Source organism: Cellulomonas algicola (assembly GCF_019024305.1).
Classification (GTDB): Bacteria; Actinomycetota; Actinomycetes; order Actinomycetales; family Cellulomonadaceae; genus Cellulomonas; species Cellulomonas algicola.
On the sequence record NZ_JAHKSJ010000002.1, the window covers coordinates 632,867 to 690,134 of the forward strand.

Annotated in this window: 51 protein-coding genes (2 of these 51 cut by a window edge); 31 read left to right on the forward strand and 20 right to left on the reverse strand. The window is 73.8% G+C overall.

The genetic code is table 11. The annotated features are described in order from the left end of the window. On the reverse strand, window positions 1-335 hold the 5' portion of the coding sequence (locus KOV94_RS02910) for a DoxX family protein (protein ID WP_218051169.1). The gene continues 70 nt to the left of window position 1, outside the view; the window shows 335 of its 405 coding nt (coding positions 1-335); its start codon is at window positions 333-335; its stop codon lies beyond the left edge, outside the window. Between the two features lie 100 nt (window positions 336-435). Between KOV94_RS02910 and KOV94_RS02915 the strand changes: the two genes are divergently transcribed. The 9 genes from KOV94_RS02915 to KOV94_RS02955 all read left to right on the forward strand — a co-directional run bounded on the left by KOV94_RS02915 (window position 436) and on the right by KOV94_RS02955 (window position 11,816). Continuing rightward, complete coding sequence (locus tag KOV94_RS02915; RefSeq protein WP_218051170.1) at window positions 436-1,290, forward strand: maleylpyruvate isomerase family mycothiol-dependent enzyme; 855 nt, start codon at window positions 436-438, stop codon at window positions 1,288-1,290. Window positions 1,291-1,331: 41 nt separating this feature from the next. Continuing rightward, window positions 1,332-2,165, forward strand: a complete 834-nt coding sequence (locus tag KOV94_RS02920; protein ID WP_218051171.1) for an ABC transporter ATP-binding protein — start codon at window positions 1,332-1,334, stop codon at window positions 2,163-2,165. Continuing rightward, the gene (locus KOV94_RS02925) at window positions 2,162-2,893 is read left to right on the forward strand and encodes an ABC transporter permease (RefSeq protein WP_124341309.1); all 732 of its coding nucleotides are present in this window, start codon (window positions 2,162-2,164) and stop codon (window positions 2,891-2,893) included. Before KOV94_RS02920 ends, KOV94_RS02925 begins: the two co-directional genes overlap by 4 nt. Before the next feature lie 181 nt (window positions 2,894-3,074). Continuing rightward, window positions 3,075-4,088 carry a LacI family DNA-binding transcriptional regulator gene (locus KOV94_RS02930; RefSeq protein WP_235843125.1) on the forward strand — a complete coding sequence of 338 codons (1,014 nt, stop codon included), beginning with the start codon at window positions 3,075-3,077 and terminating at the stop codon, window positions 4,086-4,088. Window positions 4,089-4,203: 115 nt separating this feature from the next. Then, complete coding sequence (locus tag KOV94_RS02935) at window positions 4,204-5,580, forward strand: extracellular solute-binding protein (protein WP_218051172.1); 1,377 nt, start codon at window positions 4,204-4,206, stop codon at window positions 5,578-5,580. Window positions 5,581-5,650: 70 nt separating this feature from the next. After that, window positions 5,651-6,601: a carbohydrate ABC transporter permease gene (locus KOV94_RS02940; protein ID WP_124341306.1), complete on the forward strand. Its 951-nt coding sequence runs from the start codon at window positions 5,651-5,653 to the stop codon at window positions 6,599-6,601. After that, entirely contained in the window at window positions 6,598-7,545 is a 948-nt protein-coding gene (locus KOV94_RS02945) for a carbohydrate ABC transporter permease (protein ID WP_218051173.1), read from the forward strand. Before KOV94_RS02940 ends, KOV94_RS02945 begins: the two co-directional genes overlap by 4 nt. Before the next feature lie 78 nt (window positions 7,546-7,623). Continuing rightward, the gene (locus KOV94_RS02950) at window positions 7,624-9,816 is read left to right on the forward strand and encodes a beta-galactosidase (RefSeq protein ID WP_218051174.1); all 2,193 of its coding nucleotides are present in this window, start codon (window positions 7,624-7,626) and stop codon (window positions 9,814-9,816) included. After that, window positions 9,813-11,816 carry a beta-galactosidase gene (locus tag KOV94_RS02955; protein ID WP_218051175.1) on the forward strand — a complete coding sequence of 668 codons (2,004 nt, stop codon included), beginning with the start codon at window positions 9,813-9,815 and terminating at the stop codon, window positions 11,814-11,816. The genes KOV94_RS02950 and KOV94_RS02955 overlap by 4 nt, the downstream gene beginning before the upstream one ends. A gap of 171 nt (window positions 11,817-11,987) precedes the next feature. Here KOV94_RS02955 and KOV94_RS02960 read toward each other — a convergent pair whose 3' ends face one another. Beyond that, window positions 11,988-14,066 (reverse strand): glycosyl hydrolase family 28-related protein, encoded by a 2,079-nt coding sequence (locus tag KOV94_RS02960; RefSeq protein WP_308160334.1) that lies wholly within the window; start codon window positions 14,064-14,066, stop codon window positions 11,988-11,990. A 473-nt stretch (window positions 14,067-14,539) separates the two neighbouring features. Here KOV94_RS02960 and KOV94_RS02965 point away from each other — a divergent pair, with 473 nt between their 5' ends. From KOV94_RS02965 to KOV94_RS02990, 6 genes are all read left to right on the forward strand, one after another. Then, window positions 14,540-15,547 carry an ABC transporter substrate-binding protein gene (locus KOV94_RS02965; protein WP_124343411.1) on the forward strand — a complete coding sequence of 336 codons (1,008 nt, stop codon included), beginning with the start codon at window positions 14,540-14,542 and terminating at the stop codon, window positions 15,545-15,547. A gap of 103 nt (window positions 15,548-15,650) precedes the next feature. Beyond that, window positions 15,651-17,285: a sugar ABC transporter ATP-binding protein gene (locus tag KOV94_RS02970; protein WP_225915916.1), complete on the forward strand. Its 1,635-nt coding sequence runs from the start codon at window positions 15,651-15,653 to the stop codon at window positions 17,283-17,285. Further along, a complete protein-coding gene (locus KOV94_RS02975; RefSeq protein ID WP_218051176.1) occupies window positions 17,282-18,319 on the forward strand; it encodes an ABC transporter permease in 1,038 nt (345 codons plus the stop codon). The genes KOV94_RS02970 and KOV94_RS02975 overlap by 4 nt, the downstream gene beginning before the upstream one ends. After that, on the forward strand, window positions 18,319-19,347 hold the full coding sequence (yjfF, locus tag KOV94_RS02980) for a galactofuranose ABC transporter, permease protein YjfF (protein WP_218051177.1): 1,029 nt from the start codon (window positions 18,319-18,321) through the stop codon (window positions 19,345-19,347). Before KOV94_RS02975 ends, yjfF begins: the two co-directional genes overlap by 1 nt. Before the next feature lie 142 nt (window positions 19,348-19,489). Next, window positions 19,490-20,506: a fructosamine kinase family protein gene (locus tag KOV94_RS02985; RefSeq protein WP_218051178.1), complete on the forward strand. Its 1,017-nt coding sequence runs from the start codon at window positions 19,490-19,492 to the stop codon at window positions 20,504-20,506. A gap of 40 nt (window positions 20,507-20,546) precedes the next feature. Next, a complete protein-coding gene (locus KOV94_RS02990) occupies window positions 20,547-22,118 on the forward strand; it encodes a methyltransferase domain-containing protein (RefSeq protein WP_218051179.1) in 1,572 nt (523 codons plus the stop codon). A 38-nt stretch (window positions 22,119-22,156) separates the two neighbouring features. On the opposite strand, the gene KOV94_RS02995 is transcribed toward KOV94_RS02990, so the two are convergent. Together KOV94_RS02995 and KOV94_RS03000 are read right to left on the reverse strand one after the other, a co-directional pair. Next, window positions 22,157-22,855: a potassium channel family protein gene (locus KOV94_RS02995; protein ID WP_124343406.1), complete on the reverse strand. Its 699-nt coding sequence runs from the start codon at window positions 22,853-22,855 to the stop codon at window positions 22,157-22,159. Next, window positions 22,848-24,224: a TrkH family potassium uptake protein gene (locus KOV94_RS03000; RefSeq protein WP_124343405.1), complete on the reverse strand. Its 1,377-nt coding sequence runs from the start codon at window positions 24,222-24,224 to the stop codon at window positions 22,848-22,850. The genes KOV94_RS02995 and KOV94_RS03000 overlap by 8 nt, the downstream gene beginning before the upstream one ends. A gap of 177 nt (window positions 24,225-24,401) precedes the next feature. Here KOV94_RS03000 and KOV94_RS03005 point away from each other — a divergent pair, with 177 nt between their 5' ends. From KOV94_RS03005 to KOV94_RS03020, 4 genes are all read left to right on the forward strand, one after another. Then, window positions 24,402-25,604, forward strand: a complete 1,203-nt coding sequence (locus KOV94_RS03005; RefSeq protein WP_218051180.1) for an acetoin utilization protein AcuC — start codon at window positions 24,402-24,404, stop codon at window positions 25,602-25,604. 188 nt (window positions 25,605-25,792) lie between these two features. Beyond that, window positions 25,793-26,014, forward strand: coding sequence for a helix-turn-helix domain-containing protein (locus tag KOV94_RS03010; protein WP_124343403.1), 222 nt, complete (start codon window positions 25,793-25,795; stop codon window positions 26,012-26,014). A gap of 176 nt (window positions 26,015-26,190) precedes the next feature. Further along, window positions 26,191-26,289, forward strand: coding sequence for a 30S ribosomal protein bS22 (locus KOV94_RS03015; RefSeq protein WP_003792170.1), 99 nt, complete (start codon window positions 26,191-26,193; stop codon window positions 26,287-26,289). A 234-nt stretch (window positions 26,290-26,523) separates the two neighbouring features. Continuing rightward, window positions 26,524-27,591 carry a LacI family DNA-binding transcriptional regulator gene (locus KOV94_RS03020; protein WP_124343402.1) on the forward strand — a complete coding sequence of 356 codons (1,068 nt, stop codon included), beginning with the start codon at window positions 26,524-26,526 and terminating at the stop codon, window positions 27,589-27,591. Window positions 27,592-27,619: 28 nt separating this feature from the next. On the opposite strand, the gene KOV94_RS03025 is transcribed toward KOV94_RS03020, so the two are convergent. The 3 genes from KOV94_RS03025 to KOV94_RS03035 form a co-directional block, all read right to left on the reverse strand. Next, complete coding sequence (locus KOV94_RS03025) at window positions 27,620-27,961, reverse strand: hypothetical protein (protein ID WP_124343401.1); 342 nt, start codon at window positions 27,959-27,961, stop codon at window positions 27,620-27,622. A 31-nt stretch (window positions 27,962-27,992) separates the two neighbouring features. Continuing rightward, window positions 27,993-29,966 (reverse strand): cysteine peptidase family C39 domain-containing protein, encoded by a 1,974-nt coding sequence (locus KOV94_RS03030; RefSeq protein WP_124343400.1) that lies wholly within the window; start codon window positions 29,964-29,966, stop codon window positions 27,993-27,995. Between the two features lie 140 nt (window positions 29,967-30,106). Continuing rightward, entirely contained in the window at window positions 30,107-30,643 is a 537-nt protein-coding gene (locus KOV94_RS03035; protein ID WP_235843475.1) for a hemerythrin domain-containing protein, read from the reverse strand. 411 nt (window positions 30,644-31,054) lie between these two features. Between KOV94_RS03035 and KOV94_RS03040 the strand changes: the two genes are divergently transcribed. Continuing rightward, window positions 31,055-35,542, forward strand: coding sequence for a hypothetical protein (locus KOV94_RS03040; protein WP_218051181.1), 4,488 nt, complete (start codon window positions 31,055-31,057; stop codon window positions 35,540-35,542). Window positions 35,543-35,560: 18 nt separating this feature from the next. Here KOV94_RS03040 and KOV94_RS03045 read toward each other — a convergent pair whose 3' ends face one another. The 5 genes from KOV94_RS03045 to KOV94_RS03065 all read right to left on the reverse strand — a co-directional run bounded on the left by KOV94_RS03045 (window position 35,561) and on the right by KOV94_RS03065 (window position 41,049). Then, window positions 35,561-36,385 carry a YesL family protein gene (locus KOV94_RS03045; RefSeq protein ID WP_218051182.1) on the reverse strand — a complete coding sequence of 275 codons (825 nt, stop codon included), beginning with the start codon at window positions 36,383-36,385 and terminating at the stop codon, window positions 35,561-35,563. A gap of 8 nt (window positions 36,386-36,393) precedes the next feature. Next, entirely contained in the window at window positions 36,394-37,725 is a 1,332-nt protein-coding gene (locus tag KOV94_RS03050) for an arabinan endo-1,5-alpha-L-arabinosidase (protein ID WP_218051183.1), read from the reverse strand. 3 nt (window positions 37,726-37,728) lie between these two features. Continuing rightward, window positions 37,729-38,637, reverse strand: a complete 909-nt coding sequence (locus tag KOV94_RS03055) for a carbohydrate ABC transporter permease (protein WP_124342058.1) — start codon at window positions 38,635-38,637, stop codon at window positions 37,729-37,731. A gap of 16 nt (window positions 38,638-38,653) precedes the next feature. After that, complete coding sequence (locus tag KOV94_RS03060) at window positions 38,654-39,625, reverse strand: carbohydrate ABC transporter permease (protein ID WP_124342059.1); 972 nt, start codon at window positions 39,623-39,625, stop codon at window positions 38,654-38,656. Between the two features lie 77 nt (window positions 39,626-39,702). Continuing rightward, a complete protein-coding gene (locus KOV94_RS03065) occupies window positions 39,703-41,049 on the reverse strand; it encodes an ABC transporter substrate-binding protein (protein ID WP_124342060.1) in 1,347 nt (448 codons plus the stop codon). Between the two features lie 324 nt (window positions 41,050-41,373). On the opposite strand from KOV94_RS03065, the gene arfA reads away from it, so the two are divergent. Both arfA and KOV94_RS03075 read left to right on the forward strand, forming a co-directional pair. Then, complete coding sequence (gene arfA, locus KOV94_RS03070; RefSeq protein WP_218051184.1) at window positions 41,374-42,882, forward strand: arabinosylfuranosidase ArfA; 1,509 nt, start codon at window positions 41,374-41,376, stop codon at window positions 42,880-42,882. A gap of 37 nt (window positions 42,883-42,919) precedes the next feature. Further along, window positions 42,920-44,023: an arabinan endo-1,5-alpha-L-arabinosidase gene (locus KOV94_RS03075; RefSeq protein WP_218051185.1), complete on the forward strand. Its 1,104-nt coding sequence runs from the start codon at window positions 42,920-42,922 to the stop codon at window positions 44,021-44,023. A 73-nt stretch (window positions 44,024-44,096) separates the two neighbouring features. Here the strand turns inward: KOV94_RS03075 and KOV94_RS03080 are convergent, their stop codons facing one another. From KOV94_RS03080 to KOV94_RS03095, 4 genes are all read right to left on the reverse strand, one after another. Then, window positions 44,097-44,870, reverse strand: coding sequence for a DUF899 family protein (locus tag KOV94_RS03080; protein WP_218051186.1), 774 nt, complete (start codon window positions 44,868-44,870; stop codon window positions 44,097-44,099). Window positions 44,871-44,952: 82 nt separating this feature from the next. Next, on the reverse strand, window positions 44,953-45,387 hold the full coding sequence (locus KOV94_RS03085; RefSeq protein WP_218051187.1) for a VOC family protein: 435 nt from the start codon (window positions 45,385-45,387) through the stop codon (window positions 44,953-44,955). 73 nt (window positions 45,388-45,460) lie between these two features. Continuing rightward, window positions 45,461-45,985 carry a GNAT family N-acetyltransferase gene (locus KOV94_RS03090; RefSeq protein WP_225915917.1) on the reverse strand — a complete coding sequence of 175 codons (525 nt, stop codon included), beginning with the start codon at window positions 45,983-45,985 and terminating at the stop codon, window positions 45,461-45,463. A gap of 66 nt (window positions 45,986-46,051) precedes the next feature. Next, window positions 46,052-46,939 (reverse strand): HAD family hydrolase, encoded by an 888-nt coding sequence (locus tag KOV94_RS03095; RefSeq protein WP_124342065.1) that lies wholly within the window; start codon window positions 46,937-46,939, stop codon window positions 46,052-46,054. Between the two features lie 237 nt (window positions 46,940-47,176). On the opposite strand from KOV94_RS03095, the gene KOV94_RS03100 reads away from it, so the two are divergent. After that, window positions 47,177-47,452, forward strand: coding sequence for a glutaredoxin family protein (locus KOV94_RS03100; RefSeq protein WP_308160337.1), 276 nt, complete (start codon window positions 47,177-47,179; stop codon window positions 47,450-47,452). A 51-nt stretch (window positions 47,453-47,503) separates the two neighbouring features. Further along, a complete protein-coding gene (locus tag KOV94_RS03105; RefSeq protein ID WP_124342066.1) occupies window positions 47,504-48,211 on the forward strand; it encodes a redox-sensing transcriptional repressor Rex in 708 nt (235 codons plus the stop codon). Between the two features lie 89 nt (window positions 48,212-48,300). Here KOV94_RS03105 and KOV94_RS03110 read toward each other — a convergent pair whose 3' ends face one another. Next, on the reverse strand, window positions 48,301-48,861 hold the full coding sequence (locus KOV94_RS03110) for a YceI family protein (protein WP_124343167.1): 561 nt from the start codon (window positions 48,859-48,861) through the stop codon (window positions 48,301-48,303). A 102-nt stretch (window positions 48,862-48,963) separates the two neighbouring features. Here KOV94_RS03110 and KOV94_RS03115 point away from each other — a divergent pair, with 102 nt between their 5' ends. The 6 genes from KOV94_RS03115 to ccsB are packed head-to-tail and all read left to right on the forward strand — an operon-like array spanning window position 48,964 to window position 54,664. Beyond that, on the forward strand, window positions 48,964-49,476 hold the full coding sequence (locus KOV94_RS03115; RefSeq protein WP_124343166.1) for a MarR family winged helix-turn-helix transcriptional regulator: 513 nt from the start codon (window positions 48,964-48,966) through the stop codon (window positions 49,474-49,476). Between the two features lie 48 nt (window positions 49,477-49,524). Then, window positions 49,525-50,199: a histidine phosphatase family protein gene (locus KOV94_RS03120; protein WP_218051189.1), complete on the forward strand. Its 675-nt coding sequence runs from the start codon at window positions 49,525-49,527 to the stop codon at window positions 50,197-50,199. Beyond that, complete coding sequence (locus KOV94_RS03125) at window positions 50,196-50,882, forward strand: TlpA family protein disulfide reductase (protein ID WP_218051190.1); 687 nt, start codon at window positions 50,196-50,198, stop codon at window positions 50,880-50,882. Before KOV94_RS03120 ends, KOV94_RS03125 begins: the two co-directional genes overlap by 4 nt. Beyond that, window positions 50,879-51,919 carry a cytochrome c biogenesis CcdA family protein gene (locus tag KOV94_RS03130; RefSeq protein WP_417282008.1) on the forward strand — a complete coding sequence of 347 codons (1,041 nt, stop codon included), beginning with the start codon at window positions 50,879-50,881 and terminating at the stop codon, window positions 51,917-51,919. The genes KOV94_RS03125 and KOV94_RS03130 overlap by 4 nt, the downstream gene beginning before the upstream one ends. 1 nt (window position 51,920) lies before the next feature. Then, complete coding sequence (gene resB, locus KOV94_RS03135) at window positions 51,921-53,660, forward strand: cytochrome c biogenesis protein ResB (protein WP_218051191.1); 1,740 nt, start codon at window positions 51,921-51,923, stop codon at window positions 53,658-53,660. Continuing rightward, a complete protein-coding gene (ccsB, locus tag KOV94_RS03140) occupies window positions 53,657-54,664 on the forward strand; it encodes a c-type cytochrome biogenesis protein CcsB (RefSeq protein ID WP_218051192.1) in 1,008 nt (335 codons plus the stop codon). Before resB ends, ccsB begins: the two co-directional genes overlap by 4 nt. A gap of 187 nt (window positions 54,665-54,851) precedes the next feature. Here the strand turns inward: ccsB and KOV94_RS03145 are convergent, their stop codons facing one another. Next, complete coding sequence (locus KOV94_RS03145; RefSeq protein ID WP_218051193.1) at window positions 54,852-55,211, reverse strand: PLD nuclease N-terminal domain-containing protein; 360 nt, start codon at window positions 55,209-55,211, stop codon at window positions 54,852-54,854. 50 nt (window positions 55,212-55,261) lie between these two features. On the opposite strand from KOV94_RS03145, the gene KOV94_RS03150 reads away from it, so the two are divergent. Continuing rightward, window positions 55,262-55,621 carry a DUF4229 domain-containing protein gene (locus KOV94_RS03150; RefSeq protein WP_218051194.1) on the forward strand — a complete coding sequence of 120 codons (360 nt, stop codon included), beginning with the start codon at window positions 55,262-55,264 and terminating at the stop codon, window positions 55,619-55,621. A 64-nt stretch (window positions 55,622-55,685) separates the two neighbouring features. Here KOV94_RS03150 and KOV94_RS03155 read toward each other — a convergent pair whose 3' ends face one another. Both KOV94_RS03155 and menE read right to left on the reverse strand, forming a co-directional pair. Then, complete coding sequence (locus KOV94_RS03155) at window positions 55,686-56,555, reverse strand: 1,4-dihydroxy-2-naphthoate polyprenyltransferase (RefSeq protein ID WP_124342100.1); 870 nt, start codon at window positions 56,553-56,555, stop codon at window positions 55,686-55,688. Beyond that, window positions 56,552-57,268, reverse strand: partial view of an o-succinylbenzoate--CoA ligase gene (gene menE / locus KOV94_RS03160; protein WP_218051195.1) — the 3' portion only. It continues 597 nt past the right edge of the window; only the last 717 of its 1,314 coding nucleotides appear in the window; the start codon falls outside the window, past its right edge — the gene reads right to left on this strand; it ends in the stop codon at window positions 56,552-56,554. Before menE ends, KOV94_RS03155 begins: the two co-directional genes overlap by 4 nt.

Below are 57,268 nucleotides of genomic sequence, written 5' to 3' on the forward strand. Positions count from 1 at the left end.
GGGAGCCGTCCCCGCGCGACGACGGGGTGGCGCGACCAGTGCCGGGCACCGCGGTGCGACCGGACGGCCATGGTGACGTTGCCGGGGAAGACCCCGACGAGCAGTGCGGCGGACGCGAGCCCGCCGAGGCGTCGGGTCGCGGGCGGGACGAGCACGGCCGCGCATGCGAGCTCTGCCACCCCGCTGCCCAGGACCCACGGCTCGGGGTCGCCCAGCCGACGGGGGACGAGCGACGTGAAGATCGCTGGACGGCGCAGGTGGAGGACGCCCGCGGTACCGAGGACGGCGGCGAGCGCGAGGGCGGGACCGTGACGGCGGACCGGGTCGGGGAGCACGCCTCACCGTAGGAGCAACGCCGACGGACGGCACCCGCGCGGCCGGAGCGGTGACTGGGTGCCGGGCAGGGCTGTCGGTGCGGGTCGCTACTGTCGCGCCATGACGACGTCGTCGAGCGCGTCCCCGTCCACGCTGCCGTTCGCCGAGGTGGTCCGCGAGGAGTCCGCCCGCGCCGCCGACGCGCTGGCCGCCGTGCCGCCCGACGCGCGCGTCCCCGCGTGCCCGGACTGGTCGGCCGCGGACCTCGCGTACCACCTGGGCGAGACGCAGGACTTCTGGTCGAGGGTCGTCGGCCTGGCCGCGCCGGACGCGGTGGTGGACGTGGGCGGCGACCCGCCGGGCGGCTTCGACGGCCCGGAGCGCGAGCCGGACGACGCGCTCGTGCCGTTCCTGCGCACGCGGACCGGGGCGCTGCTCGACGCGTTCGACGCGCACGACCTGTCGGAGCGGTGCTGGTCGTGGTCGCCGCACGGCGGCGACGTGGCGTGGGCGCTCCGACGTCAGGCGCACGAGGCGCTCGTGCACCGCGTCGACGCGGAGCAGGTCGCGGGGCTCCCGGTCGCTTCGCCGCCGGTCGAGGTCGCGACGGACGGGGTCGACGAGATGCTCGCCGTGATGATGAGCGGCCTCCCGCCGTGGGCGACGTTCACACCCGACGACGACGGACGCGTGCTCGTCGTCGCGTCCGACGCCGGTCGCTCGTGGCTGATCGCGCTCGGCCGTTTCGCGGGGACGTCGCCGCGCACCGGCACCACGTACGACCTCGACGCGGGTGAGCTGGTCGCCCGCGACGTGGCCCCGGAGGACGCGCGCAGCACGGCGACGCTCACGGGGTCCGCGTGGGACCTCGACCTCTGGCTGTGGGGCCGGGGACCGCTGGACGCGCTCGCGGTCGAAGGGGAGCGAGCCGTCGTCGACCGGTTCCGCGAGGTGCTCGTCGAGTCGAGCCAGTAGGCCCTTGCCCCGCCGTACCTGCGAGGAGCACAATTCCTCGCATGGGGAATAACACCCCGGCGGTCGAGGTCGTCGGTCTGCGCGTCGTCCGTGGTGGTCGGCCCGTCATCGACGTGCTCGACCTGGCCGTCCCGCGGCGGCAGGTGGTCGGGCTGCTCGGCCCGAGCGGCAGCGGCAAGACGACCCTCATGCGCGCGATCGTCGGCGCCCAGGTGGTCGCGGGCGGCGACGTGCTCGTCCTCGGCGAGCCCGCCGGCGCTCCCTCGCTGCGGCGGCGCATCGGCTACGTGACGCAGGCCCCGAGCGTGTACTCCGACCTCACCGTCACCGAGAACCTCCGCTACGCCGCCGCGATCCTCGGGCTCGGCCAGCGCGAGGTGGACCGGGCGCTCGACGAGGTCGACCTGACGGCACGCGCGAAGCAGACGATCGGCACGCTCTCCGGCGGTGAGCGGTCCCGAGTCTCCCTCGCGATCGCGCTGCTCGGGCACCCCGAGCTGCTGGTGCTCGACGAGCCGACCGTCGGCCTCGACCCCGTGCTGCGCCGCGACCTGTGGGACCTGTTCGGCCGGCTCCGCGACGCGGGCGCGAGCCTGCTCGTGTCGAGCCACGTGATGGACGAGGCGGTCCGGTGCGACCGGCTGGTCCTCATGCGCGAGGGCGGGGTCCTCGCGGACGCGACCCTGCCCGAGCTGCTCGCGCAGACGGGAGCGCCCGACGCGGAGCACGCGTTCCTCGCCCTCGTCGACGCGGCGAACGCGGCGGCCGGCCCCGCCGGTGTGCCCGGTGCGACGGGCGCGACGGGCAGGACGGGGAGGGCCGACGCGACCGGCACGACGGGCGCGACCGGTACGGACACCGGGAGTGCGTCGTGAGCCCCCGCCTGACGGCCGCGACCGCGACCCGCGTCCTCACCCAGCTGCGGCACGACCACCGCACGATCGCGCTGGTCCTGCTGCTGCCGTGCCTGCTCATCGGCCTGATCGCGTGGATGTTCGACGGGACGCCGGTGCTCGACCAGTTCGGTCCGCTGCTCGTCGGGCTGTTCCCGCTGCTGGTGATGTTCCTGGTGACGAGCGTCGCGACGCTGCGGGAGCGCACGTCGGGCACGCTCGAGCGGCTCATGACGCTCCCGATCGGCCGGGCGGACGTCGTCGTCGGCTACGCGATCGCGTTCGCGGTGCTCGCGTCGGTGCAGGCGCTCGTCGTGGTCGGGTTCGCGGTGGGCGTGTGCGGGATGGACGTGGCCGGCCCGATCGGCCTGGTGATCCTGGTCGCGGTGCTCGACGCGGTCCTCGGGTGCGCGCTGGGGCTGGGCGCGTCCGCCCTCGCCCGGACCGAGTTCCAGGCGGTGCAGCTCATGCCGGCGGTGATCTTCCCGCAGATCATCACGTGCGGTCTGCTCATGCCCCGCGACGAGATGCCGCAGCTGCTCGAGTGGCTGTCGCGCGTCTTCCCGCTGACCTATGCGCTCGACGCGATGCAGAAGCTCGCGGCGGGGTCGGGCTGGTCGGACGTGCGCGGCGACGTCGGGGTCGTGGCGCTCTTCATCGTCGGCGCCCTCGTCGTCGGGGCCTCGACCCTGCGTCGCCGGACTCCCTGAACGTCTCCCGACGCCGCACGGCGCGCGGCCGGCCCCTGACGCGCGGGACGTCGGGTGTGGGAGCGCGACCGTCTCTGAATCGTCACACTCCTGTGATCCACGCCACTTGACTACGTAGTCATCCGGTGGTTTGACTACGTAGTCATCGGGCAGAGCCGACCGAAGGGACACCGTCGTGGCCGTGGAGCGAGCAGTCGTCGCGATGGACGTGGCGCGCGCTGCCGGCGTCTCGCAGAAGACCGTGAGCCGCGTCATCAACGGCGACCCCCACGTCCGCCCGGAGGTCCGCGACCGGGTCCGCCACGCCGCCGCGACCCTCGGCTACCGGCCCAACCGCGCCGCTCGCCAGCTCGTCTCGGGGCGCAGCAGGACGATCGGCGTGCTGTCTGTCGGCTCCACCGACTTCGGCCCCGCGTCGATCATGGTCGGCATCGAGCGGGCGATCCGCGAGGCCGGCTACGCGATGTCGGTCGTCAACACGCTCGAGGGGGACCCGGAGAGCATCACCGGCTCGCTGCTGGACCTCGTCGAGCAGGGCGTCGACGGCATCGCGGTCAACGAGCCCGTCGGGGTCTTCACGCTCGACGCGGCACAGGTCGGCGACCTGCCGCTCCTCAGCCTGTCGGGCCGGTACGGCATCTCCACCAACGAGCTCATGGTCGACGCGGACCAGGCGGGTGGCGGCCGCGCCGCGACCGAGCACCTGCTGGGACTCGGGCACCGCACGGTCCACCACGTCGCCGGCCCGTCCGGCTGGCGGTCGGCGGGGCTGCGCGCCGACGGCTGGCGGCAGACGCTGGCCGCGGCGGGCGCGCCCGTCCCCGAGGTCCTGCACGGCGACTGGAGCGCACCGTCGGGCTACGCCGTCGGGCAGCGCCTCGCCGCCGACCCCGACGTCACCGCCGTCTTCGTCGCGAACGACCACATGGCGATCGGCGTGCTCCGCGCGTTCGCCGACGCGGGTCGCGACGTCCCCGGTGACGTGTCCGTCGTCGGCTTCGACGACATCCCTGAGGCCGCGTACCTGACGCGTTCCCTCACCACGATCCGCCAGGACCTCGCGCACCTGGCCTCGTTCGGCGTCCGGCTCCTCGTCGACGCCGTCGAGAACCCGCGACGGCAGGACCGTCGCGAGGACGTCCCGGTCGAGCTCGTGGTCCGGGAGACGACAGCAGCACCCCGCGGGCGGGGCTGACCCAGCCGCACCCGCACTCCGGCCCACGAGGCCAACCCGGGCGTCCCGCCGCGCACCATCGCGGCGGGGCGCGCGCACCGACCGGACCAGCACGACCTTCACGAAGGAGTGGAGCATGTCGAGGACGATCACGTGGCGGCGCAAGGCCGCCGGGCTCACCGCGGGTGTCGCCGTGGCGGCGCTCGCCCTCACCGCCTGCAGCAGCGGCGGCGGGAGCGACGGCGGCGGCGAGACGACCGGCCCCGTCAGCCAGGCCGACATCGACGAGGCCATGAAGACGCCGACCAAGCTGACCTTCTGGACGTGGGTCCCCGACATCGAGAAGGAGGTGAAGCTCTTCGAGGACGCCTACCCGGCGATCGACGTCGAGGTCGTCAACGTCGGCCAGGGGGCCGACCACTACCAGAAGCTCCGCAGCGCGCTGAAGGCGGGCGAAGGCGCCCCGGACGTCGCGCAGGTCGAGTTCCAGCACCTGTCGTCGTTCGCGCTGGGCGACAACCTGCTCGACCTCACGCCGTACATGCCGGCCGACGTCGGCGACGACTACGTGCCGTGGGTGTGGGAGCAGGTCAAGTCGACCGACGGCGAGAAGGTGTGGGGCGTCCCGCAGGACTCGGGCCCGATGGGTCTGCTGTACCGCGAGGACCTGCTGTCGCAGCACGGCATCGAGGTCCCGACGACGTGGGACGCGTTCGCCCAGGCGGCGACCGACCTGCACGCGAAGGACCCGAACCTCTACCTGACGAACCTGCCCGGCAACGACATGGGCCAGTTCACGGCGCTGCTGTGGCAGGCCGGTGCGCGGCCGTTCGGCTGGGACGGCAAGGAGACGGTGACGATCGACCTGACGTCCGACGAGGCCACGCAGGTCGCGCAGTACTGGGGCGACCTCGTCGCCGCCGACGCGGTCTCCGTCGACCCGGACTTCACCGACGCCTGGTACCAGGGGCTCGCGAACGGCAAGTACGCGTCCTGGGTGGCCGCCGCGTGGGGGCCCGTGTTCCTCCAGGGCACGGCTGCGAACACGTCGGGCCTGTGGCGCGCGTCGACGATCCCGCAGTGGGAGGACGGCGCGAACGTGTCCGCCAACTGGGGCGGCTCGTCCGACGCGGTGCTCGCGTCGACCAAGAACCCGATCGCGGCGTCGCAGCTCGCGCTGTGGATCAACCACGACAAGGCGTCAGCGATGACGATGGCGACCGAGCAGTTCCTGTTCCCGACCACGACCGAGGTCCTCGAGGACCCGCAGTTCGCCGACGAGAAGTCCGAGTTCTACGGCGGCCAGGAGGTCAACAAGCTGTTCGCCGAGGTGTCCTCGACGGTCGAGCCGGACTTCGGCTGGCTGCCGTTCATGGACTACGCCTACTCCGCCGGTGAGGAGACCGTCGGCAAGGCCATCGCGGACAAGACCGACCTGGTCGAGGCCATGCAGGCGTGGCAGGACAAGCTCACGACCTACGCCGAGCAGCAGGGCTTCACCGTCGCCGACTGAGGGACCGCCGGTCCCGCGGCACTCCGCAGGCCGCGGGACCGGCACCCCTCACCGACCCCGGGAGACACCGATGACCGACGTCGTCACGCCCGAGCGCACCCTCGCGCAGCCCCGGAAGCACCGGCACTCGTCGCCGATGCGCCGCAAGCAGAACGCCACCGCGTACCTGCTCATCGCGCCGTTCGTCGCGATCTTCGTCCTGTTCCTCGTCACGCCGCTCGTCTACGCGGGCTACCTCAGCCTGTTCCGCGAGCAGCTCGTCGGCGGCACCGCCTTCGTCGGGCTCGAGAACTACTCGCGCGCGCTGTCCGACCCGTCGTTCCTGTCGGGCGTCGGACGCATGACGCTCTTCCTGGTCATCCAGGTGCCGGTCATGCTCGGGCTGTCGCTGCTGTTCGCGCTGCTGCTCGACGCGGGCGTGCTGTACCTGCAGCGCTTCATCCGGCTCGGCATCTTCGTCCCGTACGCGGTGCCCGGCGTCGTCGCGGCCCTCATGTGGGGCTACCTCTACGGCCCCGACTTCGGGCCCGCCGCGCAGATCGCCGACGCGGTCGGCGCCCCGGCGCCGCCCTTCCTGTCGGCCGACTGGATGCTGTTCTCGATCATGAACATCGTCACGTGGGAGTTCGTCGGCTACAACATGATCATCATCTACGCCGCGCTGCGGGCGATCCCCGCAGAGCTGTACGACGCGGCATCCGTCGACGGGGCCGGCGCGGTCCGCACCGCGTGGAGCATCAAGATCCCGGCCGTCCGCCCGGCGCTCCTGCTGACGCTGATCTTCTCCGTGATCGGCACGTTCCAGCTCTTCACCGAGCCGAACCTGCTGCAGTCGCTCGCGCCCAACGTGATCGGCACCGACTACACGCCGAACCTCTACGCGTACAACCTCTCGTTCATCAACCGTGACCTGAACTACGCCGCAGCGATCGCCTTCGTGCTGGGCATCGTCATCATGATCGTCTCCTACGTGGTGCAGCTCTCGGCGCAGCGCAGGGAGCGCAAGGAGCGTGCCCGATGACCACGACGACGATCAGCACCCCCGCGGGCCGGCGCGCGTCCGGACCCGCCCAGCCGGCGGCACCGCGCAGCCGCCGCCGCCGCGCCTACTCGAGCGACCAGCCCCGCCGCAGCCCGCTGCTGACGGTGCTCATGCTGCTGGCCCTGGTGTACTTCCTGCTCCCGCTGTTCTGGCTCGTGGTGGCGTCGACCAAGTCGAACGCGGACCTGTTCTCCTCGTTCGGCCTGTGGTTCGCGCAGTCGATGTCCCTGTGGGAGAACATCCAGGCCGTGTTCACGGCGCAGGACGGCGTCTACCTGCTGTGGATGCGCAACACCGTCATCTACGCCGGCACCGCAGCCGTCGGCGCCGCGTTCCTCGCGACGGCGGCCGGCTACGCGTTCGCGAAGTACCGGTTCCCCGGCAGCAACGCGATCTTCAGCGGCATCCTCGGGTCGATCATGATCCCGACGACGGCGCTCGCGATCCCGACGTACCTGCTGTTCGCGAAGGCCGGCCTGACGAACACGCCGTGGGCGGTCATCCTGCCCTCGCTCGTCAGCCCGTTCGGGGTGTTCCTCATGCGGGTGTACGCGGCCGACGCGGTCGACGACACGCTCATCGAGGCGGCCCGCGTCGACGGTGCCGGGGAGCTGCGGATCTTCTTCCAGGTCGCGCTGCGGCTGCTCGTCCCGGGCCTCGTGACGGTCCTGCTGTTCACGCTGGTCGCGACGTGGAACAACTACTTCCTGCCGCTCATCGTGCTCAACAGCCCCGACCTGTTCCCGCTGACCGTCGGCCTCGCGCAGTGGCAGGCCACCGCCGCGGGCGGTTCCGGCTCACGACCGCTGTTCTCGAGCGTCATCACGGGATCGCTCATCTCGATCATCCCGCTGATCATCGCGTTCCTGTTCCTGCAGCGGTACTGGCAGTCCGGGCTCGCGACCGGCTCCGTCAAGGGCTGACGTACCCCCTGTTCCCGCCGCCGGCGCGCTGTCGCCCGCGGCCCCTGATCCACCGGTACACCCGGCTGAGGAGACCTCATGTCCGTGCAGCACGACCGCGTCCGCTTCGGCGCCGCGTACTACCACGAGTACCACAGCCCCGGCGCCGACCCGACGCCCGGCGACCTCAAGCGCGACCTCGACCTCATGGCCGCCGCCGGGTTCACGGTGATCCGCGTCGGCGAGTCGGTCTGGTCCACCTGGGAGCCGTCCGACGGGCGGTTCGACCTCGACTGGCTCGAGCCGGTGCTCGACGGCGCGCACGAGCGCGGCATCGACGTCGTGCTCGGCACCCCGACGTACGCGGTACCGCCGTGGCTCGTCCGCCGGTACCCGGAGATCGCGGGGGAGTCCGCGACGGGCCGGCCGATGGGCTGGGGCGCGCGGCAGGAGGTCGACTTCACGCACCCCGTGTTCCGCTGGTACGCCGAGCGCGTGCTGCGCCGGATCGTCGAGCGCTACCGCGACCACCCGGCCGTCGTCGGGTACCAGGTCGACAACGAGCCGGGCCTGCACCTGCTGCACAACCGCGGGATCTTCGAGCGGTTCGTCGACCACCTGTCGGACACGTACGGCGACGTCGAGACGCTCAACCGCGAGTGGGGCCTCGTCTACTGGTCGCACCGCCTCTCGACGTGGGCCGACCTGTGGACGCCCGACGGCAACGCGCAGCCGCAGTACGACCTCGCGTGGCGTCGGTTCCAGGCGTCGCTGACGACGGAGATGATCGACTGGCAGGCCCGCGCCGTGCGCGAGCTCGCGCGGCCCGGTCAGTGGGTGACGACGTGCATCGCGTACGAGCGGCCCGCGCTCGAGGACGCCGACCTCGCGTCGGTCCTCGACGTGACCAGCGGCAACGCGTACTACACGATGCAGGACGGCCTCGCGCACCCGTCGGCGGCGGTCGTGCCGCAGTCGTGGACAGCGACGGGCACGTGGGCGCTGTTCCAGGTGGCCGACGTGATGTGGTCCTCGCGCGACGAGCCCTTCCTCGTGACCGAGACCGACGCGCAGGCCATCGGCGGCCCGTCGACGAACCTGCCCGCCTACCCGGGGCAGTGGCGGCAGGCCGCGTGGGCGCTCGTGACCCGCGGCGCGCGCATGGTCGAGTACTGGCACTGGCGCACGTTGCACTACGGCGCCGAGACGTACTGGGGCGGCGTGCTGCCGCACAGCGGCGTGCCCGGCCGGGCGTACCGCGAGATGGCCGTGCTCGGGGCGGAGCTCGGGCGCGTCGGCGGGCTGCTCGCCGACGCGACCCCCGACGCCGACGTCGCGATCTGGCACCACGGCGCGAGCCGGTGGGCGCTCGCGGGCCAGCCGCCGCTCCAGACGGCGTCGGGCGAGGGCGACCCCCTGTCCTATCCGCGGATCGTGGCGTCGTTCTACCGGGGCGCGTTCGACGCGGGCCTGCAGGTGCGGGTCGTGCGACCGCAGCACGTGGGCGCGGAGGACCCCGCGGCCGTCGCCGCGCGTCTCCCCGTGCTCGTGGCGGCCGGGTTCTACGCCGCCTCCGACGACGAGCTCGCCTGGCTGCGCCGGTACGCGGAGGCGGGCGGGCACCTGGTCGTCGGCCCGCGCACCGGGTACGCCGACACCGAGGCGCGCGCCCGGGCGACCGTCCAGCCGGGCGGCCTGTCGGAGGCGGCAGGCGCCTGGTACGACGAGATCGCCAACCTCCCGACGCCGGTCCCGGTCGTCGCCGCCCCCGGCTCCCCGCTGACCCTGGACGACGACGCGACGGCGACGGCGTGGGCGGAGGGCCTGACCCCCGGCACCCCGCCCGAGGGCGACCGCACGACCGCGGCGGCGGACGGGGAGGCCGACGTGCTCGCGCGGTACGTGCACCCGCACCACGGGGCCTGGGCCGCGGCGACGACCCGGGCGTACGGCGCGGGGCGCGTGACCGTCGTCGGGACCGTGCCGGGCGCGTCGTTCGCGCGGTCGCTCGCGCGCTGGCTCGTGCCGCAGCCGCTCGCCGGCTGGTCGGACCTGCCGCCGAGCGTCACGGTGCACACCTCGACGACGACCGACGGCCGCCGCGTGCACGTGCTGCACAACTGGTCGTGGGACGCGGTCGACGTCGTCACCCCCGCGGACCTCGACGTGCTCGCCGCGCGCGGCGACCGTCCCGCCGACCCGCCGCCGCCGGACGAGCCGGGAGGCCCGCTCGACGCGGGTGCCACGGTGACGCTCGGTGCGTGGGACGTGCTCGTGGCGGTGACCCGGTGAGCGCGCGCTGGCCCACCGAGGGCATCGCGTTCGGCGGCGACTACAACCCGGAGCAGTGGCCGGAGGAGGTCTGGCAGGAGGACGTCGCGCTCATGCGCGAGGCGGGGGTCAACCTCGTGTCCGTCGGGATCTTCTCGTGGGGCGAGCTCGAGCCCGAGGAGGGTGTCTACCGGTTCGAGTGGCTGGACCGTGTGCTCGACCTGCTGCACGAGAACGGCATCGGGGTCGACCTGGCGACGCCGAGCGCGGCGCCGCCGGTGTGGCTCCATCTGAAGCACCCGGAGATGCTGCCCGTCGACGCGGACGGCCTGCGGTACACGCAGGGCAGCCGCGAGTCGTGGTGCCCGAGCAGCCCGGTCCTGCGCGAGCACGCGCTGCGCATCGCCCGTGTGCTGGCCGAGCGGTACGGGCAGCACCCGGCGGTGCGGATGTGGCACGTGTCGAACGAGCTCGCGTGCCACAACGGGCGCTGCTGGTGCGACGTGTCGGCGGCGGCCTTCCGGGACTGGTTGCGCACGCGGTACTCCGACGACGTCGACGCGCTCAACCTGGCGTGGGGGACGGCGTTCTGGGGACAGCGGTACGCGTCGTTCGACCAGGTGCTGCCGCCGCGCCGCACGACGACGATCGCCAACCCGGGGCAGCGGCTCGACTTCGAGCGGTTCTCGTCCGACGCGTTCGTCGACCACCTCGCCGCGGAGGCCGCGGTCCTGCGCGAGGTCACGCCGCACCTGCCGGTCACGACGAACTACATGGTGATGGGCGAGTTCCACCAGCTCGACTACGCGGCCACGACGCCGCTCGTCGACCTGGTCTCGAACGACCACTACCTGTGGGCGGCGGACCCGGACGGCTGGGCGGAGCTCGCGTTCAGCGCCGACCGCGTGCGCGGGCTCGCCGGCGGCGAGCCGTGGCTCGTCATGGAGCACTCCACGAGCGCGGTGAACTGGCAGCCGCGCAACCTCGCGAAGGGCCCCGGCCAGCTGCTGCGCAACTCGTTGCAGCACGTGGCGCGCGGCGCCGACGGCGCGCTGTTCTTCCAGTGGCGGCAGTCCCGCGCGGGCGCCGAGAAGTACCACTCGGGGATGGTGCCGCACGCCGGCCGCGACTCGGCGCTGTTCCGGGACGTCGTCGACCTGGGCGCGACCCTCGGGCGGCTCGCGGAGGTGCGGGGGAGCGTCGTCGAGCGGGCACGCGTCGCGCTGCTGTGGGACACGCAGGCGTGGTGGGCCGCCGAGCTCGAGGCGCACCCGACGGTCGACGTCCGCTACCTCGACCAGGCGCGACGCCTGCACCGGGCGCTGCTCGACGCGGGAGTCGCCGTCGACGTCCTGCCCGCCACGGCACCGCTCGACGGGTACGAGGTGGTCCTCGTGCCGACGCTGTACCTCGCGCCGGACGGGCTCTCCGACCGGCTCGAGGCGGTCGCGGCGCGCGGGGGGCAGGTCGTCGTCACGTACTTCTCCGGGATGGTCGACGAGCACGACCGCGTGCTGCTCGGCGGGTACCCGGGGGCGTTCCGCGACCTCCTGGGCGTGCGCGGCGAGGAGCTCGCACCGCTCCCCGACGGCGGTCGCGTGACGCTCGACGACGGGTCCGTCGGCGAGGTGTGGTCGGAGCGCATGACGGTGCCCGACGCGGAGGTCGTGGCGTCGTTCGCCGACGGCCCGTCCGCAGGCTTCCCGGCGGTGACGCGTCGCGACGTGGGCGACGGCGCGGCCTGGTACGTCGCGACGCGCCTGGACCCGGCGTCGACGTCGGCGCTGCTCGGCACGGTGCTCGCGGCTGCCGGTGTCGACCCGCTGGTGCCCGACGTCCCGGCCGGGGTCGAGGTCGTCCGGCGCGTGGGCGACGGCGCGGCGTGGCTGTTCGCGATCAACCACACCGACGACGACGCCCGGATCGACGCGTCGGGCACGGACCTGGTCGCGGGCGGCGTGCATGACGGCGGCGCGACGGTCCCCGCTCACGGCGTCCTCGTCCTGCGTCAGGACCGCTGACGCGGCGACGGGCCGTCGCCGACGACGGGTGGCTGCGCCAGGACCGCTGACGCACCCACCCGTCGTCGCGCGCCTGCCGCTGACGCGGTGGGCCCGTCGCAGACGAAGGGGCTCCCGGACCGGTGCGCACTCCGGCCCGGGAGCCCCGGTCTCAGCGGGTCACCCCGCGCGTCACCACGCGGACGGCGGCGGCGGGGGCACCACCGGCGGCCGGTCGTCGCACGTGATCGTGTTCGGCAGCTCCCACGGGGCCATCCACGGTCCGGTCGTCCCGCCGCCGTCGTTGCCGCCGCCGTCGACCACGGTGAACTCCGAGCCCGCGGGCGTGAACCCGAAGGCGCCGCAGTTGTTGATGCCGACGGCCCCGACGTTGCGCGCGTCGACGTTCGTGAACGTCGCCGACCCGGCGGACCGGGCGGACAGGACCGACGTGCCCGTGCCGTCGACGCGCACGTCGCGCACGTCGACGCCGGTGATCGAGTACCGGTCCTTGACGGGCCAGTCGGTCACGAGCATGAGCGCGTTGTACGTGCTGTCGAGGAAGTGGTCCCCGACGACCTGCAGGTCGACGTCGATGCTGCGGTCGAGCGCGAACACCCACAGCGCCCCGAGCCCGATGTTCCAGTTGAGCTCGTAGGTCCCGGCCCGGACGGTCGTGTTGTCGACGAACCGCAGCGACCCGGTGAACGGCTCGGCGCCGAAGCGCGACCCGGCGTGCAGCGCGCTGCCCTCCCGGACGGGGTCGGCGACGAGGTTGCCGACGACCGTGATGTCCTCGCCGCCGTAGATCGCGATCCCGTTCGCGAGGGTCGGCGTCTGGACGGTGTTGCGCGCGAACGTGCTGCGCGCGTTCGTCGTGCCCTGCGCCCACATGGCGAGCGCGTCGTCGCCCGTGTTCCGGACGACGGAGTTCCGCACGACGGAGTCGGTGACGCCGGTGTGGAAGTTCACGCCGTCGGCGATCTGGTCGACGATCACGCTGTCGCTCACGACGAGGTTCGACATGGGTCCGTCGAACCACATGCCGACCTTGGTGTGCTGGATGTACAGGTCGCGGATCGAGGAGTCGCTCATGGCCCCGCCGACGCCGTTCACCTGGTCGGTGTCGATGCGCTCGCGGACATCGCCCTGGATCGCGAACCCGGACAGGTGCACGTCGCGCGACCCGCCCTCCGCCGCGGGCTTCCCGTAGATCCCGACGCCGGTGTGGACCGACCCGTCGGGTGCGGGCGTCGGCAGCGCGACCTCGCGCCCGCGCAGCGTCGTCCACCACGACCCGGCGCCCTCGATGGTGACGTCATCGACGACGAGGTGCCGGTTCACCTGGTACGTGCCGGGCGGCAGGTAGACGGGCAGGTCGTGCTTCTTCGCGAACGCGATCGCCCGCTCGATCGCGGGGGCGGCGTCGCGACGGCCCGTCGGGTCGGCGCCGAACAGCACGGCGTTGGCCGCCTTGAGCCGCACGTGCGGCGCGGCGACGAGCTGCGAGTCGAGCAGGTCGATCACGGTCCACGCGGCGGTGGCCTTCTTCGGCACGGTGAGCCGCACGGTCTCGCCCGCGCGGTAGGTCCGGTCCAGCAGCACGCGCTGCTCGTCGTAGAAGTGCATGGGCCGGAACGGCGTGGTGATCGTGGGCGCCGGTGTCGTCGCGGACGGCACGCAGCCGCACTCGGTGATCCACCAGTCGGGGTGCAGCAGTCCCGCGTCCGGGTCGTTCGTGAACGGGTACTGGTTGTAGAGCCACGAGTACTGCGACGTGAGCGTGATCGTCCGCCGGTCCTTGCCGACGGTGACGTCGAGCGGCGACGTGATCCCGCCGCCCGTCGGGGCGTCCGGGATCGCGTAACGGATCGTCAGCGCGTTCGCGGCCTTCGGCAGCCGGAACTCGACGTGCTGGCCGGGCAGCAGCCGCACCGCCGACCGGCCCGACGCCTCCGCGGGCAGCGTGTAGGCGGTCCGGTCGGGGCCGATGACGGTGCCGTTCGTCGTCGCGGCCTCGGCCTCCTGCTCGACGACCCCGAGGTCGGCGCCGCGCCCCGCGACGAGGGCCGGGTCGAGCGCGGCACGGGTCGCGGGTGGGCTCGCCGCGGCCGTCCCGGGCGGGACGGGCGGGCCGGGGCGGCCGGTGGCCGTGGCGCCGGCGGCGGGGGCGAGCACGCCGGCGAGGGTCAGCGCGACGACGGCGACGGTGGCCGCGCGGGGCGGCCGTCGTCGTCCGCGCGCGAGGGTGGGGGTGAGCGGGATCCGCACGGGAGCGCCTCCTTGCGCAGCCGGGACGGCGCCGCGGGACGCGGGCCGGGTGGACACACCGTAGAGACCGGACAGAACCCCGGACAAGAGTGCACGAACATGCGCAAGAACTTGCGTCAGTGAGGCAAAAGAGCAACATAGGCACGATGCCAGGCCCGCGTCGTGCTGATCATCGCCCGGAGCGGCCAGGGACCCGATCCCGAGTGCCGGACCGGGGGTCGAGCCCTACCCGGACCGGCCTCGCCGCGCCGCGCGCGGCTCGCGCGCAGCGGCGGTCTCGCGGCGTGACCGGATCGCAACAAAAGCGGTGCCCCGCATGCCCGATGTGAACGCTAACATCGCGCTTGACCGAGGGGTCCGGTTCGCACCGAAGGTGCACACCGCCCCGCCCGGCAGTGCCGGGCGTGCACGACCGCGGTCCGGCCAGCGTCGGCCGGACCGGGGGTGAGGTGGGTTTCTCGAGGAGGAGAAGCATGGCCAGCACGACGTTCCACAAGCGCGCGATCACGGCCGGGCTCGCGGCCCTGGTGCTCGGCCTGTCGGCCTGCGCCGGCGGCGACGGCGACAGCGGCGGCGACGAGACCGCGGGCGGCGACGGTGGGGGCGACCTCATCTCCGTCGGCTTCGCCCAGGTCGGTGCCGAGTCCGGGTGGCGCACCGCCAACACGACGTCCATCAAGGACTCGCTCACGAAGGAGGAGGGCTTCGACCTCAAGTTCTCCGACGCCCAGCAGAAGCAGGAGAACCAGATCCAGGCGATCCGCTCCTACATCGCCCAGGGCGTCGACTACATCGCGTTCTCGCCCGTGGTCGAGTCCGGCTGGGACGCCGTGCTCGAGGAGGCCAAGACGGCGAACATCCCCGTGATCCTCACGGACCGCGCGGTCGACACCGAGGACGAGTCGCTCTACGTGACGTTCATCGGGTCGGACTTCGTCGAGGAGGGCCGCCGGATCGGCAAGTACGTGTCCGACACCCTCGCGACCGAGCCGATCAAGGTCGTCGAGCTCCAGGGCACGACCGGCTCGGCGCCCGCGATCGACCGCAAGACCGGGTTCGAGGAGGCCACGAAGGACAACCCGAACGTCGAGATCATCGCCTCGCAGACGGGCAACTTCACGCGCGCCGAGGGCAAGACGGTCATGGAGGGCTTCCTCCAGGCGTACCCGGACATCGACGTCGTCTACGCGCACAACGACGACATGGGCCTCGGCGCCATCGAGGCGATCGAGGCCGCGGGCAAGAAGCCGGGCGAGGACATCAAGGTCGTGACGATCGACGGCGTCAAGGACGGCATGCAGGCGCTCGCCGACGGCAAGATCACCTACATCGTCGAGTGCAACCCGCTGCTCGGCCCCGACCTGGCCGAGATCATCAAGACGCTCGACTCGGGCGGCACGGTCGAGAAGCGCATCGTCACCAAGGACGAGGAGTTCGACCAGGCCGCGGCCCAGGAGGCGCTGCCGAACCGGCAGTACTGACCGACGTCCACCGCCCGCTCCCGGGACACGGCCCTGCCCGTGCCCCGGGAGCGGGTGCCGCTCGCCGGTACGTTGGACGCACCGGCAGGTAGAGAGGTCGACGATGACCGACACCCAGACGGCGACGAGCACCGCGACGCTCGACGAGCCGCGCCCCGTCGTCACGATGACGGGGATCTCCATCGGCTTCCCGGGCGTCAAGGCGCTCGACGGCGTGGACTTCCGGCTGTTCCCCGGCGAGGTGCACGCGCTCATGGGCGAGAACGGCGCCGGCAAGTCCACGCTCATCAAGGCGCTGACCGGCGTCTACCAGGTCGACGCGGGCACGGTCCTCGTCGACGAGACCCCCGTGACGTTCACCGGTCCCGCGCAGGCCCAGGCCGCGGGCATCAGCACCGTGTACCAGGAGGTCAACCTCTGCGACAACCTCTCGGTCGCGGAGAACATCATGCTCGGCCACGAGGTCCGCCGGTTCGGCGTCGTCGACTGGCCCGCGACCCGTCGGGAGGCCCGCACGCACCTCGCGACGCTCAACCTCGACATCGACCCGCGCTCGCAGCTGTCGTCGCACAGCCTCGCGGTGCAGCAGCTCGTCGCGATCTCCCGCGCGATGGTGGTCGACGCGCGCGTGCTGATCCTCGACGAGCCCACGTCGAGCCTCGACGCCGACGAGGTCGCCCGGCTGTTCGACGTCGTGCGCGCGCTGCGCGACCGCGGCGTCGCGATCCTGTTCGTCTCCCACTTCCTCGAGCAGGTGTACGCGCTGTCCGACCGCATGACGGTCCTGCGCAACGGCACGCTCGTCGGGGAGTACCGCACGGCCGACCTGCCCCGGGTCGAGCTCGTGCAGAAGATGATCGGCCGGTCGCTCGAGGTGCTGGAACGCCTCGAGGAGGCCCCCAAGCCCGTGGTCGCCGCGCGCGAGGACACCCGCCCGTACCTCCAGGCGATCGGCCTGGGCCGCAAGGGCTCGATCGAGCCGTTCGACCTCGACGTGTACGCGGGCGAGGTCGTCGGCCTCGCGGGCCTGCTCGGGTCCGGCCGCACGGAGCTCGCGCGCCTGCTCTACGGCGCGGACCACGCCGACCGCGGCGAGCTGCGCGTCGAGGACCGCCCCGCGCGCCTGCGCACCCCCCGCGCCGCGCTCGCCCGCAAGATCGTGTACTCGTCCGAGAGCCGCAAGACCGAGGGGATCATCGCGGACCTCACCGTGCGGGAGAACATCGTCCTCGGCATCCAGGCCCAGCGCGGCTGGGTGCGGCGCGTGCCGAGGAAGAAGGCCGACGAGGTCGTCGACCGGTACGTCGAGGCGCTCGGCATCCGGCCCGCCAACCCGGACGCGCTCGCGGGCAACCTGTCGGGCGGCAACCAGCAGAAGGTGCTGCTGGCCCGGTGGCTCGCGACGCAGCCGAAGCTCCTGCTGCTCGACGAGCCCACGCGCGGCATCGACGTCGGCGCGAAGGCCGAGATCCAGCGGCTCGTCGCCGACCTCGCGTCGCAGGGCATGGCGGTCGTGTTCATCTCCGCCGAGCTCGAGGAGGTCCTGCGCCTCTCGCACCGGATCGCCGTCCTGCGGGACCGGCGCAAGGTCGCCGAGCTCGTCAACACCGACGACGTGACGACGGACGACGTCGTCGACCTCATCGCCAGTGCGGGGACGGCGGACGACCCGTCCGGCCCGCCGCCGCCCGACGAGGTCCAGGACGTCCAGCTCTTCGGGAAGGAGGACCGGGCATGAACGTCGTGCGGTCCGTGGTGCGGCACCGCCTGTTCTGGCCGATCGTCGCGCTCGTCGTGCTCGTCGTCGCGAGCACGCTCAAGTCGCCGACCTTCCTCGACATCACCGTCCGGGACGGGCACCTGTTCGGCGGGCCCGTCGACATCCTGCGGCGCAGCAGCGTGCTGCTGCTCGTGGCCCTCGGCATGACGCTCGTCATCGCGACGCGCGGCATCGACCTGTCGGTGGGTGCGGTCATGGCGATCGCGGGAGCCGTCGCGCTCACGCAGATCGCCGCGTCGCCCGACCCCGGCTCGCTCGCCACGGTCGCCGCCGCGATCGGCACGGCCCTGGTGATCGCGCTGCTCATCGGCCTGTTCAACGGGTTCCTGGTGGCGGTGGTCGGGATCCAGCCGATCATCGCGACGCTCGTCCTCATGACCGCCGGTCGCGGCATCGCGATGCTCATCACCGGGGGCAACATCACGACCGTCACGAGCCAGCCGTACAAGACGCTCGCGTCGGGGTACTGGCTGTCGCTGCCGGTCGCGGCGATCATCGCGGGCGTCGTCTTCGCGGCGACTGCCCTGGTCACGCGGCGCACCGCGCTCGGCGTGCTCATCGAGTCGGTCGGCATCAACCCCTCCGCGAGCCGCCTCGCGGGCGTCCGCGCCCGCACGATCATCTGGACCGTCTACGTCGTGTGCGCGCTGTTCGCGTGCCTCGCGGGGTTCATCCGCTCCGCCGACACCATGGCCGCCGACGCGAACAACATCGGGCTGTTCATCGAGCTCGACGCGATCCTCGCGGTGGTCATCGGCGGCACGTCGCTCGCGGGCGGCAAGTTCTCGCTCACGGGCACGCTCGTCGGGACGCTCGTCATCACGACGCTCACCCTGTCGATCACCATCCTCGGCATCCCGGCCAACGCGGTGTCGCTGTTCAAGGCCCTCGTCGTCATCGCGGTCTGCCTGCTGCAGTCCCCGGTCGTGCAGCACAGGATGCGTGCCCGCCGACGTCGTACGGCCCCCGTCCCGGTGGAGGTGCCGGCCTGATGTCCACCGACCAGCTCACCCGCCGCCTGCGTGGCCGCACCCCGGCCGCCGACGCCGCCGCGCCGTCGAGGCGCTGGCGCCTCGACGACCGCTACCTGCCCGTCCTCGGGACCGTCGTCGTGCTCGTCGTCATGCTCGTCGTGGCCGGCTCGCGCTACGACAACTTCCTCACCGGGCGGGTCATGGCGAACCTGCTCATCAACAACTCGTTCCTCGTGGTCCTCGCGGTCGGCATGACGTTCGTGATCCTCACGGGCGGCATCGACCTGTCGGTCGGTGCCGTCGTCGCGCTGTCGAGCATCGTCTCCGCGTGGATGCTCACGCACGGGTGGCCCGCCACGGTGGCGATCCCGGCGGCGATCCTCACGGGCACGCTCATCGGGCTCGCCGTCGGCGTGATGGTGCACGTGTTCGAGATCCAACCGTTCATCGCGACGCTCGCCACGATGTTCCTCGCGCGCGGCCTGTGCTACCTCGTCGCACCCGAGTCGATCCCGATCGCGGACCCGACGATCGTCGCGCTGGCCCGCACGCGCTGGGGGCCGGAGGACGGCTTCGTCCTCACGCCGTCCGGGCTCATCGCCCTGGTCGTCGTCGCCGTCGCGTTCGTGCTGCTGCACTACACGCGGTTCGGCCGCACGGTGTACGCGATCGGCGGCGGCGAGCAGTCGGCGCGGCTCATGGGTCTGCCCGTCGCGCGGACCAAGGTGCTCGTGTACGTCATCAGCGGCACGTGCGCCGGGCTCGGCGGTCTGCTGTTCGCGATCTTCTCCCGGTCCGGCTACGCGCTCACGGGCGTCGGCATGGAGCTCGACGCCATCGCCGCGGTCGTCATCGGCGGCACGCTGCTCACCGGCGGGTCGGGCTTCGTGCTCGGGTCGGTGCTCGGCGTGCTCGTGCTCGGGCTCATCCAGACGGCCATCACCTTCGAGGGCACGCTCTCCTCGTGGTGGACGAAGATCGTCATCGGCGGGCTCCTGCTCGTCTTCGTCGTCCTCCAGCGCCTGCTCGCGCTGCGACGGACCTGACGGGCCCCGGCCCGGTCCGTGGCGAGGCGCACCGCCGCGGGCCGGGCCGCGCCGTGCCGGTCACGCGTCCTCGGCGCGTCGAGCGACGGCCGCGTGAGACGCCGGTCCCGGGGTGTCGCCGCCGGTCGCTACCCTCGCCACCATGTCCGGGACCGACCTCATCGCCCAGCGCCTCGCCGCCGCGGGCGTCGACGACGTCACCGACGTCGCCCCGCTCGACGGGGGCCTCATCGCCGTCGCCGGGCTCGCGCAGCGACGGTCGGGGACGCCGGTCTTCGCCAAGACGCTGGAGGCGGGCGCGGACGGCATGTTCCACGCCGAGGCGGAGGGGCTGCACGTGCTGCGCGAGCGCGGCGGCGTGCGGACCCCCGACGTGCTGCACGTCGGCACCGACCTGCTCGTCCTCGAGGCGCTCGTGCCGCGCGTCGACACCCCCGACCTGTGGGAGGCGCTCGCGCACGCCGTCGCCCACCTGCACTCGTCGACGACCGGCACCCGGTTCGGCTGGCACCGCGACAACTACCTGGGCCGCATGCGGCAGGACAACACGTGGGACGACGACGGGTTCGAGTTCTTCGCCCGGCGACGCCTCCTGCGCTGGCTGCCCGAGCCGCGCGTGCAGGCCGCCCTCGACGAGCAGGACCGCCGCGCGCTCGAGCACCTGTGCGACCGGCTCACCGAGCTGCTCCCGCCCGCACCGCCGTGCCTCACGCACGGCGACCTCTGGTCGTCCAACGTCATCGCGACCCCGGACGGCGCCCCGGCCCTGATCGACCCCGCGGTGTCGATGACGTGGGCCGAGGTCGACGTCGCGATGCTGTGGAGCGAGCCGCGGCCGCCCGAGTCGGACCGCTTCTTCGACGTCTACGCCGAGGTCGTCGGCCTCGACGCGGGCTGGAAGGACCGGATGCCGCTGCTGTTCCTGCGGCAGGAGCTCGCGCTCGTCGCGATGTTCGACCACGACTGGGGCGCGGCCGAGCGGGTCCGCGCGCTGCTCGTGCCGTACCGCCGCCGCCTGCCGTCCCGCGTCGCCCCGCCCGCGGAGCCCGCGACGCCGCCGGCACCGGCCGACGCCCCGGCACCGCCTGCCGACGGCCTGCCGGTCGCCGGGGTAGCGTCCGACGCGCTCGGGACGCCCGCCCGCGCCGACACGCCCTGACCGTCACGCCCTGACCGTCACGCCCCGTCCCCGGAGAACCATGCCCCCGGTCTCGCTCGTCCTCTTCCCGGGACGCCACCACCTCGTCACCGCGTTCCAGGTCGACTACCTGCGCTCCCTGCTCGACGGCCACGAGGTCGACGACGCGGGCCGCCCGATCGAGGTCGCACCGGGCGCCGAGGTCGTGTGGGCGGTCACGTCCGCGACGCACACCGGCACGCGCCGCAACCCGCTGCCCGCGCACCGCCGGGAGTCGCTCGTCGAACGCGTGAGCGTCGCCGCGGACCTGCCCTCGGTCGTCGCCCCGGTCGCCGACGTGCCGCCGTCGGGCCGCTTCGCGAGCACCGTGCTCGCGTCGGTCGAGCTCACGACCGGCCGCCGCCCGACGCCGGAGAACACGGTCGTCGCGTGCTCGACGCCCGAGGTCGCGGCGCTGTACGCCGCTGTCGGCTTCCGCGTCGCACCCGTCGAGGCCGGCGTCACGCCCGCGCCGCCGCGGCCGTGGGACGTGCTCGAGCGCGTGGTCGCGGACGACCCGTCCTGGCGGGACCTCGCGCACCCGCAGACGGTCGCGTTCTACGACCGCTACCGGCTCGCCGACCAGATCCGGCTCATCCATACCGACCCGACCGTCGGCTCGGAGGGCGACCTCACGGAGACGCGCGACTACCGGACCTACACCGCGGCGTTCGACGACGCGTCGGACCGCAAGTGGGCGCAGGTCGCGCCGCACGTCGTGCCGGGCACCGTCGTCGACCTGGGGTGCGCGGCAGGCGGCCTGCTGGAGCGCGCCTCCCGTGACCCGCGGCTCGTCGAGTCCGACCTGTACGGCGTCGACGTGTCCCGGCACCTCGTCGCCGAGGCCGAGCACCGCAAGGCGCAGGGGGTCTTCGCGAACCCCAACGTGTTCTTCGCTCAGCGCAACCTGCTGCGGTCGTCGGTCTTCCCCGAGTCGTCGGTCAGCACCACGATCACCGTGGCGCTCACGCACGAGATCTCGTCCTACGGCAACGGCGTGGCGGACCTGCGCCTGCTGGCCGAGCGGATCTTCCGCCACACCGCCCCGGGCGGCGTGTGGATCAACAGCGACGTCCTCGGCCCCGACGACGGCGACCGCCTCGTCGACCTGGTCCTCGACGGCCCCGTGCGCCCCGACCACGCGGTCGCGGCCGACCTGTCCGGGCGCGACCGCGCCGCGGTGCACGACCACGTCGACGCCCTCACGCCCGCCGAGCGGTTCGTGCAGTTCGCGCACGACTTCCCGGCGCTGTCCGGCGCCGACCTCGCCGTGAAGGCGCAGGTCACCGACGCCGCGACCGCGACCGTCACGCTGCCGCTGCGCGGCGCGATGGAGTTCCTCACGACGCGCGACTACGTCGACTCGTGGCTGTCGGAGTGCCACGAGCGGTTCTGCGACATGACATGGGCCGACTGGGTCGACCTGCTCACGTCCGTCGGCTTCGAGGTCGCCGTCGGCTCGGCCCCGTGGACCAACGACTGGCTCGTCGAGAACCGCCTCTCGGTCGGCGCCACGCTCCGCGACCCGGCGACGGGCGGCCCCGTCCCGTGGCCCGTCACGCACCTGCTGATGGTCGCGCGCAAGCCCCGCTGACCCCGCCGGCACCGGCGCGCCACCGGCGGCGACGTCGGTCAGGGGCGTGCGGCGAAGCGCTCCAGCAGCTCGGCGTGGCCGGACACGATGATGATGTCGTTCTGCGAGATCCGGGTCTCGGGCGTCGCGTAGACGAAGTCGATGCCCGGGCTCTTCACGCCGATGACCGTCACGCCGTAGCGCTCGCGGATGTTGGACTGCGCGAGCGTGAAGCCCTGCGTCTCCTTCGGCGGGCGCATCTTCACGACGGTGAACCCGTCCTCGACCTCGATGTAGTCGAGCAGCTTGCCGGACACCAGGTGCGCCACGCGCGAGCCGGCGTCGGCCTCGGGGAGGATCACGTGGTGCGCGCCGATGCGCTGCAGGATGCGCGCGTGCTCGGCCGAGATCGCCTTGGCCCAGATCTGCGGGATGCCCATGTCGACGAGGTTCCCGGCGATGAGCACCGACGCCTCGATGTAGGACCCGACGCCGACGACGGCGACGGGGAAGTCGCGCGCGCCGAGCTGCTCGAGCGCCTCGGGGTTGGTGGCGTCGGCCTCGACGAGCGGCACGCGTCCCGCCCACTGGACGACGAGGTCGGGGTCCCGCTCGACGGCGAGCACGTCCTGGCCGAGCCGGTCCAGGGTGGCGGCGATCGCGGACCCGAACCGGCCGAGCCCGATGACGAGGACGCCCGCGTCCTTCTTGGACCCGCGCCCGGTGGTGCGGGCGGTGTCCCGCGAGGTGTCAGCCAATGATCGGCCTTTCTTCCGGCAGCCGGATGACCCGACGACGGTTGCGCAGCGCGAGCGCCGCCGCAAGCGTCATCGTGCCGGTCCGGCCGATGAACATGAGCACGGTGAGCACGTACTTCCCGGCGTCGGGCAGGTCCGTCGTGATGCCGGTGGACAGGCCGCACGTGGCGAACGCCGAGATGGTCTCGAAGAGGATGACGTCGAGCGCCTCGCCGGTGATCGCGAGCAGCAGCAGCGACGCGACGAGCACGAACGTCGCGGAGATGAAGGACACCGCGATCGCGACCTGCAGCGCCTCGCGCGGTATGCGCCGGCCGTAGGCCTCGACGTCGCGGTCGCCACGCGCCTCGGCGACGATCGCGAGCAGCATGACGGCGAGCGTCGTGACCTTGATGCCGCCCGCGGTCGACGCGGAGCCGCCGCCGACGAACATGAGCGCGTCCATGAGCAGCCACGTGCCCTCGTGCATCTCGGCGATGTCGAACGTCGTGAAGCCGCCCGAGCGGGGCATGACGCCCGCGAACAGCGACGCGAGGAACGTCGCGCTCGGGTCGAGCCCGCCGAACGTCTCGGGGTTGGTCCACTCGAACGCGGCGACGATGAGCGACCCGAACACCACGAGCGCGACGCTCGTGGTGAGCGTGAGCTTCGAGTGCAGGTTCCAGCGCCGCGGTCGGCGCAGGCTGCCGGCGATGTTGAGGATGACGGGGAAGCCGAGCGAGCCGACGAAGACGCCGACGATGATCGGCAGCAGGACCCACCAGTCGGACGCGTAGGGGAACAGCCCGTCGGGCGTCGGCACGAAGCCCGCGTTGTTGAACGAGGAGACGCCGTAGAAGATCGCGTGCCAGGCGGCCTCGCCCCACGACTCGTCGTACATGTGGAAGCGCGGCAGCAGGATCAGCGCGATCGCGACCTCGAACGCCGTCGACGTGATGATGACCGTGTTGACCAGCGAGCCGACCTCGCCGAGCCGCGTGAACTTCGTCTCCGACGACACCAGCAGCCGCTGCGTGAGGCCGAGGCGCCGGCTCACCGCGAGGCCGAGCAGCGACGCGAGCGTCATGACGCCCAGGCCGCCGATCTTGATCGCCACGAGGATGACGACGAGCCCCCACGTCGACCAGTACTCGCCGGTCGGCACGGTGACGAGGCCGGTCACGGTCGTCGCGGACGTCGCCGTGAAGAGCGCGTCGGCGAACGGCGCCTGCTCGCCCGACGTGGTGGCCCACGGCGCGAGGAGGAGCGCGGTGATGAGCGCGATGACCGACCCGAACACGCCGAGCGCGAGCCGTGCGGGCGACTGGCGTGCGGCTCGGTCGACGAGCTCGCGCACGTGCCACCTCATGCCCGGCCCGCCCCGCGCCATCGAACCTCCGCCTCGTGCCCACCGGCGCCCGCCGGACGGGCCCATGCTGGCACGCCGGACGGCCCTGCTCGACACGTGCCCGCGCGTGCCGCGGCTGTCGCCCGGCCGGACCTGCCCCGCGCCCACGCCGGGCGGGTCGGATCGACACGGACGGGCGGCGGGTGCGACGGTGTCCGCATGACGTCGCGGGGGCTGCACCCACCCGTCCAGGCCCGGGTGGTGTGGTCCGCCGACATGCTCGCCTACGACTTCGGCCACGGGCACCCGATGACCTCCGAGCGCGTCGAGCTGACGATCCGCCTGGCCGAGGCGCTGGACCTGCTCGGCGGCCCCGAGGTCGACCTCGTCGACGCACCGCCCGCCGGCGACGCGCTGCTCCTCACGGTGCACGAGCCCGAGTACGTCGCCGCGGTCAGAGCGGCCTCCGAGCACGGGACCCGGGACCCGGTGCGCGGCCTCGGCACGACGGACGACCCGGTGTTCCCCCGCATGCACGAGGCCGCGGCGCGCGTCGTGACGGGGACGGTCGAGTCGGCGCTCGCCGTGTGGGAGGGCCGTGCCGAGCACGCCGTGAACGTCACGGGCGGCCTGCACCACGCGATGCCGGGTGCGGCGTCGGGGTTCTGCGTGTACAACGACGCGGCGGTCGCGATCCGGTCGCTGCTCGCGGCGGGCGCGACGCGCGTCGCGTACGTGGACGTCGACGCGCACCACGGCGACGGCGTCCAGACGGTCTTCTGGGACGACCCGCGCGTGCTGACGATCTCGGTGCACGAGAGCGGCGCGGGCCTGTTCCCGGGCACGGGGTTCGCACGCGAGATCGGCGGCGCGGACGCGATGGGGTCGGTCGTCAACGTCGCGCTCCCCGCGGGGACCGGCGACACGGGCTGGCTGCGGGCGATCGACGCGATCGTGCCCGCGGCGGTGCGGGAGTTCCGCCCCGACGTGCTCGTGACGCAGCACGGCTGCGACTCGCACCTCATGGACCCGCTCACGCACCTGCGCGTCTCGGTCGACGGCCAGCGCGTGGCCGCGGAGCTGCTGCACGACCTCGCGCACGAGGTCGCGGGCGGCCGGTGGGTCGCGCTCGGCGGCGGTGGGTACGCGGTGCTGGACGTGGTGCCGCGGTCGTGGACGCACCTGCTCGGCATCGCGGCGCACCGGCCGGTCGAGCCCGGGACCGACGTCCCGGCGGCGTGGCGCGAGCTGGTCCGCGACCGCTACGGCCGCCTCGGCCCCGAGCGGATGACCGACGGCCGGCCCGTGCGCTTGCGTCCGTGGTCGGGGGGCTACGACCCGGCCGACGACGTCGACCGGGCGATCCGGGCGACGCGCGCCGCCGTCTTCCCGTGCTGGGGTCTCGACCCGGACCTCGACTGAGCCGCGACCTCGGCCGACGCGCGGCCGACGCCAGCCCGCGCTGCGCCGACCGGGTGGGGACCGGACGGGGGAGTCCCAGGCGTCTCCTCTTTCACACCAGTCCCAGGCGGCACTATCGTGGTCCGGCACCCGAGAGGGGAAGCGCGAGAGCCCGGCGCGTGGCCGAGCAGGACGAGAGAGCCGAGCCGATGAGCGACCAGCCGGGCCGCACGCGATTCCTCACCGTGGTCGAGGTCGCCGACGTCATGCGCGTCTCCAAGATGACCGTCTACCGGCTGCTGCACTCGGGGGAGCTCCCGGCGGTGCGCGTCGGCCGCTCGTTCCGGGTCCCGCAGGACGCGCTCGACCACTACCTGCGCACGGCGCGCGTGGAGCCCGAGCAGCAGGACCACGGCCGCCTCTCGTCCTGACGTCGGGGCACCCGGGGGACGGCGCGTCGCGGCGAGGGCCGTCGATCGCGTAAGGTAGTGCCTCGGACTTTCCCGTGCGTGGGCTCGCGGCCTCTGGCCGATGGACGGCACCGCGCGTCGATCGACCACCAGCAGGGCCCGTGCCGGGCCCACACCCGGAAGCGAGTTGAGGACCCATGGGCTCCGTCATCAAGAAGCGCCGCAAGCGGATGGCCAAGAAGAAGCACCGCAAGCTGCTGCGCAAGACGCGTCACCAGCGTCGCAACAAGAAGTGACCCTCCGCCGGCGTCGTCCTTCCCGGACGTCGTCGGCGCGACCGGCCTGACGGCCGGACATCCTCGGGCCCGGCACGCGCCGGGCCCGACGTGTTTCCCCGACCTGACCTGCCCTCCCGCTTTCGTACAACGATGTACGATGCCAGTGCGCAGGTGTCGCAGGTGACACCGCGCGTCGCTCTGCCACTATCGGTGAGGCGAGGTCGGGAGCGACGTGGTGCACGGGAGGCACGCATGAGCAGGCGCACGGGTGCGGTGACGATGCACGACGTCGCCGCGCGGGCGGGCGTGTCGATCAAGACCGTCTCGAACGTCCTCAACGGCTACCAGTACATCCGGCCCGCGACCAAGGAGAAGGTCGAGACCGCGATCGCCGACCTCGGCTACCAGGTCAACCTCACGGCCCGGAACCTCCGTCGCGGTCGCACGGGCCTCATCGGGCTCGCCGTCCCCGAGCTCTCCCTGCCGTACTTCGCCGAGCTCGCCGACTCCGTCATCCGCGCCGCCGAGGCGCGCGGGCTCACCGTGCTCATCGAGCAGACCGGCTCGGTGCGCGAGCGCGAGCTCGAGGTCCTCACCGGCCAGCGCCGGCACCTCACCGACGGGCTGATCTTCTCCCCGCTCGAGCTCGGCCCGCAGGACGTCGACGCGCTCGACGTCGACTACCCGATGGTCCTGCTCGGCGAGCGCATCTTCGGCGGCCCCGCCGACCACGTGACGATGAGCAACGTCGACGGTGCCAAGGCCGCCGTCCGGCACCTGCTCGACCAGGGTCGTCGTCGCATCGCGGTCGTCGGCGCGCACGAGGGCGAGACCGTCGGCTCCGCGGCGCTGCGCATGCAGGGCTACCGCGAGGCGCTCGAGGACGCCGGGCTCGGCGTCGACCCCGCGCTCATCGGCGAGGCCGGTCTGTGGCACCGCGCGACCGGTGCCGAGGCCATGCACCGCCTGCTCGACTCGGGCGTCGAGCTCGACGCCGTCTTCGGGCTCAACGACGCGCTGGCCCTCGGCGCCCTGCACGCGCTGCACGCGCGCCGCATCGACGTGCCGGAGCAGATCGCCGTCATCGGCTGGGACGACATCGAGGAGACGGCCTACTCGTCGCCCACGCTGTCGACCGTCTCGCCCGGCCGCGAGCAGATCGCCCGGACCGCGGTCGACCTGCTGCTCGCACGCATCGACGACCCCGACTCCGACCGCCCGTACGAGCGGGTGATCGCCGACTTCACGATCGTCGGCCGCGAGTCGACCCTCGGCGACGCCGCTCCCGAGGTCGCCCCCCTGGTCGCCGTCGCCCGCTGAGCTGATCTCTCCCGGGCCGCCTCGGGGGTCAGGGCGCGCCGGTCGCCCCGACGCGGTACGTCGTCGTGCCCCGACGGATCTCGACCGACCGGACCGCGGTGAGCACCGCCGAGCCCGCGTCCTCGTCGACGACCGCCTCGACCACGGCCGCGTCGCGATAGGCGTACCGCCCGCCGCCCGCCGCCGGCACGGCGGGCAGCAGCAGGTCCAGCAGCCCGGGGTCGTGGATGTCGACGCGCGCGGTCGCCGCGTCGCCCTCGAGGTGGGCCGTCGCCGCCCCGACCTCGAGCGTCCCGACGACGACGACGGCACTGCCTCGCAGCTCGGCGGCGCGCGCGAGGACCTCGGCGGGTGTCAGGGCGTCGGGCACGTCGCGCTCCTCGTCAGGTCGAGCGTGCTGGTCAGAACGAGTAGTTGATCATGATGGCTTGACCGGTGAACTTCTTCGTGAACGAGTCGAGGAGCTCGAAGTACTGCGTGCCCCACGGGTTGCGAACGGCCACCACCTGCTGGCCGAGCCGCGTCGTGACCCCGTCGACGACGACGTAGTGGAACGCGTGCGACGAGCCGGGCGGCATCCGGATGAGCGCGATCGCCGGGTTGCCGCCGGCCGCGGACGACGTCGCGGCGCCGAGGTCGCCGACCGTCGCGGTCAGGTTCATCCTCGCGTCGATGTGGTGCCGCTGCACGAGGCTCAGCAGGTCGGAGATGTACATGCCGTCGGGCCCCGCCGACTTGACCAGCTCGGCCATGTCGTGCGGCTGCCCCATGGTCTCGATCGCCATGCCCGCCGACACCGGCCCGCACGTCGGGTCCTGCCCCTGCGAGTACACCGGCCGGGACGGGCTGCCGGTCCGCGGCGCGGTCCCGTCCTCGCGGAAGCCGCGCGGGACGGCGGGCTCGGCGGGCGCAGGAGGCTCGGGAACGGGGCCCGGCGCGTCCGGTCCAGGGCCGGGCGGCTCCGGGCCGGGCGTCTCCGGCGCAGGGCCGGGAGTGTCCGGCGTGGGCGACGGGGTGGTCGGCGACGTGGTGGGCGTGGTCGGCGTCTCGGGCTCGGTCCCTCCGGGCCGCGGACCTCCACCGCGAGCGCCCATGATCTCGTCGGCGCGCGCGAGCACGTCGTCGGTCTCCCGCAGCACCGCGGCGGCCGGGTCGTCGGCGGACGACACCGCGCCCCGCAAGCCGTCCGCTGACCCGCGCAGCCCGCTGACCAGCGACGCCATCGTCAGCGCTGTCCGGGCGAACCCGTAGATCGCGGTGGCGCTCTGCACCATGTCCACGTAGCGGAGGAAGGTCCGGCCGGTGTCGCCGTGGCGCTCGACGATCTCTCCGCGGTGCTCCGCCACGACGGACGCGATCGTGCCGAGCGCCAGCGCGGCCCGGTCCGCCCAGAGCAGCACCCGGGCGGTCATCGACGCCTCGATGCCGAGCCCGGCGAGCGAGCCGGTGCCGAGCGTGAGCCCGATGCCCGCGACCTCGGCGATCTTCGTGAGCGTGCGGGTGTCGGCCTCGTTCGAGAGCTGGAGCAGGATGAGCGCGGGCCGGTGGACGAGCGTGCCGCCCAGGTCGTACAGGCGCACGCCGACGATCTCGTCCTCCGGCAGCTCGATCCCCGAGATGAAGACGTCGAGCGGGAGCGTCCGGGTCTCCTCGGCGAACATCTCGTCGTACTGCACCCGGACGGGCTGCTTGACCCAGATGCGCCCCTCGGGCCGCCGCTCGGCCTGGATGATCGCGTCGCTCATCACCGTGATCCCCGGCAGCCGGAACGGGAACACCTTGGCCGTCGCGAGCGCCTGCTCGAACGACTCAGGCGACCGGGTCGCTCCCTTGGTCCGCAGCAGGCGGTCCGCCTGCTGCTGCTCGTCGTCGCCGACGCTGCCGGACGTGAGCTCGTCGAACATGCGGTCCACGAGCCGTCGGCCGTCCTCCGAGGCGACGAGGACCCCGAGGGCCGCGTCGTCGAGGGCGGTGCAGATCGCGAGCGCGACGTCGTCGCGGTCCGTCGACCACAGCTCGTCGAGGACGCTCTGCACGAACGTGGCGTCCCCGCCGCGCGCGCGGGTCGCGAGGTCGGCGCCGAGGGCCGTCTCGTCGAGCGCGCCGAGCGAGGTCCTGGTGGCGATCAGGTCCGCGGCGGGGGACCGCTGGACGAGCGTCGACGCCGTGTGCGCGAGCCCGGCGACCCACCGTGCGACGGCCGCGTTGCCGGCGCCGTGCTGGAGCTGCACCACGTGCGACGCGCTCGCACCGGCACCGACGAGCACCGGTCCGGGCCGCGCACGCTGACCAGCGTGCTCGGGCGACGGGGGACGGGTCGACGGCGGAGTGCGTGCGGCGGCGTCCTCCCGGTCGACGAGTCGCGGCTCCGTCATGGGCCGACCTCCGGGTGCAGGCGGACCGTCCTCAGCCTGGCCGTCCCTCCGGTGCGGGCACAAGGTCGGCGGACCTCGCGCGGGGGAGGTCTGCCCTTCGGGGCAAGGGCGCTCGACGACGTCGGGACGGACTCGTCCGTTCAGGCGAGAGGGCCGTAGAGCTCGTGGGGCTCCGGGACGTCGCCCGGGTCGAGCGCGTCGAGCAGCGGCAGGACGCGGCGTTCCTCGAAGCGGAAGTGCGACTCCATGATCGCGGCGACGCCCTCCAGGTGCCGCGCGCGCTCGTCGGCGTCGGCGCCCGAGCGGATCGCCTCGCGCAGCGAGCCGAGGAGGTGGTCGATCATGCGGTGGTCCTGACGGAGCTGCCCGACGACCGGCGCCAGGTCGGGGTGCGCGCGCAGCAGGAGGGGGAACAGGCGGTCGTCCTCGCTGCGGTGGTGGCCCTCGAGCGCCGCGCAGAACCCCCAGCAGTAGAGGAGGGGGTCGCGGGCGGGGTCGGCGTCGAGGTCGTCGGGGTCGGCGTCCAGCGCCAGGTCGAGCGCCGCCCGCAGGCGTCGGTGCACCTCGCGGAGCTCGTCGGCGAGCGCGCGGGCGCGGGCGGTGTCAGGGGTGGGTGTCGTGATGGCGGTGTCTCCCGCTCGGGCGCCTCCATGCCTGACGCGGTCCGCCACCGGCACGCGACGCTCCGCCGACCGTAGCCGGACCCGGGGTCTGCCCGAAAGGGCACGGTCCGGCGGCTCGCCTGTCGAGGACCGTCGCCCCGGGTGACGATGAGCGGCATGGGGGCAGGTGGAACGACCCGCGCGCCGGGGCCGAGACCCACGACCGCCGTGCCCGGGCTGTCCGGGCCGCACCGTCGACCCGTCCCGCCACCGACCACCGCGTCACGTCCGACCACCGCGTCACGTCGTCAGACGCCCGCCACGTCAGCGCCCGTCGGGTCGGCCGCCCTGGTGGCCCTGCAACGCGCCGCGGGCAACCGCGCGGTGTCCGCCATGCTCGCGCGGGACGCGTCGGCGGCACCCGCCCTCGCTCCGGTGACGGATCCGGTGACCGCCCGGTCGACCCGTCCGGCGACGGTACCGGCCGTGACCGTGCAGCGGTGGTACACGAACGACCGGACGTGGGACCCCGTCGAGCCGACGACCGGCCAGGGCACCAAGGTCGACGCGATCGTCGGTCCGGGGCACGTCTACGGGTCGGGGCCGGGGACGCAGGTCGGGTTCCGCCCGTACGACTACACGCGGCTGTTCTCGGCCGCCACGGTCGGCCTGACGTACTGCCAGGGGCACCTGCTCAACGACAACCTGGGCGGTCCGGGCAAGCCGACCGCGCCGCACGCGGCGGAGAACCTCACGGCGTTCCCGCAGAAGCCGACGAACGGCGACCACAACAAGGGCATCGAGGAGTGGGTCAAGGCGGCGGCGAAGTCGTCGTGGTTCCGCTACGTCGTGACGATCGGCTACGGCACCGACTCGGCGGCGCGCCTGCGGCACCGGCTCGGTCCCGGCAACCTCGCGCTGGCGACGCAGGCCGGCATCGCCCCGACGGCGACCACGTTCACGTACGCGTCGTCGCTCTACGCCCAGTGGGAGGAGTTGGACGCCAGCCTCGCCGCCACGAACGCCGCACCGGTCGTGAAGGTGGGCGGCATCAGCGGCAGCCTGTCGCTGGCGATCCCGAGCCCCATGACCTTCGCCAAGGTCGCGACGCGGGCGCAGGAGTACCCGATCGCCAAGGTGACGTGGACGCACCTGCCGAAGTTCAAGGGACACCAGACCGGCTCGTGGACGGGCACCCTGCCGCCCGGCGGTGCGGCGACGGCACCGCCCAACCCCGCGCGGACGCACGTCCGGGCCGAGCGGTGGCGCGGCAGCGACGAGGCGCAGGCGGGCACCCCGGCCGACGCGACGGGCAACGCGGTCTACCAGGCCGGGTACACGCACTACGGCGAGGGGGTCACGGACTCGCGCGCCGGAGCGGTGTCGGCGACGCGGTTCGGTCGTGGCTACCTCCTGGGCTACCAGGACTTCGACGCGGGGATCGAGCACGGCAAGAAGAACCCGCTCGCGTCGCCGCCGGTCACCACGCAGGCGGCGATCGACGGTCACACCGAGCTCTGGGCCGGCGTCGCGAAGGGCAGGTCGCAGCTGCTCGCCGCTCCGCCGGTCGGCAACCGCGCCGAGATCGCCGGTCACGCGGAGTACTGGGAGGGCGTCGCGCACGCGCGCAGCCACGCGAAGGCGAGCCCGCCCGCAGGCAAGGCGGCGCAGAAGGCAGGCCACGACGACTACTGGGCGGGCGTCGAGCACGCGCAGAAGTCGGCGAAGGGCACGCCCCCGGTCGGCAACCTCGCGCAGAAGGAGGCGCACGACGCCTACTGGGACGCCGCCGAGAAGGTGACGGCGGACCCGTCGGTCGCCGCGCCGACGATCCAGGCCGGCCTGACGGCGCACACGGAGGTCCTGGAGACCGTGGCGTTCGCGCGGGCGAACGTCCGCACGGCGGCGATCGCGACCCCGACCCTCGTCCGGACCGCGGTATGGGCCGCGTACTGGGCGGGCGTCGACCTGGCGCGGGCGTCGGCACCGCCGACCGCCTGCGCCGGCACGGACGCGGTCGCCAAGGCCGGGTTCGACGACTACCGCGCCGGGTCGGCGCAGGCGAGCAAGGACCTCGCGTCGCTCACGGGCGCCGCACCGGCCGGCGGCGGCGCCTCGGAGGGGTTCGGGGACTACCGGTCGGGCGTCGAGGCCGGGGTCGACGGCCAGGCCGCGGACGCCGCGCGCCCTGCGCACGTGCGCGGATGGACCGACGGTTCCGAGGGCGTGGCCGAGGGTGCGGCGACGACGGCGCCCTCCCGCGCGGAGGGCGGTTACGCGAGCGGGCACCTCTACGGGCAGGGCGCCGCGGCCGCGCGGGCGGGCACGCCCGCACCGACCGGTGCGACGACCGAGGACACGCTCGCCGCGGCGGGGCACGCCGACTACCGCACGGGCGTCGAGGCGGCACGGACCGACCGGAAGGCCGCGAAGCCCACCGCCCGCGGGTCCGCGCTGGGTTTCGACGAGTTCGTCGCCGGCATCACGACCGCGCAGGCCGGCCTGCGCGCCGGTCCCGCGCCGACGGGCAGCGAGGCGACGACGGCGGCGTGGACCGAGTACTGGCGCGGCGTCGACCAGGCGCTCGCGGCACCGTGGGGCACCCCGTTCGCCGGGAAGGGGTCGGCCGAGCAGGCGGGCCACGACGACTACCGGTCGGGCGCCGAAGCGGCGCGTGCGAGCATCGCGGCACTCACGGGCGCGGCTCCCGCGACGGGCGGCGCGGCGGCCGGGTTCGCCGACTACCGCGACGGCGTCGAGGACCGGAAGGCCGGCGGGACGGCCGACGCGACGCGCAGCGCGCAGGCCCGCGGCTGGGCGGACTGCGGCGACGGGATGGCCGAGGCCGCCACGGCGACGCCCCCGACGCGCGGCGAGGGCGGGTTCGCGAGCGGGTACCTGTACGGGCACGGCGAGATGACGGCACGCGCGGGCGGCCCGGCGCCGGCGGGCGCGGCGGCGGAGGACGTGGTGGCGGGCGTCGGCCACGCGGACTACGGCGCGGGGGTCGACGCGGCGCGCGCGGACCGGACCGGCCCGAAGCCGACGCGCGCGGCTGCCGCCCGCGGGTTCGACGAGTTCGTCGCGGGCCTCGCGGCGGCGCAGTCCGGGGTCCGCACCGGCACCGCCCCCGCGGGCAGCCGCGCGAGCGCGGCGGGCTGGGCCGAGTACTGGCAGGGCGTCGACGCGGCCCGCACCGCCGCCTGGGGCACGCCGTACGCGGGCGCGAGCTCCGCGGAGCGCGCGGGGCACGACGACTACCGCGCGGGCGCGACCCTGGCCCGCACCGACCTGCCGACGATGACCGGCGCCGAGCCGGCCGGCGGCGGACGGCGCGAGGGGTTCGGCGACTACCGCGAGGGCGTGGCGCACGCGGTCGACGGGCTCGTCGCCGACGCGACCCGGTCGGCGCACGCCCGCGGCTGGGCGGACTGCACCGAGGGTGTCGCCGAGGGGCAGACCGGATCGGCACCGTCGCGGACCGAGGGCGGGTTCACCAGCGGTCACCTCTACGGGCAGGGTGCGACGACGGCCCGGGCGGGCGGTGCGGCCCCGACCGCGACGGCGACCCCGCAGGACGCGCTCGCCGCCGCGGGGCACGCGCACTACGGCGTCGGCCTGGCGGCTGCGCGGGCGGACCGCGGCGCGACGCCGCCGACGGCTCCCGGGGCGCGGCTCGGGTTCGCCGAGTTCGTCGACGGCGTCGACCGTGCCCGTGCGGGTGCGCGCACCGCGCCGCCGGCCGCGGGCAGCGAGGCGCGGACCGCGGGGTGGACCGAGTACTGGCGGGGCACCGACCTCGCCCGGACCGCCGCGTGGGGGACCGGCTATGAGGGCGCGAGCTCGGCGGAGGCCGCCGGGCACGCCGACTACCGGGCGGGGACCGAGGAGGCCCGGGCGGGCCTGGCGGGCCTCACGGGGCCGCGACCGGCGGGCGGCGGCGAGGGCGTCGGCTTCGACGACTACCGCGCGGGCGTCGAGGACCGGAAGGCGGGCACCGGCGCGGACGCGGCACGCAGCGGGCACGCGCTCGGGTGGCAGGACTGCGGCGCAGGCGTCACCGCGGGGAGCGCCTCGGTGGACGCAGCGCCCGCGCAGACCGAGGGCGGCTTCGTCAGCGGGTACCTCTACGGCCAGGGCGCCGCGCGGGCGCACGCCGGGCACGCCGACGTCCCCGGCCCGACGGCGTCCGACACGATCCGCAGCACGGGTCACGCGGGCTACACGGCGGGCCGTGACGCCGCGCGGCTGGACCTCGGTGCGCCGCCCGCGCGGCTCGCGGACCGGACCGCGTTCGACGAGTACGCGGGTGCGCTCGCGGCCGCCCGGACGGCTCCGCGCCGGCAGGCGGCCGTCGGGGCGTCCGCGAACGCCGCCGTCACCGACTACTGGGACGGCGTCGACGCCGCCCGCGCGCAGCCGCACACCGTCGCGGTCGCGACCGCGACGACCGCCGCCGCGCGCGGCGTGGCCGACTACCGGAACGGCGTCCTGCACGCCGTCGCCGCCCCGGCCGGCACGCAGCCACCGGCGACGACGGCCGCGGCGGAGGGGGCCGCGGACTACTGGGCGGGCGAGGCCCACGCGGTCGGCAACGTGGCGGCGCCGGGTGGTCCCGCGGCGGGTGCCAGCGCGTTCCAGGAGTTCGACGGCGGCCGGGCGTTCGCGCGGGCCAGCATCCCGCAGCTCCAGGGGCCGCCACCGTTCGGACGCGTCGCGGCACGAGGCTTCGCGGAGTACGCGGCCGGGGTGGCGGCGCGGTCGGCAGGACCCGGCAACCAGCCCGCGCGGGTCGCGTTCAGCGAGGGGTGGACGGACTTCGACGCGGGCGAGAACGACGCCAGGGCCGGTGCGGTCGTCCCCGCGCAGCAGGACAGCGGGTACCTGCTCGGCTTCCAGGCGGCGAACCCGGCGCCCCTCAAGCGCGGGGGCAGCGACCTCGACCGGGACACCACGAAGAAGATCCGCGCGTGAGCGGACCCCGCGTCGCGGTCAGGCGCCGCGCGCGTCCAGGGCGCCGAGGCGGCGGTCGACGAGCCAGCCGCCCGCGAGCAGCGGGAGCGCGATCCCGACGAGGGGCGCGAGCACGGGCAGCGCGAGGACGGACACCGTGCACGCCGCGACGACCACCAGCACGGCCAGCGACGTGCCGGGCGACAGCAGCGGGAACAGCGCGGCGAACCGCCAGGTCCGGGGGAGGGTCTCGTCGTACCGACGCGCGACCGCGACCAGCGTGAGCAGCGCGACGCAGAACCACGCGCCGAGCGCGAGCACCCCGGCGGCGAGCACCGCGGCGAGGGGACCGTCGACGAACCGCACGACGGCGGCGTCGACGGACAGCAGCGCGCCGACCGGCCACACGGGCGCACCGAGCAGGTTCGTCCGACGCCAGCCGGACCGGTAGGCGGACCAGAAGTCGTGCCACAGGTGGTCGGAGGGGTGTCCGTCGGCGAGCCGGGCGAGGAGGCGGCCGCCCGCGACGAGCGCGGGGAGCAGGCCGAGCACGACCAGCCCGGCGAGCGTGCCGAGCAGGACGAGCGCGTTGACGCCGACGACGTGCGTCGCGACGCGCAGGACGCCCATGACGCGGCCGGCCCAGCCGCCGACCTCGCCGTCGGTCGAACCGCTGGTCGAGCCGTGGCTCGAGCCGTCGGTCGCGCGTTCCGTCGAGCCGCCCGACGAGCCGTCCGTCGACCCCGCGGAGCGCCCCGCGGGGTCGACGGGGTCGGCGGCCGTGCCGGTCGTGCGCGCGTCGTCGCCCCGCGGACGCGCGGTGAGCGCGCGGCGGGCCTCGGCGTCGCGGTCGTCGACGGGCACGGCGGTCATCATGCCGTCCGCGTCCCGAACACCGTGCGGCCGGTGTCGTCGGTCGCCGTGAACGACAGCGCGGCCCGGTCGCGGACGGCGTCCCAGGAGGGGAACACCACGGCGTGCAGCGGGGCGCGCTCGGGCCCGGCGGGCAACCAGGCGCCGACGAACCGGCCCGAGCCGAGCGCCCGGACACCCGCGAGCCCGGCGGCCGTGACCTCGACGACGTGCGACGCGGTCACGCCGCTCGTCGCGGTCTGCTCGAACGTCACGACCTCCCAGGTGCCGACCAGGTCGGCGACGTCGGACGGCCACGCGGACTCGTCGGTCGACTCGGTGGGACCGGCCCACGGCTGCGGCGAGACGAGCGGCCACCCGTCGTCGGTCCACACGAGCCGCCGGACCTGCACCTCGTGCTGCGTCGGGTCGTCGCCGTCGCGGACGTGGTGCACGAGCAGCTGGACGTCGCCGTCGGTGAGCACGGACGCGTGCCCGGGCGCGAGCCAGGTGCGACCGCCGGCGAACCGGTGACCGGCGAGCACGGGCGTGCCGACGGTCGCCGGGTCGGCGTCGAGGTCGCGCAGGTCGCGCCCGGCGCGGTCGACGTACGGTCCGGTCACGGACGCCGAGACGCCGACGCGGACGTGGTACGTCGAGAACAGCGAGTCGTAGGAGACGACGAGCGCCCAGCCGCCGCCGGGGCGGAGGAGGACGAACGCGCCCTCGATCGCCCCCTCGACGGACCGCGGACGGCGCGCCACGAGCCAGCCGGGGCCCCAGGCGGGCTGCCCCGGACCGGGGGAGTCCAGCGCCCCGCCCGTCGCCGGGTCGAGCTCGAGGACGTGGATGCCACCGAAGAACGACCCGTAGACGAGCCAGTGCCGGTCGTCGTCGACGACGACGTTCGCGTCGATCGCGTTGGGCCCGTCGGCGTCGTGCCGCGACGTGACGACCAGCCCGCGGTCCTCCCACGGTCCGGACGGGTGCGGCGCGACGGCCAGCCCGATCGCCGACGTCCGGGACCCGAACGTCGACGCCGACCAGTACATGCGCCACTCGTCGCCGACCCGCACGACCTCGGGCGCCCACAGGCCCTCGGCGCCGGTCCAGGCCGCACCGTCGGACGGCACGCCGGGCAGCGCCCAGCCGTGGAACTGCCAGGTCACGAGGTCGGTCGACCGCCGCACCTGCACGCCGGCCCGGACGGGGCCCTCGCTGAACGCGTCGGTCGAGAACAGCCAGTACGTGCCGTCGTCGTCGCGGACGGCGGTCGGGTCGTGCGCGTGCCGACCGCCCCACGCGCTGGTGTCGAGGGTGGCCGGGTCCACGCCCGGCTCCAGGAGCGTCACGGGTCAGCCCTTCGTGCCGGTGAGGGCGACGGACTCGATGATCTGCCGCTGGAAGATGAGGAACACGATCAGGATCGGCAGCAGCGCCACGAACGACGCCGCCATGATCAGCGGGTAGTCCCGCTGCGTGGCGAACTCGACGTTGAGGTTGGCGATGACGACCTGCAGCGTCTGCCGCTCGGGGGTGTTCAGGTAGAGGATCGGCGCGAGGTAGTCGTTCCAGATCGTCATGAACCAGAGGATGAACTGGGCGGCGATCGCGGGCCGGATCATCGGCAGGATCATGATGCGGAAGATCTGCGGGTACGACGCGCCGTCGATCTTCGCGGCCTCGATCATCGAGTTCGGGACGGACTCGAGGTACTGCCGCAGGAAGAAGATCATGATGATGTTGCCGAACAGCAGCGGCACGATCAGCGGCAGCAGGGTGTCGACCCAGTGCAGCCGGGAGAACATGACGAACTGCGGGATCATGATCGTCGGGTAGGGCACCATCAGCCCCGACAGCAGGCCGATGAAGATCGCGTTCTTGTACGGCAGCCGCAGCTTCGCGAGCGCGAACGCGGCGAGCGCGGAGGTGAACGAGCCGACGACGGTCACGGTGCCGGCGACGATCAGGCTGTTCATGAAGCCCGACAGGATGGGCGCCTCGGTCCACATCCGGACGTACGTGTCCCACTGCGGCGCGTCGGGGATCCAGACGGGCGGCAGCGCGAAGACCTCGGCCTTCGTCTTGAGCGACGTCGAGAGCATCCAGACGAGCGGCGCGAGCATCGCGGCCGAGCCGAGGACCAGGATGACGAACGTGATCGCGTCGGCGGTGCGGCGTGAGCGCGTGCGGGAGGTCGGGGTGCGACCCTCGGGCTTCGCGGCGGCGGGACGCGCGAGCGGGGGCAGGGTGGTCTGAGTCATGGCGTGTCTCCTGCCCTCAGTCGATGGCGAAGCTGTTGCGCCGGTTGAGGCGGAACTGGATGAGGGTGATGACGAGGACGAGGATCCCCAGCACGATCGACATGGCCGTCGCGTAGCCCATCTGCTGGTACTTGAACGCCTTGCGGACGATGTACCAGACGACGGACGCGGAGCTGAACTCGGGGCCGCCCGTGGGGGTCATGATGTTGATCTCGGTGAAGATCTGCGACCCGGCGATGACGTTCGTGACGACGAGGAAGAACGTCACGGGACGGACCATCGGCATGATGATCGACCGGAACCGCTGGAAGGCGTTCGCGCCGTCGAGGGCGGCCGCCTCCAGCAGCGACGCGGGCACCGACTGGATCGCGGCCAGGTAGAGCAGCGTCGAGTACCCGAGGCCCTTCCAGATCGCCATGATGATGATCGCGGGCTTCACGGTGGCGGTGTTCTGCAGCCAGTCCGGGCCCTGGATCCCGAACCATGCGAGCACCTGGTTCACGAGGCCGAAGTCGCCGTTGTAGGCGAACTGCCACACGATCGCGATCGCGGCGAGCGACGAGATCACGGGCACGTAGTAGATGGTCCGGAACGCGGTGCGGCCGGGGATCCTCCGGTTGAGCGCGAGGGCCAGCAGCAGCGACAGCGCGAGGCCGATCGGGATGCCGATCATGTAGAAGAACGTGTTGAACAGCGCCTTGTGGAAGTACTCGTCGGAGATCAGGTCGACGTAGTTCTCCAGCCCGACGAACCGCATCGGGCCCAGGCCGTTCCAGCTCGTCAGCGACGCGTACACGGCGAAGCCGATGGGGTACAGCGTGAAGAGCAGGTAGCCGAGGACCGGGGCGGCGACGAACAGGGCCGCCCAGCGGTGCTCGGTGCGGTGCAGGCGCAGGATGTCGCGCTTGGTGCGCGCCGCGGGCGCGGGGGAGGCGGCGGCGGTGCCGGGCGCCTTCGGCGGGGTCTCGACGGTCGCGGTGCGCGCCATCCCAGGCTCCTTCTCGTTCCGGGGGTCCCCGCCGCCCGGCGGAGCGGCGTCGGGCGGCGGGGACGGGTGGGGCAGGATCAGCCGGCCTGCTCGGCGTTCGCGATGGACTCGTCGAGGAGCGTCTGCATCTTCGGCTGCACCTCGGCCAGGTAGTCGGCGGCCGTCTGCTTGCCGTCGAGCACGGGCTGGATGTTCGTCCAGAGCTCGTCGTACCACTCGGCGCCGTAGGTGAACGCGGCGGGCATGGCACGGCCGTAGTCCTGCGCGATGTCCAGGAACTCCTGGCGGTTCGCGGGCTCGGCGCCCTCCTCGGCGGCCCACTCCTGGGCGACGTCGATGAGGTTGGGGATCTGGATGTTCGCGTCGACCAGCGTCTGCTGCGCCTCGGGGTCGGCGCTCAGGTAGGTCACGAGCTTCGCGGCGTCGTCCGGGTGCTTCGACGTCGCGGAGACGCCGATGCCGAGCGAGCCGAGCCACGTCGCCGTGCCGCCGTCACCGACGGTCGGCCAGGGGATGAGGTCGTAGTCGAAGTCGAGGTCGTTGTAGACCGAGACGTCCCACGGGCCGACCGGGAAGAAGCCGATCTCGCCCGCCATCCAGCGCTGGTAGGTGTCCAGCGTGGCGGCGTCGGACGCCGACGGCGTGACCTTCTCGACGTTGGTGAGGTCCGCGAACTTCTGCAGCGCCTCGGCGAACTCGGGGGTGTCGACGGTGACCTTGGTGTGGTCCTCGTTCGTCCAGTCGCCGCCGTTGCTCCAGACCATCGACTGCAGGTTCCACTGCACGTTGAGGCCGGTGCCCCACTGGTCGAGGGTGCCGTCGCCGTTCTTGTCGACCGTGAGCTGCTTGCTGATCGCGACGAACTCGTCCCAGGTGAGGGGCGTGTCCTTGTCGGGCAGCGGGATGCCGGCCGCCTCGAGCATCGTCTTGTTGTAGCCGAACGAGAACGGGCCGACATCCTTCGGCAGGCCGTACAGCGCGCCGTCGGGCGTGCCCTGGACCTCGCCGTCGAAGCGGTAGGAGTTGACGCCGTACTCCCAGATGTTCGAGAGGTCGACGTCGCTGTTCTCCACCTGGTCGGTGATGTCGAGGAGGACGCCGGAGGCGACGTAGGACTGCAGGCTGGCCTGCTCGATGTAGAAGACGTCCGGCACGTTGTTGCCGGCGACGGCGGCCTGCAGCTTGGTCGCGTACTGGTCGGCGTCGGTGACGATGACCTTGACCTTGGTGCCGGTGTCCTCGGTGTACTTCGCGATGGCGGCCTCGTAGGCGGCCTTCTCGTCCGGGCCCCCACGGAACATGAACGTGATGGTCTTGTCGCCGCCGTCACCGCTGGCGTCGCCGCCCCCGCTGCACGCCGTCAGCGCGAGGGTCCCGGCCACGGCGAACGCCGCCGCGGCGAGGAGCTTCCTCCTGGTGGTCATCTGCCTGCCTCCCGTTTCCCGAGGATCGGTGAGGTCGTTGCCGTCGTCGGGACCGCGTCCGCCGGTGGGCGGGGCGCCGGAGCGGCTGCGGTCCGTCGTGGTCGTCGTTGACCTCTGTCTGCTTGGATCGACGTCGTCTCGTACAACGTTGATCTACAACGTTGCACAACATGGCACGAACGTCGTCGGTCGGTCAAGCCACGAACGGGTAACGGTCTGCGGAGGCGGCCGGCCGGCGGTGCGGGCAGCTGTTTGACGACCCGTGGGGGCCGCGTGCACACTGCCGTCTACAACGATGTAGAACAGTCGACCACAGGAGCTCGCATGTTCCCCGTCCGTCTCACCCTCGACCCGGCCTTCACCGTCGGTCCCGTCCGCCGGCGCACCTTCGGGTCGTTCGTCGAGCACCTGGGCCGCTGCGTCTACACGGGCATCCACGACCCCGCGCACCCCACCGCCGACGCCGACGGCTTCCGTAAGGACGTCCTCGAGCTCACGCGCGAGCTCGGCGTCTCGACCGTGCGCTACCCGGGCGGCAACTTCGTCTCCGGATACCGCTGGGAGGACGGCGTCGGCCCCGTCGAGCAGCGTCCCGCGCGGCTCGACCTTGCCTGGCACTCGCTCGAGCCCAACACGGTCGGCGTCGACGAGTTCATGCGGTGGGCCGCGCTCGCCGAGGTCGAGCCGATGATGGCCGTCAACCTCGGCACGCGCGGCGTGCAGGAGGCGCTCGACCTGCTCGACTACTGCAACGGGACCGCCCCGACGTACTGGGCGGACCAGCGCCGGGCCAACGGCGCGGTGGACCCGTACGAGGTGAAGATGTGGTGCCTCGGCAACGAGATGGACGGGCCCTGGCAGATCGGGTCCAAGACCGCGCACGAGTACGGGCGCCTCGCCGCCGAGACGGGCCGCGCGATGAAGATGGTCGACCCCACGCTCGAGCTCGTCGCGTGCGGCTCGTCCGGCGTCGTCATGCCGACGTTCGGCGAGTGGGAGCGGATCGTCCTCTCCGAGGCGTACGAGCAGGTCGACTACGTCTCCGCGCACGCGTACTACTGGGAGGAGGACGGCGACCTCGGCTCGTTCCTCGCGTCCGCCACCGACATGGACCACTTCGTCGAGTCCGTCACCGCGACCGCCGACGCCGTCCGCGCGCACAAGAAGGTCTCCAAGCGCATCCACATCTCGTTCGACGAGTGGAACGTCTGGTACCAGAAGCGCGCCGAGTCCAAGCCGCCCACCGGCGACGACTGGCCCGTCGCGCCCGTGCTGCTCGAGGACCGCTACAACGTCGCCGACGCGGTCGTCGTCGGGAACCTGCTCATCTCGCTGCTGCGGCACACCGACCGGGTGCACGCCGCGTCGCTCGCACAGCTCGTCAACGTCATCGCGCCGATCATGACCGAGCCCGGCGGCCGGTCCTGGAAGCAGACGATCTTCCACCCGTTCGCGCAGGCGTCCCGGTACGCCGCGGGCGACGTGCTGCAGGTCGCGATCGACGCCCCGACGTACGAGACCGCTCGCTACGGCGACGCCGCGCTCGTCGACGCGGTCGCCACGCGCGACCCCGAGACCGGCGCGACCACGCTGTTCGCCGTCAACCGGTCGCTCACCGAGCCCGCGCTGCTCGAGGTCGACGCGCGCTCGCTGCCGGGCCTGCGCGTGCTCGACGCGTCCACGCTGTCGAACCCCGACCACACGTGGGCCGCGACCGCCGACGACGACACGTCCGTCGCACCGCGCGCCAACACGACCGCCGAGATCCGCGACGGGCGCCTGGTCGTGCAGGTGCCGCCCGTGTCGTGGAACGTCGTGCGCCTCGGCGCCTGACGTGACCGGCACCGGTCCCTCGTCCGCCGCACCGCCCGTGCCCGCTGCCGCTCCCGCGGGCACGGGCGGGTGGCGACGCAGCCGCGGGCTCGTCGCCGTGCTCGTGGTGGGTGCGCTGCTCGTCGGGGGCGGTCTCGCGTGGTGGCTGTGGCCCGACGCGACCGTCGCCGCCACCGACCTCGAGCCGTCGGGCGACGTGCGCGCGCACGACCCGGCGCTCGTCGTCGGCGACGAGGGCCAGCCCTGGTACGTCTTCAGCACCGGCGACGTGCGGCAGGGGCTCGGCGCCCCGCAGATCCGGCGGTCCGTCGACGAGGGCCGCACCTGGGAGGACGTCGGGACCGTCTGGGACGCGTCGACCCGGCCCGGCTGGGCCTACGAGACCGTGCCGGGCGTGCAGAACTTCTGGGCGCCCGAGGTCCTCGAGCACGACGGCACCTGGTACCTGTACTACTCCGCGTCGACGTTCGGCTCGAACCGCTCCGTGATCGGCCTGACGACGAACACGACGCTCGACCCCGACGACCCGGACTACGCGTGGGTCGACCAGGGGCTCGTGTGGGCGTCGACGCCGGGGGAGACGGACTACAACGCGATCGACCCGGGCGTGCTCGTCGACGACGACGGCCGCGGCTGGATGGCGTTCGGGTCGTTCTGGGGCGGGATCCAGCTCGTCGAGCTGTCCTTCCCGTCGGGTCTGCCCGTCGACCGTGACGCCGAGCCTGTGACGCTCGCGAGCCGCACGGGCGCGCCGAACCCGATCGAGGCGCCGTACCTCGTGCACCGCGAGGGCTGGTACTACCTGTTCTTCTCGCGCGACTTCTGCTGCCGCGGCACCGACTCGACGTACCACATGGCGGTCGGGCGATCGCGCGCGGTGACCGGGCCGTACGTCGACCGGGACGGTGTCGACCTCGTCGACGACGGCGGCACGCCGCTGCTCGCGACGACGGGCGACATGGTCGGCCCCGGCGGCCAGTCCGTCTCCCGGGGCGTGCTCGCGTTCCACTGGTACGACGCGGCCGCGGGCGGCGAGATCACGCTCGGCCTGCGCGAGCTCGCCTGGGACGACGAGGGCTGGCCCGTCGCGACGACCCGCACGGAGCAGGACGCGGAGCAGGACGCGGCGCACGCGGGCTGAGAGCCCCGCGACGCGCGTGCCGCGGGACCCAGGAGGTGGCCGCCCGCCGGCACGCGCGTCGCGGTCCGCGACGTCAGTGGTGGTGGGTGTGCCGACCCAGGGACGTCACGGGCGTCGCGCCCGGGCGCGTCCACTGCGGGGTCGGCCGGCTCGCGTCCCAGTCCTGCCGGCCGTCGGCCGTCGTCCGCCAGTACCAGCACGGCCCGTTCCCCTCGGGCCAGCCGTCGGGCGTGACCTGCCAGGCCTCGCGACGCCCGTACGGCGTCAGGTCGAGCAGCGCGAACGCGGGGTTCGCGACCTCGGTGCCGCGGCCCGTCGTCGTGTACGTGAGGAACACGCGGTCGCCGTCGCGCAGGAAGCACGTGATCCGGCCCATGTCCTCGCCGACGGGCCACGCGACCCCGCGCACCGAGTACCACGGCTCCGTGTAGCCCATGAAGTCGAGGAACGGCGGGACCTCCTCCCACGGGCCCTCGGTCAGCACCGCGAACGCGACGCCGCGTGCCCGCAGGTACACCGTGTCGCGCAGCGCCCACGCCGAGACCGTGCAGCCCTCGCACTGGCCCTGGACGGGGGCGCCGTCGTGCCACATGTGCTGGTAGACGAGCAGCTCGTCGCGGCCCCGGAACAGGTCGACGAACGGCACCGGGCCGTCCGCGCCCACGACCTCGACCGTCCCGTCGATCTCCACCATCGGCAGCCGCCGACGCTCCGCGGCGAGCGCGTCGGCCGCGTGCGTGTGCGCCTTCTCGCGCACCAGCAGCGCGTCCCGCGCGGCCTGCCAGGTGTCCAGGTCGACGACGGGCGGGCGGCCCGTCCCGGTGGTCGTGTCCTGCGTGCTCGTCATGGCGTCTCCCGTTGCGAGGGCGAGGTGGTCGTCACGAGGAAGGACCGGCGAGCACGCGCGAACTCATCGCCCGCGATCCTGGTCAGTCGAGGCAGAACTCGTTGCCCTCGACGTCCTGCATCACCAGGCACGACTCGTCGAAGCCGTCGGCGAGCATGAGCCGGACCTTCCGCCCGCCGAGCGCCGTGAGCCGCGCGCACTCCGCCTCGAGCGCCGCGACCCGCTCGTCGCCGACCAGGCCCGTGCCCACCCGCACGTCGAGGTGCACGCGGTTCTTCACGACCTTGCCCTCGGGCACCTTCTGGAAGAACAGCCGAGGGCCGACCCCCGTCGGGTCGACGACCGCGAACGCCGAGTCCCGGCGCTCGGGCGGCAGCGACTCGACGAACGCGTCCCACGACTCGAAGCCCGCGGGCGGCGGGGGGACGACGTACCCGAGCACCTCGCACCAGAACCGGGCGACCCGCTCCGGCTCGGCGCAGTCGAACGTGACCTGAACCTGCCTGACCTGTGCCATCGCCCCAGGCTAGGGGCGTGCCGCCGTCAGGGCGCGGGGTGCGGCGGCGTCAGACGGCCGGCGTGAGCCGTGATCAGAGCGCGCGCTCCAGGACGTAGTCGTCCTCGACGCGCGACCCGACCGTGAAGTGCTTCGTCCCGACGACCGTGAACCCGGACCGCTCGTAGAACGCCCGCGCCCGGGCGTTCTGCTGGTTGACGCCGAGCCACATGCCCGCGGCCCCGCGGCGTCGGCCCTCGTCGACCGAGGCGGCCATGAGGGTGTGCGCGACCCCGGCGCCGTGGTGGTCGGGGTGGACGTAGCACTTGGACAGCTCGATCGTGGGGCGGACCGTGAGCGCGGTGCGGACGTCGTCGTCCGCCGGCTCGCCCTCGACCAGCATCGTGTACCCGGTCAGCGTCCTGTCCTCGTCCGCGACGAGCACCGCGCGCGCGGGGTCCTCGACGTAGCCCGCGAACCGCTCGGGCGACAGCACGGCCGCGATGAACTCCTGCTGGTCCGCGGCCCTCGAGCCGGGCGGGCAGGCGAGCGGGAAGGTGACCGCCGCGAGCGCGGCGAGCGCGTCGACGTCGTCGGTCGTGGCGGGGCGCACGGGCATGCGCGCCAGCATAAGGACGCCGACGGTCGTGACCCCGCCCGGTCCGACGACCGGTCCGACGAACGGTCAGGAGCCGCCGCGCAGCGAGCGGCGGACGGCCCGGACGACCAGCCCGAGCGCCCACGCGAGCCCCGCGAGGCTCGCGGCGTTGATGCTGCGGCGCGCGGTCCGGCCGCGGCTGCTGCGGAACTCGCGCACCGGCCAGCCGACCGACGCGGCGTGCCGGCGCAGGCGACGGTCCGGGTTGATCGCGCACGGGTGGCCGACCTCGGACAGGATCGCGACGTCGTTGGTCGAGTCCCCGTACGCGTACGACTCACCGAGGTCGATGCGGTCCCGCTCGGCGAGCGCGCGCACCGCGTCGGCCTTCGCCTGCCCGTGCAGCAGGTCTCCGACGAGCCGCCCGGTGTAGAACCCGTCGTCGTGCTCCGCGACGGTCCCGAGCGCGCCCGTGACGCCGAGGCGCCGCGCGATGACCTCGCCGATCTCGACCGGCGTCGCGGTCACCAGCCAGACCTCGTGGCCGGCGGCGATGTGGTCGTCGAGCAGCCGCTGCGTGCCGGGGTAGATGCGCAGGCAGAGGACCTCGTCGTAGACGTCCTCGGCGATCGCCGTCACCTCCGCGACCGAGTGCCCGCGCATGATCTCGAGCGCGCGCGAGCGCACCTCGTCGATCTGCTGCTTGTTCTCCCCGAACGCGAGATAGCGGGCCTGGTGCACGCCGAACCGCACGATGTCGCGCTTGCGGAAGAACCCACGCCGGTACAGGCCGACGGCCAGGTGGAACGACGACGCGCCGCGGATGATCGTGTTGTCGACGTCGAAGAACGCGCCCGTGCGGACCTCGTCCGACCCCGGCTCGGCAGCGACGACCGGGACGTCCGCAGGAGCCTTGGCGACGCCCGCCTCGGCGATCGCGCGCGCGGCGGGAGAGGGATCGCGGACCGGACGCACCACGCCACTCTACTGAGACCCACGCCACTCGTGTCCCACCCTCCACGCCCTCCCGGCCGCACCTGCACCCACCCGGGGCCCCCTCCGCCCCACCCTTTCCCCACGTCCGAGCGCGTGAGTTCGTCAGCTCGTGCCCGGTTCGCTGGTCGACGCTGACGAACTCGTCACGAGCCGACGAACTCGGTGATGGGCTGGGGACGAGACGGGAGAGGCAGGCGGGTCGCCTAGCGTGGGGGTGTGGGTGACGCGAGGGTCGTGCTGTTCGGGCGGGCGGGGTGCCATCTGTGCGAGGACGCGCGCGCGGTGGTCGCCGACGTCTGCGCACGGGCGGGTGAGCGCTGGGTCGAGGTGGACGTCGACGCCCCGGACGGCGCCGTCGAGGGTCGCGACCTGGTCGAGGAGTTCGGCGAGCTCGTCCCTGTCGTGCAGGTGGACGGCGTGACGCAGGGCTACTGGCGGATCGACGCGCGACACCTCGAGCGGGCCCTTTCCCGTCCCCGCACGACGCCCTAACCTGTGCTGACGGCCGGACCGACGGTCGGTCGGGGGCTTGCGGGAGTCGACGTGGACACGCATGGCACGGCACCCCGGACGCGCGCGGCGAGCGAGCCCGCGGCGTCCGGCGGGGGACGGGCGCGGACGGTGCCGCCCGCGACGGTCGCACGGCTGCCTGGCTACCTGCGCGCGCTGCACGCGCTCGCGGCCGAGGGGGCGGTGCTGACGTCGTCGGACGAGCTCGCGTCGCGGGCGGGCGTGGGGTCGGCGCAGCTCCGCAAGGACCTGTCGTTCCTGGGCTCGTACGGGAGGCGCGGGGTGGGCTACGACGTGGCGCACCTGTCGGAGCAGGTCGAGGTGGTGCTGGGCCTGACGACGCAGCGGCGCGTCGTGATCGTGGGCGTCGGCAACCTGGGCCACGCGCTCGCGAACTACTCGGGCTTCGCGGAGCGGGGCTTCGCGGTCGTGGGGCTCGTGGACGCGGACCCGGCCGTCGTGGGGACCACGGTCGCAGGCCTGGTGGTGCAGCCGTTCGACGACCTGCACGCGCTGGTCCGCACGAACGGGGTGTCGATCGGGGTGATCGCGACTCCGGCGGCGGGTGCGCAGGCGGTGTGCGACGCGCTGGTCGAGGCCGGTGTGGTCGGGATCCTGACGTTCGCACCGCGGGCGCTGCACGTGCCGGCCCACGTGGACGTGCGCGCGGTGGACGTGGCCTCCGAGCTGCAGATCCTCGCGTTCCACGACCAGCGCCGCACGGGGACCTGGGAGGCGTGAGCCGCTCGGCCGCAGGGACGACGGAGCCCCGCTCACCCGGGTGGGGTGGCGGGGCTCCGTGCGGGGGTCCCGGGGTGCGGGACGGGGGCTCAGCCCTGGCGGATGGCCGAGACGTCGAGCGCGATGACGACCTTGTCGGCGACCAGGACGCCACCGGCCTCGAGGGCCGCGTTCCAGGTCAGGCCGAAGTCCTTGCGCGAGATCGTGACGGTGGCCTCGAACCCGGCGCGCGTGTTGCCGAACGGGTCGACGGCGGTGCCGTTGAACTCGGTGGCGAGCTCGACGGACTGCGTCACACCGTGGATGGTGAGGTCGCCGACGATGACGTAGTCGCTGCCCTCGCCGCGGATCTCGGTCGAGACGAAGGTCCACTGGCCGAACTTCTCGACGTCGAAGAAGTCGCCCGACTTGAGGTGGCCGTCGCGGTTGGCGTCGCCGGTGGAGACGGTCGACGGGTCGAGCGTGACGGAGACGGAGGTCTCCGCGAGGGTCTCGCCGACGGTGATGGTGCCCTCGGAGACGGCGACCGAGCCGCGCACCTTGGAGATGCCCGCGTGGCGGACGGTGAAGGAGGCCTCGGTGTGGGAGGCGTCGACGGCCCAGACGCCGGTGGTGAGGCCGGTGGGGAGGGCGGTGGCGGTGGCGGTCATGGGGGGCTCCTCAGTCGTTGAAAGGTCAACTACTCTCGTTAGTTGACGATTGAACTACACTTGTCGGCAGAGCGCAACACCTGTCCCGGGATGGAGATCGTGATGAGCACCACCGAGCCCTCGCCGCGCGGCGGCTGGCTCACGGCCGAGCAGCAGACCCACTGGCGGTCGTTCCGGTCCGGCGTCGCCCGCCTGACCGCCGTCCTCGAGCACGAGCTCGAGGCGCGCACCGGGCTGTCCACGCACGAGTACGAGGTCCTCGTCCGCCTGTCCGAGCAGCCCGGCCGCACCATGCGCATGTCCGAGCTGGCCGACGGCATCGTGCACTCGCGCAGCCGCCTCACGCACACCGTCCGCCGCATGGAGGAGGCCGGCCTGGTCCGGCGCGCGCCCTGCGCCGAGGACGCGCGCGGCGTCAACGCGACCATGACCGACGCGGGGTGGAAGCGGCTCGTCGACGCGGCCCCCGAGCACGTCCAGTCCGTGCGCGACCACCTGGTCGACGTCCTCACGCCCGAGCAGTTCGCCGCGCTCGGCGCCGCCATGCAGGTGGTGGCCGACCGGATCGTCGGCGGGTGCGACGACGACCCGGGTGTCCCGTGTCACGTCGCCTGACGGGCCGAACCGTCCGGGACACACAGCCGGGTTTGCGACACTGACCCCATGGTCGCCACCACCGTCCACCTGCTGCGCCACGGCGAGGTGCACAACCCCGCGGGCGTGCTGTACGGGCGCCTGCCGGGCTACCACCTGTCCGAGCGGGGGCACGCCATGGCGCGCGCCGTCGCCGACGCGCTCGCGGGCGAGCCCGGGACGACCGGCGGGTCCGCGAGGCCGCGGCACGACGTCGTCGCCGTCATCGCCTCCCCGCTGCAGCGCGCGCAGGAGACCGCCACCCCGATCGCCGCCGCGTTCGGCCTCGACGTCGGCGTCGACGAGCGGCTCATCGAGGCCGCCAACCACTTCCAGGGCAAGACGTTCGGCGTCGGCGACGGGTCGCTGCGCCACCCCGAGCACTGGCCCTACCTGCGCAACCCGTTCAAGCCGTCGTGGGGCGAGCCGTACCAGGAGCAGGTCGACCGCATGCTCGCCGCGGTCGCCGACGCCCGCCGGCAGGCCCGCGGCCACGAGGCCGTGCTCGTCAGCCACCAGCTGCCCGTGTGGGTCACGCGCCTCGCGCTCGAGAACCGCCGCCTGTGGCACGACCCGCGCCGCCGCCAGTGCAGCCTCGCCTCGCTGACGTCCCTGCGCTACGAGGACGACCGCCTCGTCGGCGTCGGCTACTCCGAGCCTGCCGCCGCGCTGCTGCCCGGCGCGTCCCACGTGGCGGGGGCATGACCGTGCACCGAGCCTCCCTCCTGACCAGCCCGTCGCGCGCGACCCGCCCGTCGACGGCCCGCCCGTCTGCGCCGTGTCGGTCCCGCGCGCTCGCCCGGACCGCCGCCGCGCTCGCGGTCGTCGCCGCGCTCGCCGCCGGCTGCACGTCCGCGTCCGAGGGCGACGCGCCCGCCGACGTCGTCGACCAGGGCTACCAGTCGGGCGACGGCAGCGCCACGACGTGGGTCGCCGCCGACCGCAAGGGGCCGGTGGAGCTGTCCGGCACGGCGTACGACGGCAGCGCGCAGGACGTCGCGGACTGGCGCGGCGACGTCGTCGTCCTCAACACCTGGTACGCGAACTGCCCGCCGTGCCGCGCGGAGGCGCCCGACCTGGTCGCGCTCGCGACCGACTACGCCGACGACGGCGTGCACGTGCTCGGGATCAACGGGACGGACGCCGCCGGCGCCGCAGAGGCGTTCCAGCGCCAGTTCGACGTGCCGTACGTGAGCATCGAGGACACCGACGGCTCGGCGATCGCCGCGCTCCAGGGCGTCGTCCCCGTGAACGCCGTCCCGACGACGATCCTGCTCGACCGGGACGGCAAGGTCGCCGCACGCATCCTCGGCCTGGCCGAGGCGTCGACGCTGCGTGCGCTCGTCGACGAGCTCCTCGCCGAGCAGCCCGGCGGCGCCGCGTCGTGACCGCCGCCGTCGTCCCCGCCCTCGCCGCCGGCGTGCCCGTCGCGGCGGACGTCGGCGACGTCTTCGGCCAGGCGGTCGTGTCGGGCTCGCTGCTGCTCGCCGTGCCGGTCGCGCTGATCGCGGGGCTCGTGTCGTTCGCGTCGCCGTGCGTCCTGCCGCTCGTCCCGGGCTATCTGGGCTTCCTCGGCGGCATGTCCGGCGCGGGAGCGTCGCGCTCGGCCCGCACCGGCGCGACGAGCGCCGCCGCGGGGACGACCACCGCGGGGACGACCACCGCCGGGACGACCACCGCCGGGACGACCACCGCCGGGACGACCACCGCCGGGACGACCACCGCCGGGACGACGTCCGTGACCGACGGCACGACCGTCGCGACCGGCGACGCGACGACCGGCGACGGCGGCGGGACCGCCCGCACCACGACGGCCACCGTGGAGCGCGTCGCGCCCGCCCGCTCGCGCGTGCTGCTCGGCGTCGGCCTGTTCGTCGCCGGCTTCACCGCGGTCTTCGTCGCCTACGGCGCGCTCGCCGGCTCGCTCGGCGGCCTGCTGCTGCGCTGGCAGGACCCGGTCACGCGCGTGCTCGGCCTCGTCGTGATCGTCATGGGCCTCGGGTTCCTGGGCCTGATCCCGTTCCTGCAGAACGAGCGCCGCCTCCACCTCGCACCCCGCGCCGGGCTCTGGGGCGCACCGCTGCTCGGCGTGACGTTCGGGCTCGGGTGGACGCCCTGCATCGGCCCGACGCTCGCCGCGATCCTCACGCTGTCGCTCGACGGCGGCTCGGCCGGTCGCGGCGCGCTGCTCGCCGTCGCGTTCTGCGTCGGTCTCGGTCTGCCGTTCCTGCTCGTCGCCCTCGGGCTCGAGAGCAGCACGCGCATGGTCGGCTTCCTGCGCCGGCACCGCCGCGCGATCATGCGCGTCGGCGGCGCGATGCTCGTGATCCTGGGCCTCGCGCTCGTGACGGGCGTGTGGGGCACGTGGGCGTCCTGGCTCCAGGGGGTCCTCACCGGCTACGACCCCTTCGTGCCGGTGGTGTGACGTGACGACCTACCGCCCCGAGGGCCTCGACGACGCGTTCACGCAGCCCACGGACGCGCCCGACGCGCCCGCGGATGCGCCCGTCCAGCTGCCGACCCTCGGCTTCACCGGCTGGGTGCGCTGGGCGTGGCGCCAGCTCACGAGCATGCGCGTCGCGCTGCTTCTGCTCATGCTGCTCGCCGTCGCCGCGGTGCCCGGCACGCTGTTCCCGCAACGCGCGCAGGACCCCGCCAAGGTGGCGCAGTACCTGCTCGACCACCCGACGACGGGCCCGTGGCTCGACCGCCTCGGCTTCTTCGGCGTCTACTCGTCGGTCTGGTTCTCGGCGATCTACCTGCTGCTGTTCGTGTCGCTCGTGGGCTGCATCCTGCCGCGCACCAAGGTGCACCTCGCCGGGGTCCGCGGGCGTCCGCCGCGCACGCCGCGCCGCCTGGGCCGGTTCCCCGCGCAGGGCGGCGCGACGACGGACGACGACGCGCGCACCGTCGCCGAGCGCGCCGCGGCGACCATGCGCCGCGGCTGGTCGTGGCTGCCGTTCGTGCCGACGTACCGCGTCGACGTGCACGACGAGGGCGGCGGCACCTGGTCGGCCGCGGGGGAGCGCGGGTACCTGCGCGAGACCGGCAACCTCGTGTTCCACCTCGCGCTCGTCGGGCTGCTCGTGTCCGTCGCGACCGGCCAGCTGCTGCACTACCGCGGCCAGGCGATCGTCGTGCAGGGCCGCGGCTTCGCGAACGCGCAGGTCGACTACGACACGTTCGAGAACGGCACCGGCTTCGACCCGTCGTCGCTGGTCCCGTTCACGCTGCGGCTCGACGAGTTCGACGCGCGCTTCGACCCCGAGACGCTCCAGTCCCGCGACTTCACCGCGCACGTGACGCTGACCGAGCCGGGCGACGCGCCGCAGGAGCGGACCATCAAGGTCAACCACCCGCTCACCGCGGGCGGCGCCAAGGTGTACCTGCAGGGCAACGGGTACGCGCCCGAGCTCACGGTCCGCGACGCGGCCGGCGAGGTCGCGTTCGCCGGCGCGGTGCCGTTCCTGCCGCAGGACGAGGTGTACACGTCGCGCGGCGTCGTCAAGGTGCCCGACGTGTCCGGCGGCCAGGAGCAGATCGGCATCGTCGGCTACCTGCTCCCGACGGCGACGCAGGTCAGCGACACCCTGTACCGCTCGACCGACCCGCAGCCGGACGAACCGCTGCTCGTGCTGTCGGTGTGGTCCGGCAACCTCGGCCTCGACACGGGCGTGCCGCAGAACGTGTACGAGCTCGACGAGTCGCGCATGGAGCAGGCCGTCGACGCCGACGGGAACGTCGTCACGCTCTACGTCCGCCCGGGCGAGACGGTCGACCTGCCCGAGGGCCTCGGAACCCTGACGTTCGACGGTCTGCCGCGGTTCGTCGCGCTCGACCTCCGGCACGACCCGGCGCTCACGTTCGTGCTCGTGTTCGCGCTGCTCGCGTTCGCCGGCTTGGCGGCCAGTCTGTTCGCCCCCCGCCGCCGCGTCTGGGTGCGGGCCGCGCCCGGGACCGGCGACGACGCGGGCCGTACAGTGGTCACCGCGGCGGGACTCGCCCGCGGCGACGACGTCGGCCTCCAGCCCGAGCTCGACCGGCTGCTCGCGGCGACGCTGCCGACGACGGCCGCACCGCAGCCACCGGACCCGACGGCCCCCGCCGACGCGTCCACCCCGTCCAGCCCGTCCGCCCCGACCGTCCCCCGAGGAAGCGCGACATGACCACCGGTGACCTCTCCACGCTGCTCGTGTGGGCCGCGGCGACCGCGTTCACGATCGCGCTGATCGCGTTCGCCGCCGACCTCGCGCGCATCGCCGACTCCACGCAGCGGCGCGCCGCGGCGAAGACGGAGTCCCGCGCCGCGGTCGCCGCCGGCGGCGGCTCGGTCGCGGTCGCCGAGGCCCCGCCGGCTGCACCCCAGGGCTCGGCGAAGGCGGAGGGCATCGCCCGCTCGACGACCTACCTGGGCCTCGCGCTGCTGTTCGCCGGCATCGTGCTGCGCGGCATCGCAGCCGGCCGCTGGCCCACGGCGAACATGTACGAGTTCACGATCGTCGGCGTCCTCGTCGCGGTGTCGGTGCTCGCCGTCGTGCAGCAGCGTCGCGTGATCGCGTTCCTCGGCGTGCTCGTCATGGGCATCGCGGTCCTCGCCCTGGTGCTCGCCCTCAACGCGTTCTACATCCAGGCCGACGCCGTCCAGCCCGCGCTGCACTCCTACTGGCTGGTCATCCACGTCGGGGTCGCGATCATCGCGACCGGCATCTTCACGGTCGCGTTCGCCGCGTCCGCGCTCCAGATCCTCGCCGACGTGCGTGCGTCCGGCCCCAAGCCCGTCGACGCGCCCCGCGCCTGGACCGACGGCATGCGCCGCGCGGTCGTCGGGCAGCGGTTCGGGTGGGTCGACCAGGTGCCGTCGCCGCGCGACCTCGAGGCGCTCGCCTTCCGCCTCAACGCGCTCGGCTTCGTGCTGTGGACCTTCACGCTCATCGGCGGCGCCATCTGGGCCGAGCACGCGTGGGGCCGCTACTGGGGCTGGGACCCCAAGGAGGTCGGCACGTTCGTCGCGTGGGTCGTGTACGCGGCCTACCTGCACGCCCGCACGACGCGCGGGTGGAGCGGACGCCGCGCCGCGTACTTCGTGTTCGTCGGCTACGCCGTGGTGCTCGCGAACTTCACCGTCGTGAACCTGGTGTTCTCCGGCAAGCACTCCTACTCGGGCCTCTGACCGGCCCGCCCGAGACGGGCGGCGACGCGGACGCGGGACGTGCGCGCGGCGTGACGTCAGGCGTCGACATGACGTCAGGACGTCGTCGGAACGTCAGGACGTCGTCGGAACGTCTGGACGTCGTCGGACCGTCAGGACGTCGTCGGAACGTCAGGACGTCGCGGAGCGTCAGGACGTCGGCGGAGCGTCAGGACGTGGGGGAGCCGTCCCCCGTGCCCTGCTCGCGTCGGCGCCGCTCCTCGTCGAGCTTGCGCAGGAAGTCGGGGTCGTCGTCGGGGGCGACCGGTCCCGAGCGGCGGCGCGGTGTCCACGACGACCCGCCCGACGCCGAGCCGCCGGTTCCCCCACCGGCCTGGCGGGCGGCCGCGCGGCGACCGCGGCTCACGAGGATCCACAGGATCGCGCCCAGCACGGGCACGAGGACGACGAGCGCCATCCACAGCAGCGGGTGGACGCCCAGCCGCTCCTCGTCGGAGCTGCGGGAGATGTCGAGCACGCACCACACGACGAGGCCGACCACGATCACGAACGCGAGGTAGCGGGCCATCCACCCACCCTAGGCGTCGAGCGGTCCCGCTGCCGTCCTAGGCTGGTGGGGTGCCCGTCGCGCTCTACACCCTCTACCGTCTGCTGCTCTTCGCCGCGTTCCTCGGCCTGCTCTGGGTCGCGGGGCTGCGGTCCTGGCTCGCGGTGATCGCGGCCGCGCTGCTCGCGTGGATGGCGGGGTACGTGCTGCTGCGCACGCCACGCGACGCGGCCGTCGCCTGGATCGCGGCACGTGACGAGCGGCGCACGCGCGAGGGCACCAAGGGGCGCTCGCGCGCGGACCAGGACGCCGACGTGGAGGACGCGGCGGTCGACGCCGCGGACGGTCCTCGGGCGGACGCCAAGGCGGACGTGCCGACGTCGACGGACGACGGCGGGACGTCCGTCGACCGCAAGAAGCCGACGGCCTGAGCCGACCGTCTGACCCGAGCGCCTGACCCGACCGCCCGCCTCGCTCCTCGGGCGGGGTCGACCGTCAGATCGCCAGGCCGAGCCCCAGCAGGACCCCGAACCCGAGCTCGAGCATCCCGGTGCCCGCGAGCACGGGCACGAGCGCGCGTCCGCGCGCCCCCAGCAGCACGACGCCGGCCAGGATGCCGGCGGGCGCGAACAGCGGCAGGACGAGCAGCGCCCACGGCGCGGCGAACACGCACACGGCGCCGAGCGCGACGGGCACGAGCACGAGCGCCGCGTACACGCGCCGCGCCTTGTACTCCCCGAGCCGCACGGCCAGGGTGCGCTTGCCGACGAGCGCGTCGGTCGGCACGTCCCGCAGGTTGTTGACCATGAGCAGCGCGCACGCGAGCAGCCCGACGGCCACGGCGCCGACCCACGCGGTCCACGGCAGCTCGAGCGCCTGCGTCCAGGTCGTGCCGAGCACCGCGACGAGCCCGAAGAACACGAAGACGCCGACCTCGCCGAGCCCGCGGTACCCGTAGGGGCTGCGGCCGCCCGTGTACGTCCATGCGGCAGCGATGGCGAACGCCCCGACGGCGAGCAGGAACCACTGGGACGTCACGACGACCAGCGCGAGGCCGAGCAGCCCGGCGACGGCGAACGACAGGAACGCCGCCGCGCGCACGGCACGAGGGCTCGCGGCGCCCGACGCGGTGAGCCGCAGCGGCCCGACACGGTCGACGTCGGTGCCGCGGATGCCGTCGGAGTAGTCGTTGGCGTAGTTGACGCCCACCTGCAGCGCCAGCGCGACGCCGAGCGCGAGCGCGGCCCGTCCGAGGTTCGCCTCGTCGAGCTGTGCGGCGGCACCCGTGCCGACGAGCACCGGTGCGGCCGCCGCCGGCAGCGTCCTGAGCCGTGCACCGGCCACCCACTCCCGTGCGGTCGTCACGCGCCGCTCCTTCCGGTCGGTGCGGGCGGGGCGCCCGCGTCGTCGTGCACGCCCGTCGGGGTCGTGCGCTGCTTGTCCTCGTGTCCGACAGCCTCCGCGGCGAGCCGCGCGACCGCCGTGCGGTCCACCTTGCCCGGGCCGCGCAGCGGCAGCGCGTCCACCGTCACGAGGTGGCGGGGCGCGCTCGGGGCGCCGAGCCGGTGCGCGACGGCCTCGCGCACCCGGTCGAGCGTCGGGGCGTCGCCCGCGCGCGGCACGACGACCGCGACGACGGCCTGCCCCCACTCGGCGTCGGGCACGCCCACGACGCACGCCTCGCGCACGCCGTCGAGCCCGCCGAGCACCGCCTCGACGGCTGCGGGGGCGACCTTGGCGCCGCCGGTCACGAGCACGTCGTCGGCGCGTCCGAGCACCGTGAGGACGCCGTCGTCGAGCCGGCCGAGGTCGCTCGTGCGCAGCGCGCGGCGCCCGTCGGGCAGCGTCACGAAGGCGTCGGCGTCCAGGTCGGGGCGGCCGCGGTAGCCGTCGGCCAGGACGGGTCCGGACAGCAGCACGCGCCCGGCGTCGTCCAGCGCGACCGTGACGTCGTCGAGGGGCACGCCGTCGTACACGCAGCCGCCGCACGTCTCGGTCATGCCGTACGTCGTCACGACGCGCACGCCCGCCGACCGTGCGCGCCCCAGGACGTCGGGGGCGGTCGCCGCACCGCCGAG

Bases quoted from the DNA above. Each gene is read 5' to 3' on its own strand.
- KOV94_RS02915 (WP_218051170.1), top strand. From the start codon at position 436: ATGACGACGTCGTCGAGCGCGTCCCCGTCCACGCTGCCGTTCGCCGAG.
- KOV94_RS02920 (WP_218051171.1), top strand. From the start codon at position 1,332: ATGGGGAATAACACCCCGGCGGTCGAGGTCGTCGGTCTGCGCGTCGTC.
- KOV94_RS02935 (WP_218051172.1), top strand. From the start codon at position 4,204: ATGTCGAGGACGATCACGTGGCGGCGCAAGGCCGCCGGGCTCACCGCG.
- KOV94_RS02940 (WP_124341306.1), top strand. From the start codon at position 5,651: ATGACCGACGTCGTCACGCCCGAGCGCACCCTCGCGCAGCCCCGGAAG.
- KOV94_RS02945 (WP_218051173.1), top strand. From the start codon at position 6,598: ATGACCACGACGACGATCAGCACCCCCGCGGGCCGGCGCGCGTCCGGA.
- KOV94_RS02950 (WP_218051174.1), top strand. From the start codon at position 7,624: ATGTCCGTGCAGCACGACCGCGTCCGCTTCGGCGCCGCGTACTACCAC.
- KOV94_RS02965 (WP_124343411.1), top strand. From the start codon at position 14,540: ATGGCCAGCACGACGTTCCACAAGCGCGCGATCACGGCCGGGCTCGCG.
- KOV94_RS02970 (WP_225915916.1), top strand. From the start codon at position 15,651: ATGACCGACACCCAGACGGCGACGAGCACCGCGACGCTCGACGAGCCG.
- KOV94_RS02975 (WP_218051176.1), top strand. From the start codon at position 17,282: ATGAACGTCGTGCGGTCCGTGGTGCGGCACCGCCTGTTCTGGCCGATC.
- yjfF (WP_218051177.1), top strand. From the start codon at position 18,319: ATGTCCACCGACCAGCTCACCCGCCGCCTGCGTGGCCGCACCCCGGCC.
- KOV94_RS02985 (WP_218051178.1), top strand. From the start codon at position 19,490: ATGTCCGGGACCGACCTCATCGCCCAGCGCCTCGCCGCCGCGGGCGTC.
- KOV94_RS02990 (WP_218051179.1), top strand. From the start codon at position 20,547: ATGCCCCCGGTCTCGCTCGTCCTCTTCCCGGGACGCCACCACCTCGTC.
- KOV94_RS03000 (WP_124343405.1), bottom strand. From the start codon at position 24,224: ATGGCGCGGGGCGGGCCGGGCATGAGGTGGCACGTGCGCGAGCTCGTC.
- KOV94_RS03005 (WP_218051180.1), top strand. From the start codon at position 24,402: ATGACGTCGCGGGGGCTGCACCCACCCGTCCAGGCCCGGGTGGTGTGG.
- KOV94_RS03010 (WP_124343403.1), top strand. From the start codon at position 25,793: ATGAGCGACCAGCCGGGCCGCACGCGATTCCTCACCGTGGTCGAGGTC.
- KOV94_RS03015 (WP_003792170.1), top strand. From the start codon at position 26,191: ATGGGCTCCGTCATCAAGAAGCGCCGCAAGCGGATGGCCAAGAAGAAG.
- KOV94_RS03020 (WP_124343402.1), top strand. From the start codon at position 26,524: ATGAGCAGGCGCACGGGTGCGGTGACGATGCACGACGTCGCCGCGCGG.
- KOV94_RS03030 (WP_124343400.1), bottom strand. From the start codon at position 29,966: ATGACGGAGCCGCGACTCGTCGACCGGGAGGACGCCGCCGCACGCACT.
- KOV94_RS03055 (WP_124342058.1), bottom strand. From the start codon at position 38,637: ATGACTCAGACCACCCTGCCCCCGCTCGCGCGTCCCGCCGCCGCGAAG.
- KOV94_RS03060 (WP_124342059.1), bottom strand. From the start codon at position 39,625: ATGGCGCGCACCGCGACCGTCGAGACCCCGCCGAAGGCGCCCGGCACC.
- KOV94_RS03065 (WP_124342060.1), bottom strand. From the start codon at position 41,049: ATGACCACCAGGAGGAAGCTCCTCGCCGCGGCGGCGTTCGCCGTGGCC.
- arfA (WP_218051184.1), top strand. From the start codon at position 41,374: ATGTTCCCCGTCCGTCTCACCCTCGACCCGGCCTTCACCGTCGGTCCC.
- KOV94_RS03080 (WP_218051186.1), bottom strand. From the start codon at position 44,870: ATGACGAGCACGCAGGACACGACCACCGGGACGGGCCGCCCGCCCGTC.
- KOV94_RS03085 (WP_218051187.1), bottom strand. From the start codon at position 45,387: ATGGCACAGGTCAGGCAGGTTCAGGTCACGTTCGACTGCGCCGAGCCG.
- KOV94_RS03090 (WP_225915917.1), bottom strand. From the start codon at position 45,985: ATGCCCGTGCGCCCCGCCACGACCGACGACGTCGACGCGCTCGCCGCG.
- KOV94_RS03110 (WP_124343167.1), bottom strand. From the start codon at position 48,861: ATGACCGCCACCGCCACCGCCCTCCCCACCGGCCTCACCACCGGCGTC.
- KOV94_RS03115 (WP_124343166.1), top strand. From the start codon at position 48,964: ATGAGCACCACCGAGCCCTCGCCGCGCGGCGGCTGGCTCACGGCCGAG.
- KOV94_RS03120 (WP_218051189.1), top strand. From the start codon at position 49,525: ATGGTCGCCACCACCGTCCACCTGCTGCGCCACGGCGAGGTGCACAAC.
- KOV94_RS03125 (WP_218051190.1), top strand. From the start codon at position 50,196: ATGACCGTGCACCGAGCCTCCCTCCTGACCAGCCCGTCGCGCGCGACC.
- ccsB (WP_218051192.1), top strand. From the start codon at position 53,657: ATGACCACCGGTGACCTCTCCACGCTGCTCGTGTGGGCCGCGGCGACC.
- KOV94_RS03145 (WP_218051193.1), bottom strand. From the start codon at position 55,211: ATGGCCCGCTACCTCGCGTTCGTGATCGTGGTCGGCCTCGTCGTGTGG.